This is a genomic window from Micromonospora sp. CNZ286, assembly GCF_014207755.1.
On sequence record NZ_JACHIZ010000001.1, the window covers coordinates 6,774,466 to 6,829,663 of the forward strand.

Sequence of the window (55,198 nt, forward strand, 5' to 3'; positions counted from 1 at the left end):
CGCCGCCCACCCCGGGCCGCGCTCCTGGTCTTCGGCGACGAACTGCTCACCTCCGGTCCGCCCGGCGCCGGGCGGGTCCGTGACGCGCTCGGTCCGTCGGTGCCGGCCTGGCTGCGCCGCTACGGCTGCCAGGTGCGCGCGGCCGACGTGGTCGGCCCGGTCGCCGACACGCTGCCCGCGCACGTGGCGGCGCTGCGGGGCGCGCTCGCCAACGCCGACCTGGTCTGCACCACCGGCGGCACCATGCACGGTCCGGTCGACCACCTGCACCCGACGCTGGAGGCGCTCGGCGCCGACTACGTGGTGAACACCGTGGCGGTGCGCCCGGGTTTCCCGATGCTGCTCGCCCGGCTGGTGGACGGCGACGGGCGGGTGCGGTTCGTGGCCGGTCTGCCCGGCAACCCGCAGTCGGCCGTGGTGGCGCTCGTGTCGCTCGTCGCGCCCCTGCTCGCCGGTCTCACCGGCCGGCAGATGCCGGTACTGCCGCACGTGACACTGGCCGAGCCGATTCCCGGGCGCGGCGACTACACCCATCTGGCGCTGGCCCGCTGGGACCGCGTCGCCGGCACCGCGTACCCGGTGCGGCACGTCGGCTCGGCGATGCTGCGTGGGCTGGCCGGCGCGGACGGGTTCGCGATGATCCGGCCCGGCACCAGCGGCGCGGCCGGCGACCGGGTGCCGCTGGTGCCGCTGCCACTGACCCCCGGGGAGCGATTCGGGTGAGCGCGACGAACGAGCCGACGGGAGACGTCGTGACAGTGGAAGCAGGCGTGGTGCTCGGCGCGGTGACCGACCGGCCGCTCGACCTGGCCGCGCACGAGGCGGCGGTCGCCGACCGCCGTGCCGGCGCGGTGGTGTCCTTCCAGGGCGTGGTCCGCGACCACGACCACGGGCGGGCGGTCACCCGGCTGGAGTACGAGGGCCACCCCACCGCCGAGGCGGTACTGCGCGAGGTGGCGGCCGAGGTGGCGGCCGACCCGCAGGTGTACGCGGTGGCGGTGTCGCACCGGATCGGCCCGCTGGAGATCGGTGACGTGGCACTGGTGGCGGCGGTCAGCACGGCGCACCGCGCGGCCGCGTTCGCTGCCTGCGCCCGGCTGGTCGACGAGGTGAAGGCGCGGCTGCCGATCTGGAAGCGGCAGGTCTTCGACGACGGCACCGAGGAATGGGTGAACTGCCCCTGAGGGCTCAGCGCCGGGCGGCGAGCGCGGCGGTGCGGCCCAGCCGCTCGTGGTAGAACGCCGGCTCGGCGCCGGGACGCCACGGCAGCGCCGCGACGAGCACGATCAGCGCGATGGCCAGGGAGTTCTCCATCAGCGCGCCGAACAGGCCGTCCTGGTAGTGGGACACCTCGGGGAGCTGGTGCTCGTACGGCCAGATCGGTGAGATCAGGAACAGCAGGTAGAGCCCGAGCGCGCCGACGCCGTGGCGGAGCCCGGTCAGCGTCGGGTACCAGATCGGCGGGCGCAGTGCCGGCACACCGTTGGCCGAGGGACCGCCGGTGCCGCGCGGGGGCAGGCCGCGGCTGGCTTCGCGGCGGCGTACCGCGGCGTCGGCCAGCACGATGATCGCCGGGATGACCCAGATCAGGTGGTGCGACCAGGAGATCGGGCTGATCACGTTGGCGGTGAGCCCGACCAGCGTGAACGCGGTCAGCTCGTCGCCGTCGGCGCGGGCGCTCATCGCCCGGGACAGGCCCAGCGCCAGGATGAGCACCGAGAACGCCAGCCAGAGCAGGCCGGGCGTCTCGATCGAGTCGTAGAGGCGCGCCAGCAGACCGGCGAGGGACTGGTTGGCGGTCATGTCCGCCGCGCCGACCCGCTCGGTCTGCCAGAGCACGTCGGCGAAGTACGCGCGGGACTCCTCACCGAGCACACCGAACGTAGCGATGGTCACGCCGATGGCGGTGCCGACAGCGGTGAGCGCGGCCCGCCACTGCCGGGTGAGCATCAGATAGGCCACGAACAGTGCCGGGGTGAGCTTGACCGCCGTGGCGAGCCCGATGCCCACACCGGCCCAGGCGCCGCTGTAGACGAACCGGGCCAGCGGCGAATCGGCCGTCTCGTAGTGGGTGCCCCGCTTGGCCCGCCAGCGCAGGCCCACCATGTCCGCCATGATCAGCGCGAACAGCAGCAGGTTGACCTGCCCGTAGCCGAGCGTCTCCCGGGACGGCTCGATGGCGACCGCGAGCGGGGTGGCGATGCCGACGGTGAACCAGAGCGGCCAGCCGAGCCGGTCCACGATGGGGCGTAGCAGCGCCGCGAGGACGACGGCGAGTGCGCCGATGCTGGCGAGCGCGTTGACGAAGCCGGCGCCGTCGACCGGCAGCCACGACATCGGCAGCATGACCAGGGCGGCGAACGGGGGGTAGGTGAAGCCCAGCGTGGTCGAGGGCGCGACGAAGTCGTACAGCTCGTTGCCGCCGGCCCACCACAGCACCGCGCCGTGGTAGATCTTCATGTCGAAGAAGTTGTACGGCCGTCCGAAGGCGCCGATGGCGAGCCACGCGGCGTACGACACGGCGGCAACGACGCCGAGACGCACCACGATCCGGCGGTCGACGCGGGAGGTCGGGGCGAGGCGGTTGGTCCGTCTACCGACTGTCGTCGGCATGGCGTGGCCACCCCCGTACCAAGGTCGTCGTACCCGTCCAGGTCCAGAACGGAGCCTAGAACGGCGCCTCACGTTGCTGCCTCCCGCGTTACGCGACCGTGTCCGATCCCACACGTGTTTTTGACATTTCCACCGCGTTAACGGGTCTCGGACGGTTCAGGTGATTGGTGGCCTTGCGGGGGGGTGGTAGGCCGTACAGAGTGCCCGGTCAGCCGGGCATGCGGCGGGCGGTCGCCGCGGAGCGTACGGCGATCTTCGTCTCGCGGCGCGCCGTGCGGACCGCGCGCTTGACCGACCGGCGCAAGTGGTCGATCCGGTGGCCGGCGCGCCAGCGCAGCCCCGGCTTGCCCTCGGTGTCGGCGGCGGCGAGTAGGAGGCCACCGAGCAGGCCGAGGTTCTTCAGGAAGTGGATCTGGTTGTTGTTGCGCGCGGCCGGGTCGTCGTTGTTCCAGAAGGCGTGGCCGGCGGCGGTGGTCGGGATGAGCGTGCCCGCGAGCACCAGCGCGGCCGGACGGGTGAACCGGCCGGTGGCGAGCATCAGGCCGCCGACCAGCTGGGTGGCGGCGTTGGCCCGGATCAGCGAGACCGTGTCGGTGGGGATGCGGGGGTGCACGTTCTGGATCAGCGGGGCGACCTTCCCGGTGACCGGTTCCGCGGCCTGCACCAGGCGTTCCGGGTTGCGCAGGTTGCGGGCGCCGCTGACCACGAAGATGCCGCTCAACATGACTCGGGCGAGGGAGCGCACGGGCTTCATGGCTCAGTCTTACCCCGTCGGGGGCGTCGTCATCCCCGCAACACACGAAAGGTATCGGCCGACGTGGACGTCCGAACGGTATCGATTTCAGCGACCGTCGCGGATGGACCGGTTGCGTTCGGTAAGGTCGCGCGGGTGACGACGCTGCGACTGCGCCCCGAGGGCCCCGCCGACGAGGCGCCGGTGGCCCGGGTGCTGGCCGCCGCCTTCGCCCGCCCCGACGTGGCCACCCCACCGGAGGTCGGCCTGGTCGAGGAGCTGCGGCACAGCCCGGCGTGGATCCCGGAGCTGGCCATGGTCGCCGAGTACGGCGGCGAGGTGGTGGCGTACGCGCTGCTCACGCGCGTCGGCGTACGCACCGAACGCGGCACCTGGCCGGCGCTGGCCCTGGGTCCGGTGGCGGTGGCGCGGCACCGGCAGCGGCTGGGGCACGGCACGGCGGCGGTGCAGGCGGCACTGGACGCCGCGACCGAGCTGGGCGAGCGGCTGGTGGTGGTGCTGGGCGACCCGGCCTACTACCGGCGGTTCGGGTTCGGCCCGGCGGACCGGCTGGGCCTGACCAGTCCCTGGTCCGGGCTGGGGGAGCCGTGGCAGGCGCTGGTGTTACCGCCGTCGGCGAGCGGAGAGCCGTCACCGCCGTCCGGCGAGGTGGTCTTCCCGCCACCGTGGTCGCGGGTCTGAGCGGTCCGGATCGCGGCCGAGCGGCCTGAGACCGCGCGGCCCGAGCGGCCTGAGCCGTCAGGCGGGCTGGGTACGCAGGTAGCGGCCGAAGTGCGGCACTGTGAACGCCACAGTCCCCCGCTCGCCGGAGTAGATCAGCCCCTTCTTGATCAGCGCATCACGCGCCGGGGAGAGGCTGGCCGGTTTGCGGCCGAGCGCGCGGGCGATCTCGGCGGTCGGCACCGCCGCGTCCATGTCGTCCCGGCCGCCCTCCTCGCCGTCCACCAGCGCCAGCGTGGCCATCGCGCGCATGTACTCGCGTTCGGCAGGCGTGGCCCGCTCGAACCGGGAGCCGAAGAACCCCACCGCCAGTTCGGCCTCCGCCTCGGGCGCGGCGACCCGGACGTCCGCCGCGGTGATCGGGGAGCGGGGCGCGTGGTCCCAGGTGGCCTTGCCGTACGCCTGGACGAAGTAGGGATAGCCACCGGACTTCTCGTAGAGCAGGTCGAGGGCTTTCTGCTCGTACTCGACCTCCTCCCGCTCGGCCGGCGCGCAGAGCGCCTGGTCGGCGGCGATCCGGTCGAGCCGGTCGATGCGCTGGTAGCGGTAGAGCCGCTCGGAGTACGACTTGGCGGCGCTGAGCACGGCCGGCAGGTGCGGCAGGCCCGCGCCCACGACGATGAGCGGCGCGCCGAGCTGGGACAGCTCGTGGCAGGCGGCGCAGAGCGCGGAGACGTCCTCGGCGCCGACGTCCTGCATCTCGTCGATGAAGATCGCGATGCCGGTGCCGACGTCGGTGGCGACCGCCGCCGCGTCGCTGAGCAGTTCGACCAGGTCGATCTCGATGTCGCCGGAGTCGGCGCGCCCGCTGCTCGCGGGTACGTCGATGCCGGGCTGCCAGCGGTCGCGCAGCTTGGGTGCCGCGCCGCCCCGCCCGGTGGGGGTGGAGCGTTGCGCGAACGCCTTGAGGACGCCGAGGAACGCGTCGATCCGGTCCGGGGCACGGTGCCGGGGCGCCAGCTCGCGGACGGCCATGTGCAGCGCGGCGGCGATCGGGCGGCGCAGCGACTGGTCCGGCCGGGCCTCGATCTTGCCGGTGCCCCAGAGGTGGTTGATTGCCTCGGAGCGCAGCGTGTTGAGCAGGACCGTCTTGCCGACTCCCCGCAGGCCGGTGAGCATCAGGCTGCGTTCGGGGCGACCGCGGGCGATCCGTTCCAGCACCACGTCGAAGACGTCCAGTTCCCGCCCCCGCCCGGCGAGTTCGGGCGGGCGCTGGCCGGCGCCCGGTGCGTACGGGTTGCGGACCGGATCCACGAATCGCACAGTATCGGGTTCTCTAGCGACCAGGCTAGATGCGCATAGAGGCGGCTACCGCGTGTCGGCCTCGACAGAAAACTAGGGCTGTCTAGCATCCACGCTAGACAGCCCTAGTTTTGGTTACCGACAGGCGGACAGGGTCAGCGGCGCTTCAGGCAGAGCACGAAGTCGAGCGTGTCCAGCTCACTGTCGAAGAAGTACCAGTCGGTGTAACCGGCCACCTTCCCGCACTTCGCCTCCGCGTCCTTCTTGCCGCTCGTCGCGCCGTCGATGCGGCGCAGCACCTCGTACGTCTTCGGGGCGCAGTCGGCGATCACCAGCTTCGGCTGGCCGCCGCCACCCTCGTTGGCGACGCACTGGCCCGCCTTGACGAAACGCGGATCGGTCGACGAGGCCGGGGCCGCCGTCGTGGGCGTCGTGTCGGCCGGTTCGCTCGGCGGCGCGGCCTCGCCGGTCGGATCCGCGGCCGGCTCGGTGGCAGCGGTCGTGCCGCCGGTCGGGCTCTGCTCGTCCCGGCCCAGCATCCAGTACGCCCCGGCGCCGCCCAGCAGCAGCACGGCCAGCACGATCACCACCACCAGCAGCGGGCCCTTCCCGCGCTTCGGCGGCGTCGGCTCGGCGTACGGCGGTTGCCCGCCGCCGTACGGCGGCCCGGCATAGGGGTCACCCGGGTGGCCCTGCTGCGGCGGCCCGGGTGACCAGGCCGGTCCTGGCTCGTAGCGCTGCGTCGGCGGCCCGTACTGATCGGCCGGCGGGCCGTAGCGGTCGCCGGAACCGTACTGCTGGGCGGGCGGGCCGTACCGGTCGGCGGGGCCGTACTGCTGGGTCGGCGGGCCGTACTGCGGGTCGGGCTGCGGGGCGTAACGCGGGTCGCCCGGCGGGGCGTAGCGAGGATCGGGCTGCGGGGCGTAGCCGTCGTCGGGCCGTCCCCAGGGCTCGGGAGAGCCGCCGCCCGGTGGACCGAAGTTCGACATGAACGCCTCCTGCGTACGCCAGTGCTGAGAGGCCGGCCACCAACTGGGGACGCCGACGCCGTGGTCACCGTAGCGTGGTCCCACGATGAGCTCACGCCCCACGAGTGCGACGAACGTTGTCGATTCCGCGACGCCGCCGGCCCGCACCGCGCTGATCTGGACCGCACTCGTGCTGGTCTACCTGCTCTGGGGCTCGACCTACCTGGGCATCCGGGTCGCTGTCGAGTCCCTGCCGCCACTGATCTCCGCGGCGATGCGGTTCGCCGCCGCCGCGGTGGTGCTCGCCGTCGTGCTGCGCCTGCGACGTGGACCCGGCGCGTTGCGGGTGCCCGCACGCCGCGTCGGCTCCGCCGCGCTCGTCGGTGTGCTGCTGCTCGCCGGCGGCAACGGCCTGGTGGTGCTCGCCGAGTCCGGCCCGGCCGGGACCGCCGTACCGTCCGGGGTGGCGGCGCTGCTCGTCGCCACCGTGCCGCTGCTCGTGGTCCTGCTGCGGACGGCAGGTGGGGACCGGCCGCGACCGTGGACGTTCCTCGGAGTGGCACTCGGCTTCGCCGGTCTGGTCCTGCTCGTGCTGCCCCGCGACGGGGTGGACGGCGTGCCGGTGGCAGGCGCGCTGACAGTGGTCGCCGCGGCGGCGAGCTGGTCGGTCGGCTCGTACCTGTCCGGGAAGATCCGGATGCCCGCCGACCCGTTCGTGGCCACCGTCTACGAGATGGTCGCCGGCGCTGCGGTGCTCGCGCTCGTCGGCGTGGCCCGAGGTGAGCTGCGCGGCTTCTCCTTCGCGGACGTGACCGGACGGTCCTGGGCGGCGATGGCCTACCTGATGGTGGCCGGTTCGCTGGTCGCCTTCACCGCGTACGTCTGGCTGCTCGCCCACGCGCCGATCTCGCTGGTCTCCACGTACGCGTACGTGAACCCGGTGGTCGCGGTGGCACTCGGCGCCTTGTTCGTCGCGGAACCGATCACCTCGCAGGTGCTGATGGGCGGTGCGGTCATCGTGGTCGGCGTGGCGGTGGTGGTGAGCACCGAGCGTCCCCGCCGGTCCCCGCCACCAGCCGTCGACGGGACGGCCGGGGAGCCGGCCGGGCGGTAGCGTCCCGGCCCGTGTCGGCGCTGCTGGTGACGGGGATCGCGCTGCTGGGCGCGGCGGCCGGGTGGGCGGCGGTCCCGGCCGGGCGGTCCTTCGTTCCCGACACCGACGGCCGGGTCCGAACTCCGAACCGGAGTGTGCTCGCCCTCGTCGGCGCCGTGGTGTTCGGCGGGCTCGCCGCCGCCCGGGGCGCCGATCCGGCGCTGGCCGCGCTGCTGCCGGTCGCCGCCACCGGGTTGGTCCTCGTGGTCACCGACCTGACCGCGCTGCGGCTGCCCGACCCGCTCGTCGGCCTGGTCGCGCTCGGCGGCGGGCTCGGACCGGCCGCTGCCACAGCGACGACCGGCGAACCGCGCCACCTGGCCGTCGCGGTGGCCGGGGCCACACTCTCCTTCATCGGGTACGCGCTGCTGGCGCTGCTGCCCCGCGCCCGGCTCGGCTTCGGCGACGTGAAGCTCGCCGCCGCGCTCGGGCTGCCGCTGGGCTGGCTCGGCTGGCCGGCGCTGCGGCTCGGGCTGATCCTGCCGCACGTGCTCGCCGGAGTCACGGTGCTGGTCCTGCTCGCCGCCGGCCGGGTACGCCGGGACACGCCGGTGCCGTTCGGCCCGGCGCTGCTCGGCGGCGCGTGGCTCGCCGCCGTCCTCGGCTGACCTGCGCGCTCGGCCCGTGCGCCGCGGGCGGTCAGATCAGACGGAGCTGGTGGTCCTTCGGACGGCGGGGCTCGGTCGCGTCCAGACGCTCGAACAGCGCCGGGTCGATCACGTCGAGGAACGGCGACGGGCGGGTGTCGCGTTCCGCGCCGTGCCGGGCGCGGCGGCCCGCGTGGCTCACGTAGAGCCGGTCCTGTGCCCGGGTCAGCCCGACGAAGAACAGCCGGCGCTCCTCGGCCACCGCGTCGTCGTCCGGCTCGGATCCGGGCCAGCGCAGCGGCAGCAGCCCGTCCTCGGCGCCGACCAGGAACACCACCGGGAACTCCAGACCCTTCGCGGCGTGCAGCGTGAGCAGCGTGACCGCCTCGGCGCGCGGGTCGAGCGCGTCCACCTCCGCGCCGGTGGCGAGCTGGTTGAGGAACAGGTCGAGGTCGTCGCCGCAGCGCCGGGCCAGCGGGGTGAGCAGGTCCACCGCCGTGCGGACGTCCTCGGGGCGTACCGCGCCGGAACCGTCGAGCGTGGGCACGGCGAAGCGCTCGGCCAGGATCTGCCCGGCCTGCCGTACCCGGGCCGCGAGCGAACCGTCCAGACCGGCGTGGCGCAGCTCGCGGGCGATTGCGGGCACGCCGGGACGGTCGCGCAGCCGGTCGTGCGAGCGCTTCTGCACCGGGATGTTCGCCCGGGCCAGCGCGTCCACGATCGGTGCGGCCTGCGCGTCGGTCCGGTAGAGCACCGCGATGTCGGAGAAGGACAGCGAGGTGGTCCGCCCGTCGATCCGACCCGAGTCGAGCGAGCGGTGGGACAGGCCGCCGACCAGCTCGTCCACGGTACGGACCACGAAGTCGGCCTCGTCGTAGGCGGAACTCGCCGCGTACCGGCCGACCAGCGGCGCCTCCGGGTCGAGCCGGGCCGGGTCGAGACGCCGGCCGCGCACCAGCGACGACGGCGCGATGGCCTGCACCGCGGCGGCCAGGATCGGCGCGGAGGAGCGGTAGTTGCGGTTCAGCCGGACCAGCCGCGCGTCGGTGAAGTCCTGCGAGAACCGCAGGAAGTAGCCCACGTCGGCGCCCCGGAACGAGTAGATCGCCTGGTCCGGGTCACCGATCGCGCACAGGTTGCCGTCCGGCGGGCTGAGCAGCCGCAGCAGCTCGTACTGCACCGCGTCGACGTCCTGGTACTCGTCAACGAAGATCCACTTCCACCGCTCGCGGTACTCGCGGACCAGCTTCCGGTCACCCTTCAGCAGGGCCACCGGCAGCGTCAGCAGCTCGTCCAGGTCGACCAGGTCCCGCTTGCGCAGCAGTGCCACGTACCGCTCGTCGTCGTCACCGGCCTCGGCGCGCGCCGCCGCCCGGTCCGCCTCGTCGGCGATCCGGAAGTCCGCCGGCAGCCCGGCCGCCGTCGCGTTCTCCCGCAGCACGGTCAGGCCGAGCGAGTGGAACGTACCCACCGTGACGTCCTCGGCGACCGGGCCGAGCAGCCCGTCCAGCCGGTGCCGCAGCTCCTCGGCCGCCCGCCGGGTGAACGTGATCGCCAAGCACTGATCAGGGAAGACGTTCAGCTCCGCACACAGGTACGCGATCCGGTGGGTGAGCGTGCGCGTCTTGCCGGTGCCCGGACCGGCCACGATCAGCAGCGGGCCACCCGGCGCCGACGCGGCCACCCGCTGCATCGCGTCCAGCCGGTCCAGCAGGCCGGTGCCGACCTCCTCCATCCCGGCGAGCATCGGCTCGAACGGCTCGTGCGGAGACGGCGGCGGCGCGATCGGGGGCGCTGGCGGCGGCGTGCGCTTCGGCTCGGGCCGGGCCGGCGCCGGGCGCTTGGCCTTCGGCTTCGGCGCCGACTCCGCCGGCCGCCGCTGCGCGGGCACCGGTACGTCGAACAGCGTCTCCTGCCCGGCCCGGGCACCCCCGGCGCCCAGTTCCGCCGGGTCGAACAGGGTGATCACGCCGTACTCCCCGTCGTAGCCCGGCACCCGGCGCACGTCGCCGCGGCGCAGCCGGCCGATGCCCTCCGCGAGCAGCTCGCCGCCGACGCGGCCGATCTCCTCGATCGGGGTACGCGTGAGGATCTCCAGCTCCGGGCCGAGCGCGGCGATCAGCTCGTTGAGCTTGCCCTCGACCTTCTTCGACCGCGCGCCGACCCGGTTCAGCTCGCCCAGGATCTCGGCCAGCGGCACCAGATGGGTCACCTCGCGGGCGTGCGCCGGCCGGTGCCCCGCCGCGCGGTCCGCCAGCTCCTCGACCCGGCTGAGTACGCCCACAGTCAGCGGCTTGCCGCACTCCGGGCAGCGTCCGCCCGCCTCGCGGGTCCGCTCCGGCGACCAGTTCACGCCGCACAGCCGGTGCCCGTCGGCGTGGTACTTGCCCTCCTCCGGGAAGAACTCGACGGTGCCCGCGAGCCCGTCGCCGGTCCGCAACGCCTCGCGGATGGCGAAGTAGTCGCGGGCGGCGGTGAGGACCGTGGCCTCCCGGGCCAGCGCGGGCGGCGAGTGCGCGTCCGAGTTCGACACCAGCTGGTAGCGGTCCAGGCTGCCGACCCGCCAGTTCATCTCCGGGTCGGACGACAGGCCGGTCTCCACCGCGAAGATGTGCTCGGCCAGGTCGGCGTAGCAGTCGGCGATCGCGTCGAAGCCGGACTTCGAGCCGAGCGCGGAGAACCAGGGCGTCCAGATGTGCGCGGGCACCAGGTAGCCGTCCGGGCTCGCCTCCAGCGTGATCTCCAGCAGGTCGCGGGAGTCCAGCCCGAGGATCGGCCGGCCGTCCGAGCCGAGGTTGCCGATCCGGCCCAGCGCGGTGTTGAACCGGGCCACCGCGTCCAGGTCCGGCAGGTAGATCAGGTGATGCACCTTGCGCGTCCGGTCGTCGCGCTTGTAGATCGTGGAGATCTCCACGCTCAGCATGTACCGGACCGGGTCGGCCTCCGCCTCACTGGCCAGCCGGGGCGGCAGCCGCCGGGCGACGTCCCGTTCCGCCTCGGGTGAGAGCCGGTACAGGCCCGGCTCGGCCGGGTGCAGCGTCTCGCGCAGGTGGTCGTACCAGGCGGGATGGGTGAAGTCGCCGGTGCCGAGCACGCCGATGCCCTTGCGCCGGGCCCACCAGGCCAGGTTCGGCAGGGTCAGGTCGCGGCTGCACGCGCGGGAGTACTTCGAGTGGATGTGCAGATCCGCGACGTACGGCGGGAGGCCACCGGGGGGTGCGGCGCTGAACGGAGGCACGCCGCATCCTGTCACGTCCGGTCCCCCGCCCGCCCGTCGCCACGCGTACGGGTGACCTGAGCAATGCGGTGCTGGACTCGGCGGCCCATGCACGCTATTGAGCGCGCAGCTCGACGAGCGTCACCTGGGGAGGCGCGCCCACCCGCACCGGCGGGCCCCAGAAGCCGGCGCCGTTCGTGACGTAGACCTTCGTGCCGTCGACCTCGCCGAGACCGGAGACCACCGGCTGTTCGAGCTTCACCGCCAGGTTGAACGGCACCATCTGGCCGCCGTGCGTGTGCCCGGAGAGCTGGAGGTCGACGCCGAACTTCGCCGCCTCCTGCGCGGCCACCGGCTGGTGCGCCAGCAACACCACCGGCCGGCTCGGGTCGCGGTCGCCGAGAGCGGCGGCGTAGTCGGCGGGCGCGGCCACCCCGGTGCCGGCGGCGCTCACGTCGTTCACCCCGGCGAGGTCCAGCACGCCGCCCCGGGCCTGGATCTCCTGCCGCTCGTTCTGGAGCACGCGCAGGCCGAGCCGGTCGACCTCGCGGACCCACTCCTCGACGCCCGAGTAGTACTCGTGGTTGCCGGTGACGAAGAAGCTCCCGTACCGGGACCGCAGGTCGCGCAGCGGCTCGGCGGCCTCGCCCAGTTCGGCCACCGTGCCGTCGACGAGGTCACCGACCACGGCGACCAGGTCGGCGTCCATCCGGTTGATCATCGCGACGATCCGCTCGGTGTGCGCCCGGCCGCGCAACGGCCCGATGTGGATGTCGGAGACGGTGGCGATACGCAGGCCGTCCATGCTGCGGGGCAGCTTGGCCAGCGGGATCTGCACCCGGTCGAGCTGCGGCGGACCCATCGCGGTGCGGACGCCGTACCCGGTGACACCGGCGGCGGTGAGCCCGGCGAAGATCGCCGCCCCGCGTGCGAGCAGCAGCCGCCGGGAGGGGTCGTGGTCCGGCGCGTGGGTGCCGGCCGGCGGCGCGTCGGTGGGGTCGACCGGCGGCGGCGTCGGACCGTCCGCCGTCGCCGCGCCCACGAGCGCGGGCTCGGGCTCGGGCTCCGGGCCGGCGGCGACCGCCGAGCGGGCCCGCCGACGCAGCACGAGCCGGACCACAGCGGTCGGCACCTCCAGCACCAGCAGCAGCACCAGCAGGTAGAACATGAGCGCGACCCAGAGGTAGCCGGGCCAGGCCAGCCAGTACCAGCCGTTGCGCGTGCCCGCCATGGTCACCGGCACGAGCACCGCCAGCGCCGCGATCGTCACGCCACCGGCCCGGCGCCACCGCCCGGGGCGCGTGGTGTCCCGGACCAGCCGCCTCCACAGGTAGAAGTGGATCAGGCCGATCACGAGCACGACGAAGCCCAGGAATGTCGCCATGGCCAGCACGTGTGCCCCCCTCAGCCGCCCGCGAAGGGCGGCAGCACGTCCACCGTCACCCCGGCCGGCAACAGTGCCCGTCGATCATGACAGGCCACGCCGTCGACCAGGAAACTCGCCGCCTTCAGCACCACCGCGAGGCGTTCGCCGTGCCGGGCGGCCAGGTCATCGAGGAGTTCGTCCAGGGACCGGCCGGCGGATGCGGTCTCCTCGGATCGTCCCGCGGCCGCGCGGGCCCCGGCGAAGTAGCGGACTGTGAGCTCCACCCTCAGCCTCCGATCGCCGACATCGAGCGCGCGGGCTGGAGGAACGTCGGATCGTCGATGCCGTGCCCGGCCCGCTTGACCCACATCGCGGCGCGCCAGCGGCGAGCCAGCTCCTCGTCGTCCGCGCCGTCGCGCAACGCGCCGCGCAGGTCCGACTCCTCGGTGGCGAACAGGCAGTTGCGCACCTGGCCGTCGGCGGTGAGCCGGGTGCGGTCGCAGTCGCCGCAGAACGGCCGGGTCACGCTGGCGATCACCCCGACCCGGGCCGGCCCGCCGTCCACCAGCCACGTCTCGGCCGGTGCCGCACCGCGCTCGGACGGGTCCGGCGTCAGCGCGAACGCGGCGTGCAGGGAGGCCAGGATCTCGTCGGCGGTGACCATGGTCGAGCGGTCCCAGCCGTGCTGGGCGTCGAGCGGCATCTGCTCGATGAACCGCAGCTCGTAGCCGTGCGCGAGCGCGAACCGGAGCAGCGCGGGCGCCTCGTCGTCGTTCGTGCCGCGCATGAGCACCGAGTTGATCTTCACTGGGGTTAGCCCGGCTTCCGCGGCCCCGGCCAGCCCGGCGAGCACGTCGGCGAGCCGGTCGCGGCGGGTCAGCGCGGTGAACCGGTCCCGGTCCAGCGTGTCGAGGGAGACGTTGACGCGATCCAGCCCGGCGGCACGCAGCGCCGGCGCCATGCGGGCCAGACCGATGCCGTTCGTGGTCAGCGAGATGCGCGGCCGGGGCGTGAGCGCGGCGACCGCGGCCACGATGCCCGGCAGGCCCGGCCTGATCAGCGGCTCGCCGCCGGTGAAGCGCACCTCGGTGATGCCGAGCCGGGAGACCGCGACACCCACCAGCCGGATGATCTCGTCGTCGGTGAGCAGCTGCGGATTGGCCAGCCAGGGCAGGCCCTCCGCCGGCATGCAGTAGGTGCAGCGCAGGTTGCACTTGTCGGTGAGCGAGACCCGTAGGTCCCGGGCGACACGGCCGTACCGGTCGGCGAGGACGCCGTCGGCCGTCCGGGGGGCGCTCATCCCTCGACCGTAGCGCGGTCGGGCCCCCGGAGGGCGGCACGGGCGGTGGAGAGGACCGCGTCCGCGTACGCCGCGCCGAAGATCGCGGTGTGCACGAGCAGCAGATGCAACTGGTGCAGCGGTACACGTTCCCGCCACCCGTCGGCGAGCGGCCACGCCTCCCGGTAGGCGGCCGTGATCCGGTCCAGGTGCGGCGGACCGCCGAACAGCGCGAGCTGGGCCAGGTCGGTCTCGCGGTGGCCGCCGTGCGCGGCCGGGTCGACCAGCCAGACCCGGCCGTCGGCGCCCCAGAGCAGGTTGCCGGGCCAGAGATCGCCGTGCAGCCGGGCCGGCTGCTCGTCACCGCCGAACTCGCCGATCCGCTCGACGACCTGCTCGACGAGCGCCGCTCCGGCGCCGTCGAGCGCGCCGCCGTCGACCGACATGCGCAGGTAGGGCAGCAGGCGGCGCCGGGCGAACCAGTCCGGCCAGGGACCGGGGTCGGGCGTGTTGTCCTGCGGCAGCGCGCCGATGAACCCCGGCCAGTCCGCGCCGTACGCGGGCGCCCCGGCGCAGTGCAGCCCGGCCAGGTCGCGGCCGAACGCCTCCGCGGCCTCCGGCGTCGGCTCGCCGGGCTCCACCCAGTCGAGCGCCAGCAGGTCGGGCAACGCGACGAGCACATCCGGTACGGGCACCGGGCCGGCCTCGCGCAGCCAGCGCAGCCCGGCCGCCTCGGCGGCGAAGAAGCCCTCCGGCAGCGGACGCGCCGCCCGTTCCGGCCAGGTCTTGGCGAACACCGAGTGCCCGTCGTCGAGCGTGAGCCGGGAGGCGGCGCAGATGTCACCGCCGGAGACCGGGGTCTCCCGGATCCGCTGGTGGGTCAGGAAGGTCGGCAGGTGCTCCGGGTGTGCCCGCAGGTACGCCAGGTCCATGTGCGCAAGGTAGCGGTTACCCCGGACATCCGTGTGCCGGGCGGCACCGCCGATCGCCGCTGACCTGGACCGATACGCTCCGTATCTGTGGACGGACCGCGTGTCGTCCACAGGGGCGGACGCGGTGACGCGCGACCGCCCACGCTCCCGGCATGAACTCCACCGAGCCAGCGCGCCTCTCCGTCCGCTCGCCGGCCGACATGGTCGCGGCCGTGCCCTACCTGCTCGGCTTCCATCCCGCCGACAGCGTGGTGGTGGTCGCGGTACGCGGCCGCCGCGTCGTCTTCGCCGCCCGTGGTGACCTGCCCGCACCGGGTGCCGACCCCGGTCCGGCGGCCCGGCACCTGGCCCAGGTGGTGGCCCGGCAGGACGCCGACGCCGCCACAGTCGTCGGCTACGGTCCGGCCGCCCGGGTGACGGGCGTCGTCGACGCGATCGGCGACGCGCTGACCGCCGCCGGGCTGGTCGTGCTCGACGCGCTGCGGGTCACCGAGGGCCGCTGGTTCTCGTACCTCTGCGTCGAGCCGTCCTGCTGCCCGCCCGAGGGCACCCCGTACGACCCGGCCGCCAGCCAGGTCAGCGCGGCGGCTGTGTTCGCCGGTCAGGTCGCGCTGCCCGACCGGGCCGCGCTCGCGGCGCAGGTGTCCCCGCTCGACGGGCCGGTCCGGCTCGCCATGCGCCGGGCCACCGGTCGGGCACGCCTCCGCCTGGCCGCGCTCACCGGACGGCCGTCCACGCCGTCGGCAGGGAGCCCGGCCGGAGGCTTGCCAGCCGACAGTTCGAGGGCGGGTGCGGAGCCGCCGGTTCCGGCGGACGGTGCTGGGCCGGAGGGGGAGTCGTCGGTCCCGGTTGGCGGGCCCGGGTCGGGCGGCAAGTCCCAGGTGCCGGCAGGTGGTGCCGGATCAGGTGGGGAGCCGCGGGCCGTGCGGACGGCGGGCACGGCCGCGGTGCGAGCGGCCTTCCGCCGGCAGCGGCGCGGTGAGCGGCTGGACGACGACGAGATGGCCTGGCTGACAGTGCTCCTCACCCACGTCGCGGTACGCGATCACGCCTGGTCCCGCACCGACGGCCGGGACGAGGACATCAGCCTCTGGACGGACGTGCTGCGACGCGCCGAGCCGGACCTGATCGCCGCGCCCGGCTGTCTGCTGGCGTTCGCCGCGTGGCGATCGGGGCACGGGGCACTTGCCGCTGTCGCCCTGGAACGGGTGTTGTCCGCCCACCCCGGCTACTCGCTCGCGGTGCTGCTCGACGAGGCGCTCCGGCGGGGAGTCGCCCCGTCCGCACTGGACGGGTGGCCCGGTTCCGGCGACGGCGCGGTGCTGCGGCGCCGCCGACGCAGGCCACGCCGATGAGTGGTCACCCCGCCGGGCGGTCATCCGCCTACCGGGCCGCCGGCGGCCGCCACGCCGGTGAGCGGTCACTCGCCGATGCGCGCCGCCCCGGCGTAGACGTTCATGGTCGGCCCGCGCAGGAAGCCGACCAGCGTCATCCCGGCCTCCTCGGCCAGCTCGACCGCGAGCGTGCTCGGCGCGGACACCGCCGCGAGCAGCGGCACGCCCGCCATCCACGCCTTCTGGGTGAGTTCGAAGCTGGCCCGTCCGGAGACCAGCAGGACGTGCCCGGCCAGCGGCAGCCGCCCTTCCCGGGTGGCCCAGCCGAGCACCTTGTCCACCGCGTTGTGCCGCCCGACGTCCTCGCGCAGCACGACCAGCTCCCCGTCGGGGGTGAAGAGGCCGGCGGCGTGCAGGCCGCCGGTGCGGTCGAAGGCGCGCTGCGCGGCGCGCAGCCGGTCCGGCAGCCCGGCCAGCAGTTCGGCGGTGACAACCAGCGGGTCGTCCCGCACCGCGAACTGCGAGCGGGTGCGTACCGACTCGATGCTCGCCTTGCCGCACACGCCGCACGAGCTGGTGGTGTAGAAGTTGCGCGAAGGGTCGGTGACGGGCTCCGGCACGCCGGGCGAGAGCACCACGTCGACCACGTTGTAGGTGTTCGGGGTCTCCGCCCCGGCGCAGAGCTGCGCGGTGTGCACGTCCTCCGCCGACCGGATCAGCCCTTCGGTGAGCAGGAAGCCGATCGCCAGGTCCAGATCGTCGCCGGGAGTGCGCATCGTCACCGCCAGCGGCCGGCGTCGTCCCGGACCGGCCGCGCCGACGCGGATCTCCAGCGGCTCCTCCACGGCCAGGTTGTCCTGCCGGCCGATCCGCCCCCGGCCGTTCCCGGCCGCGTCGAGGTCGATCCGCAGCACACCACGCCGATCCGTCGCCCGTCCCATGCCGCCATCCTCCCCGGGCGCCCCGCCGCCCGCACGTCGCCCCAGGTCTTCCCGCCCTCACCCACCCCGGCCACCCCGGCCACCCCGGCCGGCCCGGCCACCCCGGCCGGCCCGGCCACCCCGGCCGGCCCGGCCACCCCGGCCGGCCCGGCCACCCCGGCCACCCCGGCCGGCCCGGGCGGCCCGGGCGGCCCCAGGCTCGATGATCGACACCAGTTCGGCGAAGTGGCGGTATCGGAGGGCCCTGGATGCCACCACTTCGGCGGAAAGCAGTCGATCAACGTCGGAAAACCGCCGACAACGCTGGGTGCCGGCCCGAGCCGGACCGGCGGTCGTGGCTGTGGCTACTGTGAGGCGGTGACGGGGTACGCGGCGATCCTGCTCGCCGGTGGCGCGGCCCGGCGGATGGGCGGGGTGGACAAGCCGGCCCGGGCAGTAGGCGGCCGGCCGATGCTGCACCGGGTGCTGGACGCGGTGGCCGACGCGGACCAGCGGATCGTGGTCGGCTCGTCCGGCCCGCTGCCCAGGGGAGTCCGGACGGCCCGGGAAGAGCCGCCCGGGGGCGGTCCGGTGGCCGCTACGGCAGCCGGGTTGGCGTTGCTCGACCCCGGTACGACGACAGTCGCAGTGCTCGCCGCCGACCTGCCGCTGCTCACCACCGCAGCGGTGGCCGAGCTGCGACGCGCGCTCGCCGCCTGTCACTCCCGCGACGACCCGCCGCCCGCGCTCGACGCCGCAGCCGCCGGGCCGGAAGACGCACCTGCCACCGCCGGGCCGGAAGACGCACCTGCCACCGCCGGGCCGGAAGACGCACCTGCCACCGCCAGGTCGGAAGACGCACCTGCCACCGCCAGGTCGGAAGACGCGCCCGCCGCCTGGCGGGAGACGCTGGGCGGTCGGTCCGCCGCGCTCGCCTGCTACGTGGACGGGGACGGCCGCCGCCAGCACCTGTGCGCCCTCTGGCAGGTACCGGCCCTGCGGTCCGCCCTCGACCGGCTCGCCGCGACGCGGGGCGGCTCGCTCGACGGCGCGCCGGTACGCGGGCTGCTGGCCGACGTCGCCGTACGCGAGGTGTCCTGGTCCGGCTCGGGGCCGCCGCCGTGGTTCGACTGCGACACTGACGAGGACGTACGCCGGGCGGAGGAGTGGACGAGATGACGGTGCTGGACGACTGGGTCACGGCGGTCTGCGCGGAACTGGACCTGGACCCGGCGGGGGTGCCCGTGCCGACAGTGCTCGACGTGGCCCGGGACGTGGCCCACCAGGTGGTCCGGCCGGGAGCGCCGGTCACCGCGTACCTGCTGGGGCTGGCGGTGGGGCGCGGCGCGGACCCGGCCGCGGCGGCCGAGCGGCTCAGTGCGCTGGCCGGTTCCTGGCCGGTGGACCTGGGTGGTTCCACGCCTGAGGATTAGCGCCTCGCGCGGGATTCGGTCCCCTTCGCGCCTGGGTAGGGTGGCGGGAACGGACGGAGGCGATCATGACGGCAGACCACCCCTCGGAGCCGGTCGACGAGCCTGCCGGCGGCGCGCCGGAGCACCACGCCACCGGCGCCACGTCGGCGCATCAGGCCACCGGCGGCGCGCCGGAGCAGCACCACGAGTCGATCCTGCTCGACGAGCCGACCACCGCTGATCTGCGGGCCAAGGTCACCGAGGCCTGGCGGGAGTTCGCCCGGGCGCTCGCCGACCGGCTGCGCGGGCTGCCCTCCGGCGGGCACCTGGAGGTCACGCTCGACCCGACCGCCTCGGGCACCGGCGACGCCGTCTACTCGGTGAGCGTGGACGCGGGCGAGGCGGGCCGTCTCTCGGCCCGCGCGGTCGGAAACGCCACGCTGCCGCAGGGCTACCGGCTGGACCGGGCCGCGGTGGCCGACATGGTGGCGCTCGGCTGGTCGCCGCCGGGTGTGGTGCCGGGTTCCGGGGAGCAGTTCGGGCTGGACTGCGGCACCGACGAGGCGACCCGGCTGGCCGCCGTGCTGTCCCGGACGCTGCGGGACGTCTACGGCGCGCCGCATCCGGCCTTCCTCGTCTACCTGGTGCACGACGCCGAGGGCGAGGCGCTTCCCGTGGAGCCGCTCGGTACCGCGCGCAGCGAGTTCGGCCCGGACCGCGACGTCGAGGCCGACCTGGACGAGGCGCTGGCCGCGGCGGCGGCCGCGCAGTCCGGCGAGAACGACGTGCTGGCCCTGGAGGAGCGGGTCCGCACCGTCGTGTCGACAATGCTGAAGTCCGCGTCCGACCAGCTTCAGGTCGACTCCGACGGTGACATCAACATCCGGGCCGGCTCGGCCATGGTCTTCGTGCGGGTGCGGGACAACCCGCCGCTCGTGGACGTCTTCTCGCCGGTGCTGACCGAGGTCGAGCCGACCGAGCGTCTCTACGTGAAGCTCTCGGAGCTGACCAACCGGATGCCGATCGGCCGGCTCTACTGCGCCGACGACACGGTGTGGGCCTCGATCCCGGTGTTCGGCCGCAACTTCCAGCCCACCCATCTGATGCTCGCGGTGCAGGTGATGACCGGTCTCGCCGACGAGCTGGACGACCGCCTGCACGGCGAGTTCGGCGGCAAGCGCTTCTTCGGCGAGGGCGACAAGCCGGCCCGGGCCGAGGAGCACCGCACCGGCATGTACCTCTGAGCGCTGCTCAGCGTACGTCGAGCAGGGTCTTGCCCAGGGTTTCCCGGGCCTCGATCGCGGCGTGCGCGGCGGCGGCCCGGTCCAGCGGGAAGCGCTGCCCGATCAGCGGCCGCAGCCGCCCGGCCGCGCCCTCGGCGAGCGCCGCCTCGGTGAGGGCGCGCAGCTCGTCCGGGCCGGGCCGGGGGCTCAGCAGCGTCACCCCGCGTGCGGCTGCCGACTCGGCCGGGATGTCCGCCCAGGTGCCGCCGGCCAGCCCGAAGCTGAGCATCCGTCCGCCGGGGTCCAGCAGGTCGAACGCCTCCCGGGCGAGCGGCCCGCCGACGCCGTCGAACACCACGTCGACGGCGCCCACGGCGTCCCGGACCCGGTCGGTCCAGCCCGCCTGCCGGTAGTCGACCACGACGTCGAGCCCGGCGGCACGGAGCACGGCCACCTTGCGGGAGCCGCCGACGGCGGCCACCACCGTGGCGCCGGCCCGTGCGGCGAGTTGGACCAGCAGCGATCCGACCCCGCCGGCCGCCGCCTCCACCAGGACGCGGTCATCGCGCCGCAGCCCGGCCGCCCGGGCCAGCATCAGGGCGGTGCGGCCGTCGGCCATCAGCGCCACCGCCGCGTCCAGCGGCAACCCCGGGGGTACGGGGACAGGCGCACCCTGGTCGACCACGACGCGCTCGGCGTACCCGCCGGTGCCGCCGGTGGCGGTGACCACGACGCGGCCGGCGAGCGCCGGGTCGGCGTCCGGTCCCAGCGCGGTGATCGTGCCGCCGACCCCGTTACCGGGGATCACCGGCAGTTCGGTGCCGAACGGCCCGAAGCCGCTGGCCCGGAACATCGTCTCGACGAACGTGATGTTCGCGTGTGCCACGTCGACGAGCACCTGGCCGGGTCCGGGTGCCGGGTCGGGTGCCGTCCCGGGCACGAGCACCTCCGGTCCGCCGAACTCCCGCAGCCACACCGCACGCATACCGCCCCCTCGCGTCCCGCCGGTCACCGGTGTCAGTGCACGACATGAAGCGAGGTTGAGGTCAAGGCGTGGACGGTCCGACGCCGGGGGACTCGACCAGCCGGGAGAGCACGATGGTGCTGCGGGACGACGTGACGAACGACTCGGCGCGCAGCCGTTCCAGCGCCTCCTCCAGGTGGGAGATGTCCGCGGCGCGCAGGTGCACGAGCGCGTCCGCCTCGCCGGAGACGGTGTACGCGCCCACCACCTCGGGGTGCCGGCGGGCGGCGGCGCCGATCTGCGCCGGCGTGGTCCGGCCCGCGCAGAACAGCTCGACGAACGCCTCGGTGGTCCAGCCGACCGCGGCCGGGTCGACGACGGCGGTGAATCCCCGGATCACCCCGGCGGATCGGAGGCGGTCGACGCGTCGCTTGACGGCGGGGGCGGAGAGTGACACCCGGCTGCCGATGTCCGCGTACGAGGCGCGAGCATCCGCGACGAGTAACGCAATGATTCGCTGGTCAACCGCGTCTATCTGCAACGTTCTGCTCCCGGGAAGCAATGTTTGTGGCTGTTACCAAAGTTGCACCGTACCTACTCTTGGTGACCGTGAACCAGCAGCGAGTCTCGCGAAAGCGGACATATCTCATGTGCTCGCCCGAGCACTTCACGGTCGAGTACGCGATCAACCCGTGGATGGACGTGACCACGCCGGTCGACGCCGACCTGGCGGTCAAGCAGTGGGACCGGCTGCGCGAGACGCTCGTCGGGCTGGGCCACGAGGTGCACCTGCTCACCCCCGAGGCGGGTCTGCCGGACATGGTCTACGCGGCCAACGGTGCCTTCGTGGTCGACGGCAGCGTCTACGGGGCCCGGTTCAAGCACGAGCAGCGGTCCGCCGAGGCCGCCGCGCACCGGGCGTTCTACGAGCAGCAGGGCTGGCGGTTCATCGCGCCGAGCGAGACGAACGAGGGTGAGGGCGACTTCGCGTACCTGCCGGAGGCGCACGGCGGCCTGATCCTGGCCGGGTACGGCTTCCGGACGGAGCCGGCCGCGCACGCCGAGGCGCAGGAGGCGCTCGGGCGGCCGGTGGTCTCGCTGCACCTGGTCGACCCGCGCTTCTACCACCTGGACGTCGCGCTGGCCTCGATCGACGACGAGAACGTCGTCTACTACCCGGGGGCCTTCTCGGCCGCGAGCCAGAAGGTGCTGGCCCAGCTCTTCCCGGACGCGATCGTCGCGGACGACGAGGACGCGCTGGCGTTCGGCCTGAACCTGGTCAGCGACGGGCTGAACGTGGTGCTGAACAACGAGGCGACCCGGCTCGCCGGCAAGCTGAAGGCGGCCGGCTACCACCCGGTCCCGGTGGAGCTGGCCGAGCTGAAGAAGGGCGGTGGCAGCGTGAAGTGCTGCATCGCCGAGCTGCGGCACTGAGCCAAGGCTCGACGACACGCCACGCCACGCCTCGGCGCGAAGGGCGGCCTCCCGATGGGGAGACCGCCCTTCGCGCGTGTACGAGGGCTTGTCAGCCCAGCGTCGCCAGCTCGTTGATCACGACGTTGGAGAGCAACCGGCCGTCGGTCTGCACCCGGCGCAGGTACCACTTCTGCTGCGGGGTACGGGTCTGGTTGAACTGCCAGGTGCCGCGCGGGCTGTCCACCTGGCCGACCTTGCCGAGCGCCAGGTTGACCTGCTGCGGCGAGGGGTTCCCCCCGGCCAGCCGGATCGCCTTGTCCAGCACCAGCGCGGCGTCGTAGGAGGCCATCGCGTACGTGGTGGGCGCCGAGTTGAACGTCTTCCGGTACGCCGAGGCGAAGATCCGGTTCGCGGTGTTGTTGAGGTCGGCCGAGTAGTTGAGCGCGGTCTCGATGCCGTACGTCTGGATCAGCTTGCGCTCGCGGCCCTTCTCCCCGTCGTCGAGCTGGTCGAGCGCGGTGCCCTCGGTGAGGAAACCGGGGGCGTAGATCGGTCCCCGGTAGCCCTGGGCGTAGAGCTGCTTGACGAACTGCACGGCCTGCGCGCCGGAGTAGTGGCAGAAGACCGCGTCCGGGTTGCGCCCGAGCGCCTTGCGGATCGGCCCGGAGTAGAGCGACCGGGAGGGGTTGGGGTCGTCGTCGGTGAAGATCGGATCCTCGGTGAGCCGGCGGCCCCGCTCGTACGCGCGCCGCAGCCCTTCGATGACGTCCTGGCTGCCCGGGCCGCGGGTGCCGAAGATGGCGATCCGGCTGGACGCGTCCAGCTTCTGGCGCAGGTACTCGCCGAGCGCCTCACCGGGCTCGGTGAGCACGTACGACGTGCGCCAGATGTAGACGACGCCCTGGAGCGTCGACGGGGAGGCGTTGGAGCCCAGCAGGGGCACCCGGGCCTCCTCGACCGCGTCCTTGATGCCGGTCATCACGGTGGGGCTGACCACGCCGGTGAGCGCGAGCACGCCCTCCTTGAGCAGCCGGTCGACGGCGGCCTTTCCGGTGGCGGCGGTGTCGCCCTCCTCGGCGGTCACGACCGTGACCGGGTGACCGGCGATCTGCTGGCCGCGCATGCTGAGGAAGAGCTGGAAACCGTTGGTGATCTCGTCACCGATGGCCTTGTTCGCCCCGCTGCCGGGCACGATCAGCCCGACTTTGATCGGGCTGCCGGATCCGGCCTTGTCCCCGGTGTCGTCCCCGGATCCGCAACCCGCCGCCAGTCCGGTGGTACCCAGCGCGGCCAGCAGTTGCAGCGCCCGCCTGCGGTTCATCTGTGCCACCGAATTTCCTTCCCGACGGGGCGGCCATGGTGCACACCCCTTCGGCGTTCTACCTGGTCGACGACGCTGCGTCAATGCCCGGAAGATCATCGTGAAGCGACCGCAACGCCTCCACCACCTGGGGCCATGCGGTGGAGCCCGGTGCGATCAGCCCGAAATGCTCGCATTCGGGCAGCTCAACGAGCGTGGCGGAGCCTCCGGCGGCCCGATCTGCCGCCACCCAGGATCGGCTGATCGCGATCGGGACCTGGACATCTTGATCACCGTGGATGACTACTGTGCGTGTTCGGATGGGCACCAATGCCGATGGATCGGCTGCGGCGTACCGGTCCGGCACGTCGTCCGGGCCGCCGCCGAGCAGCGCGGCCACCGCACCCTCGTCCAGGTCCAGCCGGTACGCCTGCGCGAGGTCGGCCACCGGCGCCAGCGCGAGCACCCCGCCGACCGTCTCCGGGGCGTGCGCGGCCACGTACATGGCCAGGTGCCCACCCGCGGAGTGACCGACCAGGATCGGCGGCACGGGCGCCACCCGGCCGGGCAGCGCGGCGGCGGCGAGTTCCGGCAGCGCGGCGATCCCGGCGCGCACGTCGGTCAGCGTGTGCGGCCAGCCTCCGCCCGGCCGGCCGGTCCGCCGGTACTCGATCTGCGCGACCGGGTGGCCGAGCGCGGCCAGCGCCGCCGCCATCGGGCCGGTGTGGGCCCTGTCGTACTCCGCCCGCCAGAAGCCGCCGTGCACCACGACCACCAGCGGCCGGGGCGGCCCGTCACCGGCCGGGAGGCGCAGATCGGCGCACTGGTCCGGGTGGTCGTCGTAGGAGACCGTGGCATCCGGGGGCGGGGACGGGCGGGTCAGCACCTCGCGCGGGTCGGAGAGCATGCGGCGACCGTAGCGTCCCCCGGACCGGCCGCGTGCACATGGTCGGCGTGGGTAAAGATGGGTGCCATGACCGAAGCGCACTCCGCCGGACACGACGACGAACAGGGCAACGATGGCATCCCCGGCACCGTGGTGGTGGTCGGGCCGGACGGCCGCCCGGTCGGCACGGTGCAGACCGACGAGGGCAAGGGCGAGGACCCGACCCGTCTGGTCGAGCAGCCGGCCAAGGTGATGCGGATCGGCAGCATGATCAAGCAGCTGCTGGAGGAGGTGAAGGCGGCGCCGCTCGACGACGCGAGCCGGCACCGGATGCGGGAGATTCACGAGCGCTCGATCGTCGAGCTGAAGGAGGGCCTCGCCCCCGAGCTGCGCGAGGAGCTGGAGCGGATCTCGCTGCCGTTCACCGAGCAGCAGGCGCCGAGCGAGAGCGAGCTGCGGATCGCGCACGCCCAGCTGGTGGGCTGGCTGGAAGGGCTGTTCCACGGCATCCAGGCCGCGCTGGTGGCCCAGCAGATGGCCGCCCGCGTCCAGCTGGAGCAGATGCGTTCCGGCCGCCAGGCGCTGCCCAGCGGCCCGGGCGGCGTGATGCCGGGCATGCCCGGGATGCCCGGCGGCGGCGAGGGCCACGCGCCCGGCCAGTACCTGTGACCCGTCGGCCGGGGCGTGTCACGCGCCCCGGCCGGTCAGTCCAGCTCGAAGACCTTCTCCAGGTACGCGGCCACGCCGTCCTCGGTGTTCGGCCCGGTGACCTCGTGGGCGATCTCCCGTACGGCCGGATGGGCGTTGGCGACGGCCACCGCCCGTCCGGCCCAGGCCAGCATCGGCACGTCGTTGGGCATGTCGCCGAAGGCCACCACGTCCCGCTCGTCGACGCCCAGCCGCTCCGCGTACCAGGCCAGGCCCGCCGCCTTCGTCACACCGGCGGCCGAGATCTCGATCAGCCCGCTGTACGACGAGTGGGTCGCCTCGGCCAGCCCCTCCAGGGCGCCCGCCACCACCCGCACGAAGACGTCCGGATCCTGCTCACCGGCCCGTACCAGCAACTTCACCGCGGGCGCGGCCAGCAGTTCCTCCGGCGACTCGACGGCCCGGATGGCGTCGAGGTCGGCGTCCCAGCGCAGCGGGTAGTGCACCTCGTGCCGCATCTGGCGGCTGTCCACGATCTCCACGGCGAGGCTCACGCCGGGCACCTCGGCGCGCAGCCTCCGGGCCACCTCGGCCAGCAGTTCCGGGGCGAGCGGGTCGGCCCGCAGCACCTGGTCGGTGGCCGGGTCGTACACCACCGCGCCGTTCGCGCAGATGGCCGGCAGCGGCGCGGCGAGCTGCTCGTACACCATCGGGAGCCAGCGGATCGGACGGCCGGTGACCAGGACCACCGGGGTGCCGGCGGCAGCGATGCGGGCCAGCACCGCGGCGGTACGCGGGCTGAGCGTCCGGTCGTCGCGCAGCAGCGTGCCGTCGATGTCGGAGGCGACGAGCCGAGGTGGATCTTCCATCACCGGGAGAGTAGCCGGTCCAGGTAGACCGCGACCCCGTCGTCGTCGTTGCGCAGGGTGATCTCGTCCGCCGCGGCGCGCACCTCCGGGTGGGCGTTCGCCACAGCCACCCGTGCCCATCCCGCCCAGTCGAACATCGGCAGGTCGTTCGGCTGGTCGCCGAAGACCAGCACGTCGGCCGGGTCCACACCGAGCCGCTCGGCGATGACGCTGAGCCCGCTGGCCTTGTCGGTGCGGGGCGGGCAGATCTCGATGAAGCCGAGCCCGGCCTGGGTGAGCGTGGCCACGTCCGGCGGCACGATCGCCCGCGCGGCCGTCAGCAGCTCGTCCACGTGGTGGTCGGCGGTCCGGGCGAACGCCTTGATCACGTCGCAGGACAGGCATTCGACCCGGCTGCGCGCCTCGAACCGGTCCGGGTAGGGCCAGCTCGGGTGGTAGTCGCCCCACAGCGGCGCGTCGTGCTCGTCCGACGCCTCGACCATCACGGTGAGCGGGCCGACCGCCGCCTCCAGGTCGGTGAGGATGCGGGCCAGCACCTCGCCGGGCAGCCGCTCGTCCCGCAACACCAGGGGCCCTTCCGGGTCGCTCTGGTCCACCACCCGGCCGCCGCCGGCCATCACCAGGAAGTCGGCGGCCCGGATGTCGTTACGGGTGAGTTCAGTGAGGCGCGGTCCACGACCGGTCGCGCCGACCACCGGGATCCCGGCGGACCGCACCCGGTCCAGCACCCGATGGGTGTACGCGGAGACGGTCTCGTCGCTGCGGACGAGCGTGCCGTCGAGGTCGGTGGCGATCAGCTTGGGCAGTCCCGGGCGGGTCATGGTTCCTCCTTCGCCCGCCGCCGTCACGCCGGCCGACCAGGTCCTCGGTGCCGCGACCATGGGACGGCGGGCAGCAACCGTATCTCGCGGAACGGGCGGCAACCACGGCTTTCCGGCGAATCGGCGGCGAAGCTCCGGTGGCCGCCGGAGGCGCTGCCGGACCTGGTTCAGTACGACCGTTCGGGGCCCGCGAACGGCACCGTGGGCTGCACCGTCAGATCCGCCGGGGCCGGGGGCACGTCGTCCTCGTCCGCCCGGCGGCGGCGCTCGGGCCGGTCGTCGTCCGGCTCCCCGTCGGTGGGCGTCCCGCCGGCCGCCCGGCCGGCCAGGTGCAGCGCGGCCGCCAGCAGTGCGACAGCGATGAACGCGCTGACCAGGCCGCGTCCGTGCTCGACCTGAAGGCGCTGCTCGCCGACGAAGAACAGGATGCGCCGGGCCAGCTGTTCGAGGGAGGAGGCGGTCGCGACGAGCACCCCGAGCACGCCCGCCGCGAGACCCAGCCCGGCCAGCCGGGCGTGCTGCCGCACCGCCGGGGCGCCGCGCAGCGCCAGCCCCACCGCGACCGACAGCCCGAGCAGGCCCACCAGGTACGCCGTACCGAACCCGCCGATCTCGGAGATGCCGCTGGTCAGCCGGGCGGGTGCGTCGTCGCCCCGGGTCTCGGCCGGCACCGTGATCGCCAGCCACTCGCCGATCAGCGAGGCGATCGCGGCCACCGCGCCGAGCCCGGTGAGCACGGGCGGCAGACGGCGGTCCCGGCCCAGCGCGGCGAGCGAGCGCGCAGCCCGGCCGGACGACTCCGGCTCGGTGTCGCCCCACTCGACGATCGTGGTGTCGTCGGACCTGTTGTCCTGCATGGGGATTCGCTTGTCCTGCCGGGGAACGGGGAGATCCTGCGACATGGCCACCCTTCCCGTGCGCGGGCCTGCGTCGAATCATGGCACAGCCCGCTTCCGCCGGCCGGGATCGCGACCCCGGGGTCCGGTGCGGGGCGGCCCGCTTTCGGTTAGCGTCGGTGCCATGCCTATCCGTACCGCATCCGCTCGCTGGCAGGGCAACCTCACCGAGGGGTCCGGCACCGTCCGCACCGGCAAGGGCGGCCTGTCCGGCAACTACTCCTTCAAGTCGCGCTTCGAGGAGGGCGAGGGCACCAACCCCGAGGAGCTGATCGGCGCCGCGCACGCCGGCTGCTTCTCGATGGCTCTCTCCAAGCAGCTCGCCGACGCCGGCGCCCAGGAGACGGCGGTGGAGACCACCGCCAAGGTGCACTTCGACAAGACCGACGCCGGCATGACCGTGACCCGCATCTACCTGGAGACCGTGGGCCAGGTTCCGGGCATCGACCAGGCCGAGTTCACCAAGCTCGCCGAGGCGGCCAAGGAGAACTGCCCGATCTCCCGGCTGCTGTCGCCGGGCGCGCAGATCACGCTGAACGCCCGTCTGGCCTGACATCGCGTACGGCACGGCGGGGGTGTCCTGCGGGACGCCCTCGCCGTGCGGTGTGCCCGATCCGGAGGGAGTGACCGGGCCGCGTGGCCGTGGAGATGAGCCGGGACCGGTTCGAGGAACTGGTCGGTGAGGCGCTCGACGAGGTGCCCGAGGAACTGCTCGGGTTGATGAGCAACGTGGTCATCCTGGTGGAGGACGACCCGCCGCCGGGTGAGGACCTGCTCGGCCTGTACGAGGGGCACGCGCTCACCTCTCGCGGCTGGGACTACTCCGGCGTGCTGCCCGACCGCATCCTGATCTACCGCAACCCGATCCTGGCGATCTGCGACACCGACGACGACGTCGTCGACGAGGTGGCGGTGACAGTGGTGCACGAGATCGCCCACCACTTCGGCATCGACGACGAGCGCCTGCACGCCCTGGGCTGGGGCTGACCGGCCTCCGGCGCGTCCCCGCCCGGCTGATTCCGGCGGTTGCGCCGGTCCCCTAACCTGCGGGTCAGGCAGATCCTGATGCAGGAGGAAAACCCATGCGCAGCGCGCTGTTCTCCGCGGAGAACCTTGAGAAGGAGTCCCAGCAGCCCGGCATGCGGTTGCAGAACTCCAAGATGCTGAAGATCGAGCTGAACGGCGAGGCGATGGCCCGGGTCGGGTCGATGGTCGCCTACCAGGGGCAGGTGCAGTTCCAGGCCCTCGGTTCCGGCGGCATCGGCAAGTTCATCAAGCAGCGGCTCACCGGTGAGGGAGTGCCGCTGATGAAGCTCTCCGGCCGCGGCGACGTCTTCCTCGCCGACTTCGCCAAGGACGTGCACGTCATCGACCTGGAGCCGGGCGACGCGCTGTCCATCAACGGCTCCAGCGTGCTGGCGTTCGACTCGACGCTCCAGTACGACATCAAGATGGTCGGCGGCGCCGGTTTCGCGTCCTCGTCCGGCCTGTTCAACTGCGTCTTCACGGGCCACGGCCGGATCGCCGTCACCACCAAGGGCACCCCGGTGGTGCTCAACGTGGACGCGCCGACGTACGTCGACCCGCAGGCGGCGGTCTGCTGGTCGGCGAACCTCCAGACCGGCTACCACCGCGCCGAGCAGCTCGGCCTGGGCACGTTGCTCGGCCGCAGCACCGGTGAGGCGTTCACGATGAGCTTCGCCGGTCAGGGCTTCGTCGTGGTCCAGCCCTCGGAGGAACCTCCGGTGGCCGGCAGCGGCTCCCAGCAGCAGGGCGGCGTGCTCGGCGGCCTGCTTCAGTGACGGCCGGTGCCCGGGGCGTCCGCCGAGGTCGCCCCGGGCCGGTCAGCTCAGCTCGCCGGCCCGCAGCCGGGACACCCAGGCCGCCGCGTCGGCGTAGTCGGCGTCGGTGAGCCCGGCCGGCACCGGCGTCTGCTGGTCACCCGCTGCCGTGCTCCAGCGGTGCCGGGGGTACGACCCCAGGAAGCGCACGTCGGCGCAGACCCGGCGCAGCCCCTGCAACGCCTCGCCGAGGCGTACGTCGGCGACGTGTCCGGCGCAGTCCAGGAAGAACACGTAGCGGCCGAGCGCTTCGCCGGTCGGGCGGGACTCGATCCGGGTCATGTTCACGCCGCGCACCGCCAGCTCCATCAGCACCGCCAGCAGCGCACCCACCCGGTCGTGCGCGAGGCACACCGCGAGCGAGGTCAGGTCGTCGCCGGTGGGCGGCGGGGGCGGACCGGGGCGGGACACCAGCGCGAAGCGGGTGACCGCGTCCGGGTGGTCGGCGATCTTGTCAGCCAGCACCGCGAGCCGGTGCCGGGTCGCGCCGATCGGGGCGCAGATGGCGGCGTCGTACTCGCCGCTCGCCGCACCGGCCGCCGCGGCGCCGTTGGAGAGCACGTCGACCACTGTCGCGTCGGCCAGGTGCTCCCGCAGCCACCCCCGGCACTGGGTGGACGCCTGCGGGTGGGCCGCGACGGAGCGGACGTCGGACAGCGTGGTGCCGGTGCGGGCGGCCAGCACGAACTCCACCGGCAGGACCACCTCGCGGGTGATCACCAGCGGGTCGCCCTCGACCAGTTCGTCGAGCGTCACCCCGACCGCGCCGCCGATGGAGTTCTCCAGCGGCACCAGCGCCGCGTCCGCCTCCCCGGCGCGTACCGCGTCGAGCGCCTCGCCGACGCTGCGGGCGGGTGTGCGGTCCCCGCGCTCGGCGGCGGGCACCGTTCGCAGGGCCTGCTCGGCGAAGGTGCCCTCGGGGCCCAGGTAGACGAAGCGGGTCGGCGGTGTTCCGGGCATGCCGACCAGCCTACGCACCCGGCGTGCCGTCGCAGGCCAGGGTACGGATGCCGACCGGCGCCACGGTCCGTACCTCGACGCCGCACACGTCCGTGCCGGCGGTGACCAGCCTCGGCGTGCCGCTCTCGCCGCGCGTGACCACCTGCAACTCCTCGTGCCCGGTGACCGTCAGCACGGTGTACTGCCAGCCCTCGGCGCAGAGCGGACCGGTCGCCACGGTGACCCGGACGTCGCGGGGCAGTACGCCGGCGGATCCGCGCAGCAGCGCGACGATCCGGTCGCCGGAGGGCCGCCCCCGGCAGGGCGCCGCGGACGCCGGTACGGACGGGGAGAGCGTGGGCGGGAGGACGGGCGTCGGTGGGGCCGATGTCGCGCTCGGGCTGGGCGTGGCGGACGCCGACGGGACCGGGACGGGCGTGGCGGCGGCGGGTGGCGCACGCAGCTCGGGCGGGGTGCCGCAGGCGGCGAGGGCGAGCAGCGTCAGCAGCGCCAGCGGACGGTGGCGGCGTCGGGGGCGTGGGGTGCGGGGCACGGGGGCGTCCTCGGGCATCGAGGGATGTCGTCGTGTGGTGGGGCCGAGGCCATCGTAGGAGGATGACCGGCCCGGGGTGAAGGGCGCCGGGTCTCGTCGCGGGTCAGACCGCGGAGAGGAAGGTGAGCGAGCCGGCCACCGCGCCGTCGGTGAGCACCGGCGTGGAGATGGCGTCGACCGTCCGGCCGGCGTCGGAGCCGGGCCCCTGAACCCGCAGCAGGCCGCGGGCGAGCCGCCCGGAGTGCAGCGCGAGCAGCGGCGGGATCTTGTCGGTCTCCTGCTCGGTCAGCTCGCTCGGGCTCGCCGTGAAGTCGACCAGGCGCAGGCCGCCCTCCAGCAGCGGCAGACCGATCACATCCTCCGGGGCGCCCAGGCAGAGCAGGTCGCAGCCGGACGAGGAGATCGCCACGACAGTGGTGCCGGCGTCGATCAGCAGGCACGGCTCGGCGGCCCGGGAGACCATGCCGGACCACTGCCCGAAGTTGTCGGACTCCTGCTCGGTGGATGCCGCGGGCGCGAACACTTCCGAGAGTGAGAGTTCGACGTGGGCCACCGCGCCTCCTATGTACACCGACGGTCTGTCCACGCTAGCCGGTCGGTGCGGCGGAAGCATCGGCTGCCGGGCGGCCGGCGACGGCGCGGACCGACGGAACCAGTCGGGGCGGTGCCGTGGGCCGCGTGGCGTCGCCGGAGACGTTACCGGCGGGCGGCCTGCTTGTCAGCGGCCGTTCGGCCCTCGTCATACCACCGGTAGTCGGCGGTTGGACGGTACGTGCCGTTGAACCACGTCGCCGGCGCCTGCGCGACGCGGGAGAGCTTCTCGGCGGTGGCCGGGCTGATCCGGTTCCCACCGGCCACGAGCAGGCGGTCCAGCTCCCGGTGGGTGGCCATGAGGCAGTCCTTCGGCAGGCCGTAGACGCTGATCACCCCGGAGCCGACGAACGTCAGCACCGGGGTCACCGGGATCGGCAGGCCGACCGCGTCGGAGAGGGCCTTGCTGGCCCGCTTGGCGTCCCGGCGCGCCTCCGCCACGTACGGCGGGCGCTTGCCGTTGATCTGGACCACGTCTCCGGCCACGAGCACGCGGGCCCGGCCGTGGTCGGCGATGGTGACAGCGAACAGACCGCTCGGACCGATGGCCAGGAACCCGGCCCGGTCGTCGCGACCGCGGTCGAGCAGCATGTCCGCCGGGTCCGTCCGGGGCCACTCGATGACGTGCCACGCGGGACCGAGATGGTCGAGCTGGCCCAGGGCGCGGGCCCCTGCCGCTTCCAACCGGCGGGCCCCCCGCTCCGCCCGGCGACGCCGGGCCCACTCCAATGGAGTCGGTCGGGCCGGCTCGAGCACCGAGGTGGGCTCGACCCGGGAGTGCGGCACCGTGCGGGGCGGCAGTGCCCTGCTCGGTACGGCTCGACGAGCGGGAAAGACAGTCATCGCGACCTCCGGCAAAAGGTCTCTCGAAGTTATGTCTCCACTACCCTACGTTGCGCACCCGGGGGCTCGGCAAGTTGGACCGCCGGAGTGAGTGCGGATGAATGCCATATTCATCCACACTTCTTTTCCGGATGGTGCGCAAGCCTGCCCTAGGCTGCGGGAGTGACCCACTATGTGGACAGCGAAGTCGCCCGCCTCGGGACGGTGCTGCTGCACCGCCCGGGACCGGAACTGGCCCGCCTCACCCCGCGGAACAACGACAGTCTCCTCTTCGACGCTATCCCATGGGTGGGACGCGCGCAGGAGGAGCACGACGCGTTCGCGGCGGCGCTGCGGTCCCGCGGGGTCGAGGTGCTCTACCTGGCCGACCTGCTGGTCGAGACGCTCGCCGTGGCGGACGCCCGGGCCGAGCTGACCGACCGGGTGCTACGGTCCCGCCGGCTCGGCCACACGCTGCGGCGCCGGGTCGCCGACCATCTGGCGTACCTCGACCCGGCCGGACTGGCCGACGTGCTCACCGCCGGGCTCGCCCACGAGGAACTGCGGATCGGCGCCGACCGCCCCGGCGGTCTGGTCTGGACGCTCATGGACCGGCACGACTTCGTCATCGATCCGCTGCCCAACCTGCTGTTCACCCGCGACTCGTCGGTCTGGATCGGCGACCGGGTCGGTGTGACCAGCCTGGCCATGCCGGCCCGGCGGCGGGAGACCACGCTCACCGACGCGATCTACCGCTACCACCCGCGTTTCGTCGGCACCGAGTTCGTCTACCACCCCCGGCTGGAGCACCTGGAGGGCGGCGACGTGCTGCTGCTCGCGCCGGGCGTGCTCGCCGTCGGCGTCGGCGAACGCACCACCCCGGCCGGCGCGGAACGGCTGGCCCGGCAGGTGTTCGCGGCCGGGCTGGCGCACACCATCCTGGTGGTGCCGATCGCGCAGGAACGCGCCACCATGCACCTGGACACGATCTGCACCATGGTCGACGTCGACGCCGTGCTGATGTACGCGAACGTCGCCGACCAGATGTCCGCGTACACGGTCATCGCCGGCGCGGACGGCGACGACCTGCGGGTCGACGGGCCGGCGCCGTTCCTGCGGGCCGCCGCCGACGCGATGGACCTCGACCAGCTCCGGGTGATCGACACCGGCCTCGACCCGGTCACCGCCGAACGCGAGCAGTGGGACGACGGCAACAACACGCTCGCGATCGCGCCCCGGCTGTGCGTCGGCTACGAGCGCAACGTGGAGACCAACGCGCAACTGGAACGGGCCGGCATCGAGGTGATCGCCATCGCCGGGTCGGAGCTGGGCTCCGGGCGGGGCGGCCCGCGCTGCATGTCCTGCCCGCTGGTGCGGGAGAAGGGCGGGGCCGCCTGACCCGGAGACGTCAGCGCAGCGTCAGCTGCCGGCCGAGCAGGCCCTGGCGGGCGCGGCGGCCGGCCGCGTCGAGCGGCTCCCGCTCCGCGACCGCCTCGGCGTAGCGCTTGGCGAACTCCGCCACCGGTGCCTCCCACTCGGCGGCCGGGGTGTCCTCCGGCAGGTCCCAGACCGGCGCGAGGCGCCCGTGCGCCCGGAACATGCCCGCGAACTTCGTGTCGTCGCCGAGCGTCAGCGCGCCCGCCGCGGCGAGCCGGGACAGCGCGTCCAGCGCGGCGTCCTCGTCCTCCGGCAGGACCAGGCGCACGTGGGCCTTCTCCGGCACCTGACACCAGTACGCGGCCGGCGCGGCGGCCAGCTTGACGGTCGGGTAGATCGCCGAGTTGGCCCGCTCCAGGGACGCCTGGACGTTCGGGTCGTCGGCGGCGCCCGGGTCGAGCCAGAAGTCGAACCCGTCGTGCATGGTGATCTCCAGCGGGCCGTCCACCAGGATGTCCTGGAGGCGGGGGCCCGGCCCGGGCAGCGGCGGCACGCTCACCTGGCCGCCCGGCTCGGTGCGCAGCGCGGAGATCAGCGCGTCGGCCAGGTCACGGGAGACGTCGCCGGACTGCTGGTGCCGTTGCAGGCCGATGAAGACCCGCCCGTCGGGCTTGGTCATCGCCGGGGCGGCCATCGGCAGCACGGTGGCCAGCGTGACCGGCCGGTCGCCGTACTCCTCGATCAGTTCCGGGGTCAGCCGCAGCGGCGCGGACGCGGCCGGGACCAGCTCGCGCAGGGCGATCCACTCCGGCTCGTCCGCCAGGCCCTCGAACGGCCGGGGCACGAAGACGTCGCGCACCTTCTCCCGCTTCGGGGTGGCCTCGCCGGCCCGCTGGTTCTTCCGACGCTTGCTCATGCGCCCGCTCCGCTCCGCTCGCTCATGGCGAGACAGCCTAGAGGCCGGGTCTCGGCGATGGGGGCCGGACCCGCCCGCCGGGTCGGTCAGCCGGCCGCGACCAGGTCCGTCCGCTGCGCCGGGACCGGGTCGAACCGCGCCCACACGCTCTGGCCCAGGCCGTCGCGCTCCACGCCCCAGCCGCTGGCGAGCCCGGCGACGATGTGCAGCCCTCGCCCGTCCGCCGCGTCCGGCGAGGCGGTACGCATGCACGGGCCGGCGCCTGATCCGCCGTCGGTGACCCGGAGTTCGACGCTCGGCCCCTGCTCGGTCGGGCGCAGCCGCCAGGCGACCCGCACGACCCCGCCCGGCAGGGCGTCGGCGTGCCGGACCGCGTTGCCGACCAGTTCGGCGAGGACCGCGACCAGGTCGGCCACCAGGACCGGGGGTACAACACCGGTCAGCTCGTCGGCGAGCCGGTGCCGGGCCAGGCGCGCGCCGGTGGGGTCGTGGGGCACCACCACGCACCACGACCGTTCGGCCGGACCAGTCGACACGTCGTTCCTTCCCCGCCCGTGAGCGCCCCGGTCAACCCCGGGGCAGCCGCACCTCTGCGACCGTACCGCCACCGGCTCTGGGCCGGAGGGATACCCATCCATTCTGCTGTTCAACGATCTGGCGGACGAGATAGAGACCGAGCCCGGCGCCGGGATACCGGCGGCGGTCGCCGGACTCCCCCTGCCAGAACCGGTCGAAGGCCCGCTCCACGTGTTCCGGCCGGATGCCGATGCCCCGGTCGGCCACCCGGAACGAGACGGTCCGCTCGTTCGCCTCGGCGGTGATCTCGATCGGCGTGTCCGGCAGCGAGTACTTCCCGGCGTTGGTGCCCAGTTCGGTGAGCACAGTGGCGAGGCTGTGCCGGTCGCCGAGCGCCTTGGGCAGGTCGGCGGGCAGGTCGAGCACGACCCGGTGCCGGACGTCCGCCGGCAGGTCCACCACCGCCGCGCGCAACGCGTCGACCAGGTCGAACGGCGCGGCCGGTTCGCCACCGGGACGGTTCTCCGTGGCGGCGGTCAGCAGCCGGTCGACCAGGCGGGCCAGTTCGTTGGCGCGCTGGCCGATGATCCGGGCGGCCTGCCTGCGGTCGCCGTCGCTCAGCGAGTCCCAGTGGTCGGTGAGGGTGTCCGCGTACCCCTTGATGACGGTGACCGGCGTCCGCAGCTCGTGGCTGGTCACCGCGACGAACAGGTCCCGGTCGTGGTCGCGCCGCTGCTGGTCGGTGGTGTCGCGGAAGCTGACCACGCGCAGCGCGTTCGGGCCGGGCAGTTCGCCGGAGGTGATCCGCAGCCAGCGGCCGTCCGGCAGCCGGTGGTCGAGCACCTGGCCGGGCGGCGGCAGCGGGAACGGCAGCGGCCGGCTCAACGCCTCGTCCGCCGGCCGGCCGGTCACCTCGACCGCGGCCGGGTTCCAGAGCCGGACACGTCCGTCCCGGTCCACCACCGCGAGGCCGTCGGCGAGCGCCGCCACGACCGGGCCGTCCCCGTGTACGGGCAGGCCGGTCTGGTCGCCGTACATGTGGGCGATGCAGGCGGCGATGTAGCCGATGACGGCACGTTGCGAGGGTTGCAGCGGCTCGCCCAGCGGGTAGAGCGCGTGCAGGCTGCCGACTGTCAGCCCGCCGACCTCGGCACGTGCCACGATCATCCGGCAGAGGCCCCGGCCGGCGACCTCGACGGCGAGCGCGCCCGGGATCGCGTCGACCCGGACCTCCCGCACCGGCGGGCCGGCGAGCAGGCAGACGGTGGCGGGGTCGGTGGCGGGCAGCGGGCGGCCGAGGACGAACTCGGCGCTGCCGGTCGCCGCGATCACCCGTCCCCCGGCCGGGGTGAACTCCACGAAGACCAGACCGGCGGCGCCGACCGCCGGTTCGACCTCGCGGAGCAGGCGGGTGAGCACGGCGAGACCTGACTCGCCCGAGTTGATCATGTTGATCACTGCGGTGTGGCCGGCGATGAAGGCGGGGTAGTCGGTTCGCTCCGGCATGTCCCGAGTGTGCCGCGCCGCCCGCGTCCGTGACACCCCCGGCCGGTCGACCGTCCCCGGTACCGATCGACGGGACTCACCGGCCCAACCGGGCCAGCGCGTGGGCCGGCCGGTCCGTGATCACCCCGTCCACGCCGGCTTCGAGCACGAGTTCCAGGTCCTCCGGCTCGTTGACGGTCCAGACGTACACCGAGTTGCCGGCGGCGCGCAGCGCGGGCACCAGCCGCGGGCGGGCCCGGACGAGGTCCACACCCGGGCCGGCGATCCGGCTGCCGAACGGCAGCCGGCCCAGCGGCAGCAGACGCGGCAGCATCTCCAGCAGCAGCACGGTGGGCATCGCCGGGGCGAGTTCCCGGACCCGGCGTACGGCGAGCGGCGAGAACGACATCACCGTCACCTGGACGGGATGGTCCGGGCGGGGCTCGGCCAGCCCGTACCGGCGCAGCATCTCGACCAGGCGGCGCTCGACCCCGCCCCGGTAGCGGGACGGATGCTTGGTCTCGATCAGCAGCCGGACCGGCCGCCCGGCGGCCAGCACCGCGTCGAGCAGCCGCTCCAGCGTGAGCAGCCGGGTGTGCGACTCGTCCAGCGGCGCGTCGTCCTCGGCGAGCGTCGCGGCCCGGTGCCAGGAGCCGAAGTCCAGCGCCTCCAGTTCGGCGAGCGTCCGCGCGCTGACCAGCCCGCGGCCGTTGCTGGTGCGGTCCAGCCGGCGGTCGTGCACGCAGACCAGATGCCCGTCACGGGTCAGCCGGACGTCGCACTCCAGCCCGTCCGCTCCCTCGTCGAGAGCGCGCAGGTAGGCGGCGAGCGTGTGTTCCGGCAGGTCGTACGAGGCGCCGCGATGGGCGAAGACCAGGGGGACGGTCATGGCCGCGTCACCGACTCAGGCGACCCGGCCCGGCTGTCCGTCGTCGGTGACCACCGGACGGCCGGCGGCGGCCCAGTCGCCCATCCCGCCGTCGACGTTGCGCACCTGGTCCCAGCCGTTGCGCATGAGGTAGCCGACCACCTGGGCGGACCGGCCGCCCGAGCGGCAGATCACCGCCACGTCGCGGTCCTGCGGGATCTCGGCGATCCGGGCGGGCAGCTCGGTCATCGGCAGGTGGTGGGCGGCCGGCGCGTGGCCGGCGGCCCACTCGTCGTCCTCGCGGACGTCGAGCAGGTAGACGTCGTCGGGCACGGCCGACGCGGGCACGCTGGGTAGTGAGGCTCCGAACACGGTCACCAAGCCTAGTCGCCCACGGCGCTCACAGCCGGTTGACCCAGCGCGGGTTGGCGCCGGCCCATTCCGGTACGCGCGTGTCGCGCAGCGCGGTGAACAGCCCGCCGCCGCCGTTGTCCAGCACCACGTACGAGACGCCGTCGATGGTCTGCGGGTAGGAGGGCACCTGGACCCCGCGCAGGGCGTCCGCGGGCAGGCCGCGCAGCGCGAACAACAGCTCGTCCAGGGGTACGCCGTTGGTGTCGACGGTCAGCGCCCCGCCGGCCGCGCGGAGCACCCGGTCCAGCTTGACCGGGTCGCTGCGCAGCCGCGTCTCGCCCGCCCGGTCGAGCACCGCCCGCAGCATCTGCTGCTGGTGCCGCTGCCGGTCGTAGTCGCCGCCGGGCAGGTCGTAGCGCTGCCGCACGTAGTCGAGCGTCCGCGCGCCGTCCATCTGCTGGCAGCCGGCGTCGAACTGGTGCCGGGTGTGGATCGAGCGCACCGGCGTGTCCACGCACATCCGGATGCCGCCGAGCTGGTCGATCACCTGCTTGAAGCCGGAGAAGTCGACGAGTGCCGCCCCGTCGAAGCGGATCCCGGTGAGCCGGCTCAGGGTGGCGCTGAGCAGCCGGGCACCGCCCTCACCGCCGCCGCCGTGCTCGTACGCGGCGTTGACCTTGTCCTGGCCGCCGGGGAAGCCCGGTGCCGCGGGGAGCGCCACCAGGAGGTCGCGCGGCACGGAGATCAGGTACGCCTGCCGCATCCCGGCCGGTACGTGCACGATCAGGATGCTGTCGGAGCGCTGGTCCTCCGGGTTCGCGCCGGGCCGGTGGTCGGAGCCGATCAGCAGGTAGTTGAGCGCGCCGTCCAGGTCTGTCCGCTTGTTGCGGGCGGCCGGGTCGAGCAGTTGCTCCTTGGCCACGGTGCGGTCGTAGCGCGAGGTGAGCCAGTGCAGCCCGGCGACGCCGAGCGTGGCGAGCAGGACCAGGACGAGTCCGGTGCCGAGCAGGAACCGGGCCCAGCGGGCGGGTCCACCCCGCCCGCGTCGGTTCCGTGCTGGCCTGGACGTGACGATCCCCCCGTAGCCGCGACATGAGACCCGCTCACGTCAGGCTACGGGGGGATCGGCCGACCGGTACCGCTTTCGCGCAGGTCAGCGGGTCATTTACGGGTGGAGAGGACGTCCGGGTTGTTCACCACGAAGTCGGCCAGCTTGTCGTTCTTGACCGCCTGGAACATGTCCATCGTCGCCTCGTTGAACGTCTCCCGGCCGTTGCCGTTGCCGGCGAAGGTGCCGCCGTTGGTCCGCAGGGTGACCAGGTCGTTCCCGTTGAGGTTCTTGAGCGTGAAGATGAAGTCGGCGATCGGCACGCCGCCGGTGTCCAGGACGAACGCCTTGCCGGCCGCCTTCATCAGCGAGTTCAGCTTGATCGGGTTGGTGAGCATGCCGCCCTCGGTGGCCTTCTTGGCCATCGCCTTGATCAGCTGCTGCTGGTTCTGCTGCCGGTCGTAGTCGCTGTTCGGCAGGCCGTAGCGCTGGCGGGAGTAGTCGAGCGCCTCCCAGCCCTCCATCTCCCGGCAGCCCTTCTTGTGCACCACTGCCTTGTACGGCTTGCCGGTCTTCTTCGCGTCGGCGTTCCACATCGGCTTGCCGTCGACGTACGACATGTGGTGCGACTTGACCTCGTGGCTGACACAGATCCGCACCGAGCCGAGCGCGTCGATCACGCTCTTGAAGCCGCCGAAGTTGATGATCGCGGCGCCGTCGAAGCCGATGCCGGTCATCGACTTGATCGTCTTGGCCATCAACTGGGCGCCGCCCTCCCAGCCGCCGCCGTTCTGGGCGCCGTGGAAGAAGGCCGCGTTGATCTTGTCGGTGCCGCCCTTGTAGCCGCTCTTCTCGAAGGCCGGGATACGCGCCTCGGTGTCCCGGGGAATCGAGATCAGGTACGCCTGGTCGTGGCTGGCCGGGATGTGCAGGATGATGATCGTGTCCGACCGGACGTCGTCGGCGGCCCAGCGGGCCCGTGCGTCCACGCCGAGCAGCAGCATGTCGATCGGGCCTTCGAGGCTGCTGCCGCCCTCGGCGTCGGACTTGCCGGCCTCACCGAGCAGGTTGCGCTGGGCGATGTTGTTGGTGGCCTGACCGATGACCGCCTTGCTGCCGACGATCGCGACGCCGCTGGTCACCATCAGCACCGCGCCCAGCACCAGCGTGAGCTTCGCCCAGAGCGGGTCCTTGCGCTTGGTGCGCTTCTTCTTGCCACCGCCGGGACCGCGACCGCCGGAACCGGGCTGTGTGGGGATGACCGGAGGGACCCGCCCGGATGATCCGGGTGCCGGTGACTGCGGGCGACGGCTGGTCTGGACCGACATGCGTGCTCCAGCTCGGTGATCGGGGGCGGGACCACTTTACGTATCTGTTCCCGTTCTCGCGACCTCGTAGGGTCGCAATTCCCGTCAATACCGGCCGACATCTTCGGGTTGTGGCCGAACGGGCAGGGGTAAGGAGCCGGTCGGCGGTTGGCCTCCGTGGTGGCGAGGTCCTAACGCGCGAGACCGGTCATGTCGTGCCGGCGTCAGCCGCCCGCGTTGTCGCCCGAACCCTTCTGGTTGGCCTGCATCCACTCGGCCATCCGGTCCGCGGCGATGGCCTTGTACATCGCCAGCGCCTTCTCCCGGTCGGAGACCACCACCGACTGGCCGTCGATGGTCTGGCCGCCCAGGTGCGGGCTGGTGACGAACGTCAGGTTCTCGCCCCGCAGGCTGCGGAACTGCACTGCCATGTCGGTCAACGAGAATCCCTGGTCGACCGTGACGGCGGCGGTGACCGCCTTGAGGAAGTCGTTCAGCTTCTTCGGGTTGGTGAGCGTCCCGGTGCTGGCCGCCTTGTCCATCAGCGCCTTCAGGAACTCCTGCTGGTGCCGCATCCGGGCGAAGTCGCCGTCCGGGAACTGCTTGCGCTGCCGGACCCAGTCCAGCGCCTCGGCGCCGTTCATGTGATTCACGCCCTTGGTGAACGTCCGGTACGGCTTGTGGATCGAGGTGATGGTCCGCTCCACCTTGAGGTCGACCCCGCCCAGGGCGTCGGTGACCTCCTTGAAACCGCCGAAGTCGATGGCCATCACGTGGTCGATCCGTACGTCGGTGAAGCACTCCACGGTCTTCACCGCGAGCGGCAGGCCGCCGAACGCGAACGCCGCGTTGATCTTGTTGCGCGAGCCGGAGTCGCAGGACGCGCCGGCGCTCTCCGGGATCGGCACGTACAGGTCACGCGGCACCGAGACCAGGTAGGCGCTCTTGTGGTCGGCGGGGATGTGCATGACGATCACGGTGTCCGCGCGCCACTTGCCGGAGCCGTCGACCGGGGCGTCCGGATCCCGCGAGTCACTGCCCACGAGCAGGATGTTGAACGCGCCCTCGACCTGCTTGGCCGGCCGCCCGCCGGTGATCCCGGCGAACGGATCGGTGCGCGCCAGGTCGTCGTCAAGGTTGCGGGCGTAGAACCAGGCGCCGAGGCCGCCGAGCAGCGCCAGCACCAGCACCGCGACACCCGCCACCAGACCGATGCGCCCCCAGCGCGGCCGGGGACCACGCCGGCCGGACCCACCCGGACCGCCGCCGCCCGGACCACCGGGACCGGTCGGCCCGGCCGGGCCGCCGGGACCGCCGGAGCGGGGCGCCTCGTCGTGTGCGGGGTACCACGTGGCTTCCGAGGGGCGGGCGCGCCCGGTGGCGCCGCGGCCGGAGCCGGGAACCGCGGCGCGGCCCGCGCCCCGGTTCAGGTGTCGGGGGAGCGGGGCGCCGGCAGACGAGGTCGCTGACATGTAACCGAGGGTAGGTCGGCCCGGCCACCGACGCCCTCGTACGCGCCCCGATGTCAGCCGCGTCCCCGGCGGGTTCAGTACCCGAGACGCCCGCGGAAGTACTCGATCGTGCGTCGGAGGCCGTCTTCGGGCGTGACGCTCGGCTCGTATCCGAGCAGTTCGCGGGCGAGGGTCAGGTCCGGGCGGCGCATCTCCGGGTCGTCGGAGGCACGAGTGATGTAGCTCACCTCGGACGTGCTTCCGGTGAGTGACACGATCGTCTCGGCCAGTTGCCGCATCGACATCTCGTGCTCGGTGCCGCAGTTGATCGGCCCGGTCTCGGTCGAGTCGAGCAGCAGCAGGATGCCGCGCACCAGGTCGTCGACGTAACAGATCGAACGGGTCTGGTTGCCGGTGCCGTGCACAGTGATCGGCTCGCCGCGCAGCGCCTGGGAGATGAACGTCGGGATGGCCCGGCCGTCGTCCGGGCGCATCCGCGGGCCGTACGTGTTGAAGATCCGCACGATCGCGGTGTCGGTGCCCCGGCTCCGGTGGTAGGCCATGGTGGCCGCCTCGGAGAAGCGCTTCGCCTCGTCGTAGACGCTCCGGATGCCGATCGGGTTGACGTTGCCCCAGTACGTCTCCCGCTGCGGGTGCTCCTTCGGGTCGCCGTACGCCTCGGAGGTGGAGGCCATCAGGAACCGCGCGCCGTCGTCGGTGGCCCGCTCCAGCAGCGCAAGCGTGGCCACCGAGCCGACCCGGAGGATCTCCACCGGCAGCTTCTCGAAGTCGGTGGGGCTGGCCGGAGACGCCATGTGCAGGATCGCGTCGAACCGCTCGGCCATCGCCGGGTGCTGCGGCAGGCCGTCGGAGATGTCCGCCTCGACGAGCGTGAAGGTCGGCTTGTCCAGCAGGTGGGCCACGTTGTCCTTGGACCCGGTGACGAAGTTGTCCAGCACCACCACGGTGCAGCCGCGCTCGACGAGCCGGTCGACCAGGTGGGACGGGACGAAACCGGCGCCGCCGGTGACGAGGATGCGGTGTCCGGTACCGAAGCGGGGAGCGACCTTCATGGCGGTCAGCCTATACACGCGAGGCGGGGCCCCCGCGTAAGGCAGGGGCCCCGCTCGACCGTGGTGATCAGTGCGCGCCGGCTCCGGTGAGCGAGCGCACCTCCAGCTCCGCGTACTTCTCCTCGTCGCTCTCCTTGGACAGGATCGTGCCGAGCCAGCCGCACAGGAAGCCGAACGGGATCGAGATGATGCCCGGGTTCGACAGCGGGAACCACTGCCAGTCGTGGTCGGGGAACATCGCCGTCGGCGCGCCGGAGACGACCGGCGAGAAGAAGACGAGCACCACGGCGGCGAGCAGGCCGCCGTAGATGGCCCAGACCGCGCCCGAGGTGTTGAACCGCTTCCAGAACAGGCTGTAGAGGATCGCCGGCAGGTTGCCCGACGCGGCGACCGCGAACGCCAGCGCGACCAGGAACGCCACGTTCAGGTTCTGCGCGTAGATCGACAGGACGATCGAGACCGCGCCGATCACCAGCGCGGAGATGCGGGCGACTGTCACCTCCTGCCGTTCCGACGCCTGCCCGTTCTTCACCACGTTGGCGTAGAAGTCGTGCGCCAGGCTGGACGACGACGCCAGTGTGAGCCCGGCGACCACCGCGAGGATCGTGGCGAACGCGACCGCTGCGATGATCGCCAGCAGTGTCGCGCCGCCCAGGTCCCCGCCGAGGAACTGCTCCCCCAGCTTCTCGGCGAGCTGTGGCGCCGCGGTGTTGCCCGCCTTGTCCTGTGCGGTGATCTCCGACCCGCCGACGATCGCCGCCGCGCCGAAGCCGAGCGCCAGGGTGAGCAGGTAGAACGTGCCGATGATGCCGATCGCCCAGAGCACGCTCTTCCGGGCCGCCCGCGCGGTCGGCACGGTGTAGAAGCGGATCAGGATGTGCGGCAGGCCGGCCGTGCCGAGGACCAGCGCGATGCCCAGCGAGAGCAGGTCCATCTTGCTGTAGAACGTCTTCAGCGCGTCGCCGGGTGTCTCCACGCCGTAGCGCAACCCGGGTTCGAGGAACGCCGCTCCCTTGCCCGAGGCGCTGGCCGCGTCGCCGAGCAGCGAGGACAGGTTGAACTTGTACTTGGCGAGCACCAGCAGCGTCATCGCCAGCGCGCCGCCCATCAGCAGGAACGCCTTGACGATCTGGACGTACGTGGTGCCCTTCATGCCGCCGACGGTCACGTAGATGATCATCAGGGCGCCGACCATGATGATGGTGGCGACCTTGGCGGTGTCGGCGTCCATGCCGAGGAACGTGGTGCCCGGCTTGATGCCGAGCAGCAGGGCGACGAGCGCGCCGGCGCCGACCATCTGGGCCAGCAGGTAGAAGATCGACACCGTGATGGTGGAGACCGCCGCCGCGGTCCGGACCGGCCGCTGCCGCATCCGGAACGCCAGGACGTCCGCCATCGTGTACCGGCCGGAGTTGCGCAGCAGCTCGGCCACGAGCAGCAGCGCCACCAGCCAGGCGACCAGGAAGCCGATCGAATAGAGGAAGCCGTCGTAGCCGTAGAGCGCGATGATGCCGGCGATGCCCAGGAAGGACGCCGCCGACATGTAGTCGCCGCCGATCGCCATGCCGTTCTGGAAGCCGGAGAACGACCGGCCGCCGGCGTAGAAGTCGGTGGCGGTCTTGGTCTGCCGGCTGGCCCAGACGGTGATCGCCAGCGTGATCGCCACGAAGACCAGGAACAGCGTGATGGTGAGGTTCCGGGCGGTGGTGCTGCCCGCCTCAGCCGCGAGGACCGTGTTCATGGGTCACCTCCCCCATCTCGTCGCGGATCCGGTCGGCGACCGGGTCGATCCGGCGGCTGGCGAACCGCGAGTAGAACCAGGCGATGAGGAACGTGGAGACGAACTGGAGCAGGCCGAAGACCAGGGCGACGTTGATGTTGCCGATCAGCTTCGTGCCCATGAATCCCCGCGCGTACGCGGAGAGGATGACGTAGAGCGCGTACCACAGGAAGAACGCGACGGTCATCGGGAAGACGAAGCCGCGCAGCGTGCGCCGCAACCCGGCGAACTCGTCCGACCGCTGGACGGCGAGGTACCGTTCCGCCGCCGACTCGGCGGGTGCGGACGCGGGTGTGTCCGTGGACATCTGTGGATCACCACCTTCGCAAGGCGTGGGGGAGTTTCGCGCACGGTAGAGAGCGCGCTCCCGGCCCGGGAAGGCTCCGCCGCCGGGCGGCGAACGGCTGCGCCGAACGGCACCCCCACTGCGCCCAGTGACCCACGTCACTCCGCTAACCGGTCACCCCCCACCCGGTCGATCATGAGGTTGACGGCGACAAATCGGACGCGGAACGCGGCCAACCTCATGATCGACGGAGGAGAGGGGTCAGCCGGGGAGGTCGTGGTAGCGGCCCCGGTAGTGCAGCAACGGGGGTGTGTCCCGGGGCAGGTCCACCGACTCGATCGTGGCCTCGACCAGCAGGCCCCAGCCGTACTCGCGGGCGGTGTCCAGGCGGCAGCCCGCCCACCCGCCGGCGTCGGCGGGCACCGGCCCGTACGGCGTCTCGGTCCAGGCGTCCAGCGCGAACAGGCCGCCGGGCGACGGGAACAGCCCGGCGAAGCGGTCGGCGAGCTGTCGGTGCTGCGGACCCAGCGGGGCCACCGCGAACCGTCCCGCCTCCTCGATCGCCGCCCACAGGTCCGACTCCGCGTCGACCAGGCCGAGCAGCCGGTCCGGTTCGCCCTCGGCCACCAGCGTGGATGAGACGGTCAGTCCGGCCGGACCGGGCGCGGTCCAGAGCGTCACCGGGGCGGCCAGCCGCCCGCGCAGCCGGCGTACCGGCGAGCGTTGCGCGGCCGGCGCCGCGAACGGATCGGTGGAGTGGATCTGCGCGCCCGGCTCTGGATTCACGTGAAACATTGTGCCGCCCGCCACCGGGCGAGGCTCGACGGAACGCCCTACCCTGCCGGGCATGGCTCTCGTCCCACCGCAGAAGCTCGCCCAGGACCGGATGGTCAGCGCCGACGCCGTTCTCGGTGGTCAGGTCGATCTCCGTGCCTACCCGTACCGGCACCTGATGGTCATCGCCCGGCACAAGTGGGGCAGCAGCGGGTTCCCGCCGCTCATGGCGGCGGTCGAGCACCTGTCGAACTACGGCTGGGACCTGGTGAACGTGCTCAGCGTCGGCGACGGCCACCACGTCTACGCGGCGATGCGCCGCACCGCCTGACGGCAGCCCGAGACGCGCGGATCAGTCGTCGCCGAGCAACCGGCGGGCGGCGGCCAGCACCTCCGGGTCGGCGCAGCCAGCCGCGTACCCGGCGATCCGGCGCCGGATGTCGCGCCCGAGCAACCACTCCCCGATCCGCTCGGCGACTGGGCGCAGGAACGCGGGCCGGCAGCGGAAGTTGTACCGCCACGTCGCGATCGTGGTGCCGGGATCCGGGCCGGGCGCGAAGCGCCAGCCGCCGCCGAACCGCTCGAAGAACCACGGTCCGCGCACCATCTTCATGCCGACGTTCGTCGGCGGTGACCAGGACACGTACTCGCTGACCATCACCAGGCCGTGCCGGGAGCGGGTGTACGTGCGCACGCCCCGGCCGGGCCGCGTCGCGCCGTCGACGAAGTGCTGCTCGCGGACGAACGGATCCCAGCGGTACCGCACCGGGGCGGTGGTCTGGGAGACGGCGAACGCCAGCTCCGGAGGGACCGGGACGGTGACGACCGCTTCGACGACAGGCATCAGCGCCTCGGGGTGACATTCGCCAGCAGCTCCGGCTGCCGGTGATCGAGTGTGTCCCCGGCCATGTACGCGCCGAGCAGTGCCGCGCCCCCGCCGTACGCCAGCCCGACCGGCAGTGCCAGCCAGAGCCACACGTCGCCGAGCAGCGCGGCGGCCACCACGAACGGCACCGCCACCACCGCGGAGCCGACCATGGAGACCAGGGTGAGCAGGCCCTTGGTGAATCCCGCGCCGCTGTTCAGGGCGAACGGGTTGCTCGACTCGGGCAGCGAGTACGCGCCGAGCACTGAGACGAACGCGTTGATCGCGAGACCGCAGCCGTACGCGGCGAACAACGCGCCACCCATCACGCCGAGCCATTCGGGCCGGCCGAGGACGACGGCCAGCGCCACCGCGATCACGAGGAGCATCGGCACCACGTAGATCGAGAACGCGGCCATCCGGGCCCGCAGCTCCACCCGCCCCGGCACACCGGCGACCACGTTCGCCGCGTACGAGCTGCCGTCGAAGCCGAACTGGTTGGCGAGCGTCAACGACGCGAGCGCCCCCACGAAGACCATGGTGAGGCTGACCATCGCCGGTGAGGAATCGGCTGTCGCCTGGTCGAACGCGGCGCCGCCCTCGGACAGGAACGCGGGGCCGCCCAGGTTGACCATCAGCGGCACGAACACGCCGACCACGGCGACGGTGATCAGGTTGGCGCGGCGGCGGGCGTCCCGCCACCAGTAGCGGCACTCCCGGGCGACGATCGCGCCGAACCGGTCCCGCCGGGCCCAGCCCACCGCGCGGGGGAAGAGCTGCGCGACCGCGCCGCCGGCCACAGCGCGCGGCGTCCGCGCGGGGCCGCTGCTCGCGGTGCCCACCATCGCCGACTCCAGCGACCGCGACCACCAGAACAGGAGTACGCCGAGCGTCGCGACTGCGATCAGCAGCTTCACCACCGCCGCACCGGTCCGCCCCTGGGCCACGTCCACGCCGGCGGTCCACGGTGCGCCGAACGGCGTCCAGCCGACCACCCGGGCCACACCGTCCAGCCGGTCCCAGTCGGTCTGCCGTACCGCCGCGAGCACCAGCAACTGCAACGGCCCGAGCAGCGCGGCCAGCACCGCGAGCAGCACGGCGGCCAGGTCGCGTACCCGGCGGGAGCGCAGCATCGTCGCGAACGCACTGGTCAGCGCGCGGGCACCGGCCAGGCAGACGAGCAGCCCGACGACCACGCCGAGCGCGCCGACCAGGGCGGCCGCCCATCCACCGAGCGCGCCGGCGGTGACCACCAGCCCGGCCGCCGTGATCGCCGTCGCCAGGGCCGGCACGCTGACCAGGGCGGCGGCGAGCAGACCGGTGACCAGGGTGCGGCGGGACAGCGGCAGCAGCGCGAACCGGGCCGGGTCGAGCGTCTCGTCCACGCCGAAGAAGACGAGCGGCAGGAGCAGCCAGCCGAGCGTCAGAACGCCACCGCCGAACGCGGCGATCATCAGCGCGTACCGGGACTCGCCGGCCAGCCCCGGCGCGGCGAGCAGGAAGAACCCGACGGCGGCGAACCAGAGCCCGAACAGCAGGCCGAGGACGAACAGCGCGACCCGCCAGGTCTGACCCCGGAAGTTGTTGCCGAGCACCCGCAGCTTGAGCCGGACGAAGTGCCAGGGCGACACGCGCCGGGCCGGACGCTCGGGGACGGTCACCGGGACAGCCACGACAGCTCCTCGCCGGTCGCGGTCCGGCCGCCGACCACCTCCACGAAGACGTCCTCCAGCGACCGGTCGCCGCGCACCTCGGCCAGCGTGCCCACCCGCTTGATCCGGCCCTCGGCCAGGATCGCCACGTGGGAGCAGAGCCGCTCGACCACCTCCATCACGTGGCTGGAGAAGATCACCGTTCCGCCGCCGCCGACGTACCGGTGCAGGATGTCGCGGATCAGCGCCGCCGAGACCGGGTCGACGGCCTCGAACGGCTCGTCCAGCACCAGCAGGCGCGGACCGTGCAGCAGCGCGCAGGCCAGCCCGATCTTCTTCTTCATGCCCGCCGAGTAGTCGACCACCAGCGTGCGGCCGGCGTCGGAGAGCGCCAGCACGTCGAGCAGCTCCGCCGCCCGCTGGTCGACCACCGCCGGGTCCATGCCGCGCAGCAGACCGTGGTACGCCAGCAGCTCCGCCCCGCTCAGCCGGTCGAAGAGGCGTACGCCGTCGGGCATCACACCGAGCAGGCTCTTGGCTCGGACCGGGTCGGCCCAGACGTCGTACCCGAGCACCCTCGCCTCACCGGCGTCGGGCCGCAGCAGGCCGACGGCCATGGAGAGGGTGGTGGTCTTGCCCGCTCCGTTCGGGCCGAGCAGGCCGTAGAACGAGCCGGTCGGCACGGCGAGGTCGACGCCCGCCACCGCGACCTTGGTGTCGAAGCGCTTGGCCAGACCACGAAGGGAGAGCGCGGGGTGCTGATCGGTCATGGTCCGACCGTATCGGGCTCCGGCCAGCGGCTGCTCGGGCGGCAGGGTGATCTTCTGCTCCTACCTGGGGAGTAGCGCCTACAGGCGCAGCGACTCCGGGGTGTGCAGGCGGAGCATGGTGGCGCCGACGTCGCGGGGAAGCCGCCGCCGGCTCGCCGTCGACACCACCACCATGACGGTGAACGCCAGCGGCACCGTCCACGCGGCCGGCTGGGTGGTGAGCGTGGCCGGCCACCCGGTCAGCGGCGGGCCGAGCACGGTGAGCAGCACCGCCCCGACGGCCGCGCCGCCGCCGACCAGCACACCGGCGGCGGCGCCCAGGTCGGTCAGGCCGCGCCACCAGATGCCGAGCACCAGCAGCGGGCAGAAGCTCGACGCGGCCACCGCGAACGCCAGCCCCACCACCTGTGACACGTCCAGCCCGGAGACGTTCAGCGAGAGCACCGCCGGCACCCCGCCGGCGATCACCGTGGCGAGCCGGAAGCCGCGTACCGAGCCGCGCCCCAGCACGTCCGTGGAGATCACCCCGGCCACGCTGGTGAGCAGGCCGGACGAGGTGGACAGGAACGCCGCGAACGCGCCGGCCGCGACGAGCGCGGCGAGCAGCCGGCCGGTGGTGCCGTCGCCGAGCGCGGCACCGGGCAGCAGCACCACCACCGCGTCGGTCTGGCCGCTCACCAGCAGTTGCGGGGTGTAGATGCGGCCCAGCACGCCGTACACGGTGGGCAGCAGGTAGAAGACGCCGACGAGCGCCAGCACCACGAGCGTGGTGCGGCGGGCGGCGGCGCCGTCGGGGTTGGTGTAGAAGCGGACCAGCACGTGCGGCAGGCCCATGGTGCCGAGGAACGTGGCCAGGATCAGCGAGTACGTGGCGAACAGCCCTCGGTCGTCCTCGCCGGCGGTGTCCGGCAGCAGCCATTCGGTGGCGCCGGTCGCCGCGCCGGACACCTCCGGCACCGGGTCACCGGCGGCGAACTCCAGGCGGTCGCCGGGGCGTACCTCCCGGATGTCGCCGTCGGGCAGGGTGAGCGTCGCGCGGTGCTCGACCACGACTGTGGTCGCGGTCCGGAACGTCGGTCCGTCGGGCGGGGTCACCGCCGGGCGGGCGTCGGCCTGCCACTGCAACGCCAGGAAGATGGCGGGTACGGCGAGCGCGGTGAGCTTGAGCCAGTACTGGAACGCCTGCACGAAGGTGATCGCCCGCATGCCGCCCAGCGCCACGTTCGCGGTCACCACCACGGCGACGAGCAGCGCGCCGAGCGGGTACGGCGAGCCGGTGAGCGTGGCCAGCGTCAGCCCGGCGCCCTGCAACTGCGGCACCAGGTACAGCCAGCCGATGAAGATCACGAAGACGGTGGCGAGCGTCCGCAGCCGGCGGGAACCGAGCCGTACCTCGCAGAAGTCGGGCAGCGTGAACGCGCCGGAGCGGCGCAGCGGCGCGGCCACGAACAGCAGCAGCGCCAGGTATCCGGCGGCGAAGCCGACCGGGTACCAGAGCACGTCCACGCCGTACTTGAGGATCAGCCCGGCGACGCCGAGGAAGCTCGCCGCCGACAGGTACTCCCCGCCGATCGCGGCGGCGTTCCAGGTCGGGCTGACCGACCGGGACGCGACCAGGAAGTCCGAGGTGGTGCGGGCCAGCCGCAGCCCGTAGAAGCCGATGCCGACGGTGACCAGGGTGACGGCGACGATCGCCGGGACCACGTAGCCGTTGGACATCAGTGTTCCGGCCGTCGGATCAGGTCGACGAAGTCCTGCTCGTTGCGTTCGGCCAGGCGCACGTACGCCCAGCCGACGACGATCAGGAACGGGAAGGACACGACGCCGAGCAGCAGCCACGGCAGGTTGACCCCGAGCACCGTGACCCGGCCGACGGTGGGCGCGATGGCGAACAGCCAGGGCAGGCCGCCGAGCCCGACCAGCACCAGCAGGCTGAGCCGCAGCGCGAGGGAGAGCTGGGCGCGCATCAGCCCCTGTACGAGCGTCTCGCCGACAGGGGTCTGCTGGGTCAGCTCGGAACGGGTGCGGTCGGCCGGGTCGCCGGTCCGGGAGACCTCGGCCAGCACGATCCGGGTCCGCTTCGGCGCGGCGGCCGGCGCCGGCCCGCGGCCCGGCTCGCGGAGCGGTGTGGACGCGCGCGGGCCGGGAACCGGGGCGGCCTCGGCGGGCCGCCCCGTCAGATGCTGTTCCTCGGCTCCGGTCACCTCCGGCAGTCTCGCCCGCTCAGCGGGAATGTCAAGAGCAGGCGTCCGGGCCCTGTGCACAACCTGTGGATAACGCTTCACGGTTGTGGATAACCCGGTGGATGGCGTGGAGTCGTTGTGGACAGCGTCAGCTCAGCCCCACCCGTACCGGGTTCGCGGTCGCCGAGCCGAGCCAGGTGTGCGGGTTGCCGAACCAGCACCACCCGAGCTTCGGCGCGCCCTGGCTGATCCACAGCGCCGGCACCCGCCGGTCGCCGCAGCGCGACCCCACGAGCGAGAAGCACCTGTTGCTCGCCAGCGCCTGCGGGTGCAACGTGACGAACGCCAGCCCCTCGTCGATCGTGATCGGCAGCCGGTCCTTCGCGGTCATGTCCTCGAGCGCGGCCGACGGCGGCACGTTGCGGTACTCCTCGCCCCGGTCCACGTCGAAGAGCAGGTACGCGGGACCGGACGGCACCTCCAGCTCCTTGATCGGGTGGAAGGTGGGCAGGTCGTCGGCGGGGAAGTTCCGGTCGAGGACGCCGGTCTTGCGCTTGCCGGCGAGCGTGGTGAGCGCGATGCGTTCCGGCACCGGCACCAGCTCCCGCGTGGTCACCAGCAGGAACGGCACCCGGGCGTCGGTGGGAGCGGCCAGTCCGGCGACGCCGGTCACTGCTGCGTCGCGCAGCGGGGTGAGCAGCGCCCGGAACTCATCCTCGGTCTGCCCGGCCAGTGCCGGGTACCCGAGCTGCACGAGGCGGTCGAGCTGGCGGTCGAATTCGGTAGCGGCGTCGAAGCGGTCGTCGGACATGCGGTCCCCCACCCTGTCGTACGGTCTGCCGTACATTGTACGTCAGTGCTCCCGACGCCCCCGTCCCTCAGCGGCTCCAGTCCTGTTTCGCGGCGCGTACCAGCTTGTCCTTCAGCTCCCGGGTGTGCCGGCGGCTCACCGGCAGCGAGGATCCGTCGATCACCACCACGTAGCCGGAGTTGACCAGCCGCAGCTCGGCGATGAGCCGCAGCTGCACCAGATACGACCGGTGGATCCGGACGAACCCGGCATCGGCCCAACGCTCGGCCAGCGTCGCCAGCGACACCCGGACCAGGTGCGACCCCTCCGCCGTGTGCAGCCGCGCGTAGTCGCCCTGCGCCTCCACCCACCGCACCGCCGAGCGGGGCAGCATCCGCGTGGTGCCGGCCAGCTCGATCGGGATGGTCGGATCCTCCTCCGCCCGGGCCAGCGCGGCCGGATGCGACGGCACCACCCGGGAGCCGATCACCCGGCGCAGCGACTCGGCCAGCCGCTCGGCGCGTACCGGCTTGCGCACGTAGTCGGTGGCGCCCAGGTCGAACGCGTCCACCGCGCCGTCGTCGTACGCGGTGACGAACACGATCGCCGGCGGCCGGGCGAACCGGCGCAGCACCCGGGCCAGCTCCATGCCGTCCAGCCCCGGCATCCGGATGTCGAGGAACACCACGTCCACGTCGTCGTCGCGCAGCACGCGCAGCGCCTCGGTCGCGTCCCCGGCCGTGTGCAGCCGGGCCACCCGGGGGTCGGCGCGCAGGTGGTACGCCAGCTCGTCGAGCGCGGGCGGCTCGTCGTCCACCGCCAGCACCCGGAGGAAACCGGTGCCGGTGACGGTCACGACGACGCCCGGACGCCGGGGTGGAACTTCGGCACACGCATGCTGACCTTCGTACCCGAACCCAGGCCGGTCTCCACCACCAGGCCGAAGCCGTCCCCGAAGACCGACCGGAGCCGTTCGTCGACGTTCGAGAGGCCGACGTGCTGCCCCGGGTCGTCGGCCGGGTCGCCGGCCGCGCCCGACACCTCGGCGATGCCGGCGGTAAGCGTCGTCGGATCCATCCCCACCCCGTCGTCCTCCACCGTGATGTGACACTCCGCGCCCGCGTCCCGGGCCTCGATGCTCACCATGCCGGTGCCCGGCTTGCGGGACAACCCGTGCCGGACCGCGTTCTCCACGAGCGGCTGGAGGCAGAGGAACGGCAGCGTCACCGGCAGCACCTCCGGCGCGATCTGGAGGCGCACCTGGAGCCGCTCGCCGAAACGCGCCCGCTCGATGGTCAGGTAGCGGTCGATCGAACGCAGCTCCTCGGCCAGCGTGGTGAACTCGCCGTGCGCCCGGAACGAGTAGCGGGTGAACTCGGCGAACTCCAGGATCAGCTCCCGCGCCCGCTCCGGGTCGGTGCGCACGAACGAGCCGATCGCGGTGAGCGCGTTGTAGATGAAGTGCGGGCTGATCTGAGCGCGCAGCGCGCGTACCTCGGCCCGCGCCAGCCGCTCCCGCGACGACTCCAGCTCGGCCAGCGCGAGCTGGTCACCCGCCCAGTGCGCGGTCTCCAGCGTCGCCTGCACCAGACCCGGGGCCGGGCGCTCGTCGGCCACCGCCACCAGCGCCCCGACCACCCGCCCGTCCGCGCGCAGCGGCGCCACCACCGCGCCGCGTACCGGGCAGTCGACCAGGTCGCAACGCAGCTCCGACTCGCCCAGCACTGTGGAGCGCCCGCTGTCGGCTGCCCGCCGGGCCGCCGCGACCAGCTGGTCGCCGTGGTGCGCGCCCTGCCCGTCGACCGCGAGCAACGCGTCGCGGTCCGTCAGCGCCAGCCCGGCCGCGCCCACGAGTGCCCGCAGATGGCGTACGGCCTTCGCCGCGTCCGCCGCGGTCAGGCCGGCGCGCAGCGGCTCGGCGGCGAGCCCCGCGGTGTGCAGCACCTCGTACGTGGCCCGCTGCGTGGCGGTGGCGATGCCCCGCCGGCCGCGCAGCCGCAGCACCGCCCAGAGCGCCGCGGCCAACGCGGTGACCAGCGAGACGACGGCGAAGACGGCGGAGAGGTTGCCACCCACGCAGCGATCCTGCCGGGTGCCGGCCCGGTAGCGCTAGTACGCGCCCTTGCGGGCCAGCACCACGCCCACGGTCCGCCACAGGATGCTCAGGTCGTACGCCAGCGACCAGTTGTCGACGTAGTAGAGGTCGAGCCGGACCGCCTCGTCCCAGGACAGGTCGGAGCGGCCGGAGACCTGCCACAGACCGGTCATGCCCGGCCGGACCAGCAGCCGACGCCGGACGTCGCCGAGGAAGTCGCCGTCGTCGGCGGGCAGCGGGCGCGGGCCGACGAGCGACATCTCGCCCCAGAGCACGTTGATCAGCTGGGGCAGCTCGTCCAGCGACGTGGCACGCAGGAAGCGGCCCACCGGGAAGACCCGGGGGTCCTGCTTCATCTTGAACAGCATGCCGTCGGTCTCGTTCTGGTCGACCAGGCCGGCCAGCCGCTCCTCGGCGTCGACGTACATGGTCCGGAACTTCCAGACCCGGAACGTCCGCCCCTCGTGCCCCACCCGGGGCTGACGGAAGAAGACCGGCCCGGGGTCGGAGATCCGGATGGCGACGGCGATGGCGAGGAAGAGCGGGGCCAGCAGCAGCAGGCCCAGCCCGGCGGCGACCCGGTCCATCAGGTTCTTGACCAGCAGCGCCGGCCCGGACAGGGTCGGCTCCTCGACGTGCAGCAGCGGCAGGCCCTCGATCGGGCGGATGTGCACCCGGGGACCGGCGATGTCGGTGAGCTGGGGCGCGACCACCAGATCGACGCCGGAGCCCTCCAACTGCCAGGCCAGCCGGCGCAGCTCGCCCGGCTCGGCGCTGGCCGAGCCGCAGACCGCGATCGTGTCGCCGCCGACCTCACGCACCAGGGCCAGTACGTCCCGGCCCGCGTACACCGGCACCGGGGTCTCCAGGCCGCGCGCGGCGGCGTACCCGTCGGTGAGGTGGATGGCCACCGGCACCAGGCCGACGGACGGGTTCCGGGTGACTGTGGTGTAGACCTCCAGGCACTCCGGAAGCGTGCCGACGAGCACCATCCGGTGCCCGGCGTGGCCGGCGCGGCGGCGCAGCGCGTGCAGGCAGGCCCGGGCGATCATGCGGCCGAGCAGGATCAGCAGCAGGGCGCCGAGCAGCGCGAAGCCAACCGTCCAGCGGGACAGGGTGGTCTTCGTGGCGAAGGCGAGGAACGAGACCGTCGCGGCGACCGCGACGCCGCCGCGGATCACCCGCTTGAACTCGTCCGGGCCGAGGCCCAGGTAGCGCCGGTCGTAGGCCCGGTTGCCCCAGAGGATGAGCACCCAGCCGAGCGGCAGGAGCGCGAACGCCACGGTGTAGAACCACGCCTCGGGCGCGTTCCGGAAGCCGGAGGCGGCCTGCTCGAAGATCT

General features: G+C 73.3%; 58 protein-coding genes (2 of these 58 running past the window's edge). 16 read left to right on the forward strand and 42 right to left on the reverse strand.

Annotated features, from left to right (window positions below; genetic code table 11):
- Positions 1-723, forward strand: the 3' portion of a protein-coding gene (locus tag FHX31_RS30510) for a molybdopterin molybdotransferase MoeA (RefSeq protein ID WP_013477513.1). It extends 537 nt beyond the left edge of the window; the window shows 723 of its 1,260 coding nt (coding positions 538-1,260); its start codon lies beyond the left edge, outside the window; it ends in the stop codon at positions 721-723.
- 35 nt (positions 724-758) lie between these two features.
- Positions 759-1,184, forward strand: coding sequence for a molybdenum cofactor biosynthesis protein MoaE (locus FHX31_RS30515; protein ID WP_176921779.1), 426 nt, complete (start codon positions 759-761; stop codon positions 1,182-1,184).
- Positions 1,185-1,188: 4 nt separating this feature from the next.
- On the opposite strand, the gene FHX31_RS30520 is transcribed toward FHX31_RS30515, so the two are convergent.
- Both FHX31_RS30520 and FHX31_RS30525 read right to left on the reverse strand, forming a co-directional pair.
- Entirely contained in the window at positions 1,189-2,613 is a 1,425-nt protein-coding gene (locus FHX31_RS30520; protein ID WP_013289341.1) for a glycosyltransferase 87 family protein, read from the reverse strand.
- A 208-nt stretch (positions 2,614-2,821) separates the two neighbouring features.
- Positions 2,822-3,367 carry a DoxX family protein gene (locus FHX31_RS30525; RefSeq protein WP_047893318.1) on the reverse strand — a complete coding sequence of 182 codons (546 nt, stop codon included), beginning with the start codon at positions 3,365-3,367 and terminating at the stop codon, positions 2,822-2,824.
- 135 nt (positions 3,368-3,502) lie between these two features.
- Between FHX31_RS30525 and FHX31_RS30530 the strand changes: the two genes are divergently transcribed.
- The gene (locus tag FHX31_RS30530; RefSeq protein WP_013289339.1) at positions 3,503-4,048 is read left to right on the forward strand and encodes a GNAT family N-acetyltransferase; all 546 of its coding nucleotides are present in this window, start codon (positions 3,503-3,505) and stop codon (positions 4,046-4,048) included.
- Between the two features lie 57 nt (positions 4,049-4,105).
- Here the strand turns inward: FHX31_RS30530 and FHX31_RS30535 are convergent, their stop codons facing one another.
- On the reverse strand, positions 4,106-5,341 hold the full coding sequence (locus tag FHX31_RS30535; protein WP_041784376.1) for an ATP-binding protein: 1,236 nt from the start codon (positions 5,339-5,341) through the stop codon (positions 4,106-4,108).
- Between the two features lie 143 nt (positions 5,342-5,484).
- Entirely contained in the window at positions 5,485-6,318 is an 834-nt protein-coding gene (locus FHX31_RS30540; RefSeq protein ID WP_030269511.1) for an LppU/SCO3897 family protein, read from the reverse strand.
- An 85-nt stretch (positions 6,319-6,403) separates the two neighbouring features.
- Here FHX31_RS30540 and FHX31_RS30545 point away from each other — a divergent pair, with 85 nt between their 5' ends.
- Both FHX31_RS30545 and FHX31_RS30550 read left to right on the forward strand, forming a co-directional pair.
- On the forward strand, positions 6,404-7,411 hold the full coding sequence (locus tag FHX31_RS30545; RefSeq protein WP_232236626.1) for an EamA family transporter: 1,008 nt from the start codon (positions 6,404-6,406) through the stop codon (positions 7,409-7,411).
- An 11-nt stretch (positions 7,412-7,422) separates the two neighbouring features.
- Entirely contained in the window at positions 7,423-8,058 is a 636-nt protein-coding gene (locus FHX31_RS30550; RefSeq protein WP_013477509.1) for a prepilin peptidase, read from the forward strand.
- Between the two features lie 31 nt (positions 8,059-8,089).
- On the opposite strand, the gene FHX31_RS30555 is transcribed toward FHX31_RS30550, so the two are convergent.
- The 5 genes from FHX31_RS30555 to FHX31_RS30575 form a co-directional block, all read right to left on the reverse strand.
- Positions 8,090-11,275 carry a UvrD-helicase domain-containing protein gene (locus tag FHX31_RS30555; protein ID WP_145823121.1) on the reverse strand — a complete coding sequence of 1,062 codons (3,186 nt, stop codon included), beginning with the start codon at positions 11,273-11,275 and terminating at the stop codon, positions 8,090-8,092.
- 94 nt (positions 11,276-11,369) lie between these two features.
- Positions 11,370-12,638: a metallophosphoesterase gene (locus tag FHX31_RS30560; RefSeq protein ID WP_221488171.1), complete on the reverse strand. Its 1,269-nt coding sequence runs from the start codon at positions 12,636-12,638 to the stop codon at positions 11,370-11,372.
- Positions 12,639-12,658: 20 nt separating this feature from the next.
- Positions 12,659-12,904 carry a MoaD/ThiS family protein gene (locus FHX31_RS30565; protein ID WP_013289332.1) on the reverse strand — a complete coding sequence of 82 codons (246 nt, stop codon included), beginning with the start codon at positions 12,902-12,904 and terminating at the stop codon, positions 12,659-12,661.
- Between the two features lie 2 nt (positions 12,905-12,906).
- Positions 12,907-13,920 (reverse strand): GTP 3',8-cyclase MoaA, encoded by a 1,014-nt coding sequence (gene moaA / locus FHX31_RS30570; protein WP_013289331.1) that lies wholly within the window; start codon positions 13,918-13,920, stop codon positions 12,907-12,909.
- The gene (locus FHX31_RS30575; RefSeq protein ID WP_184977616.1) at positions 13,917-14,831 is read right to left on the reverse strand and encodes a fructosamine kinase family protein; all 915 of its coding nucleotides are present in this window, start codon (positions 14,829-14,831) and stop codon (positions 13,917-13,919) included. The genes moaA and FHX31_RS30575 overlap by 4 nt, the downstream gene beginning before the upstream one ends.
- A 152-nt stretch (positions 14,832-14,983) precedes the next feature.
- On the opposite strand from FHX31_RS30575, the gene FHX31_RS30580 reads away from it, so the two are divergent.
- On the forward strand, positions 14,984-16,186 hold the full coding sequence (locus tag FHX31_RS30580; protein WP_184977617.1) for a DUF4192 domain-containing protein: 1,203 nt from the start codon (positions 14,984-14,986) through the stop codon (positions 16,184-16,186).
- Positions 16,187-16,251: 65 nt separating this feature from the next.
- On the opposite strand, the gene fdhD is transcribed toward FHX31_RS30580, so the two are convergent.
- Positions 16,252-17,106, reverse strand: coding sequence for a formate dehydrogenase accessory sulfurtransferase FdhD (fdhD, locus tag FHX31_RS30585; protein ID WP_184977618.1), 855 nt, complete (start codon positions 17,104-17,106; stop codon positions 16,252-16,254).
- 357 nt (positions 17,107-17,463) lie between these two features.
- On the opposite strand from fdhD, the gene mobA reads away from it, so the two are divergent.
- The 3 genes from mobA (at position 17,464) to FHX31_RS30605 (ending at position 19,741) form a co-directional block, all read left to right on the forward strand.
- A complete protein-coding gene (mobA, locus tag FHX31_RS30595; RefSeq protein WP_184977619.1) occupies positions 17,464-18,264 on the forward strand; it encodes an NTP transferase domain-containing protein in 801 nt (266 codons plus the stop codon).
- On the forward strand, positions 18,261-18,518 hold the full coding sequence (locus tag FHX31_RS30600; RefSeq protein ID WP_013289326.1) for a DUF6457 domain-containing protein: 258 nt from the start codon (positions 18,261-18,263) through the stop codon (positions 18,516-18,518). The genes mobA and FHX31_RS30600 overlap by 4 nt, the downstream gene beginning before the upstream one ends.
- A gap of 65 nt (positions 18,519-18,583) precedes the next feature.
- On the forward strand, positions 18,584-19,741 hold the full coding sequence (locus FHX31_RS30605) for a T3SS (YopN, CesT) and YbjN peptide-binding chaperone 1 (protein WP_013477501.1): 1,158 nt from the start codon (positions 18,584-18,586) through the stop codon (positions 19,739-19,741).
- 7 nt (positions 19,742-19,748) lie between these two features.
- Here the strand turns inward: FHX31_RS30605 and FHX31_RS30610 are convergent, their stop codons facing one another.
- Together FHX31_RS30610 and FHX31_RS30615 are read right to left on the reverse strand one after the other, a co-directional pair.
- Positions 19,749-20,705 carry a zinc-binding dehydrogenase gene (locus tag FHX31_RS30610; RefSeq protein WP_184977620.1) on the reverse strand — a complete coding sequence of 319 codons (957 nt, stop codon included), beginning with the start codon at positions 20,703-20,705 and terminating at the stop codon, positions 19,749-19,751.
- A 61-nt stretch (positions 20,706-20,766) separates the two neighbouring features.
- Positions 20,767-21,225: an Lrp/AsnC family transcriptional regulator gene (locus FHX31_RS30615; protein WP_013289323.1), complete on the reverse strand. Its 459-nt coding sequence runs from the start codon at positions 21,223-21,225 to the stop codon at positions 20,767-20,769.
- 59 nt (positions 21,226-21,284) lie between these two features.
- Between FHX31_RS30615 and ddaH the strand changes: the two genes are divergently transcribed.
- The gene (gene ddaH / locus FHX31_RS30620) at positions 21,285-22,118 is read left to right on the forward strand and encodes a dimethylargininase (protein WP_176739752.1); all 834 of its coding nucleotides are present in this window, start codon (positions 21,285-21,287) and stop codon (positions 22,116-22,118) included.
- Between the two features lie 91 nt (positions 22,119-22,209).
- Here ddaH and FHX31_RS30625 read toward each other — a convergent pair whose 3' ends face one another.
- Positions 22,210-23,430 (reverse strand): ABC transporter substrate-binding protein, encoded by a 1,221-nt coding sequence (locus FHX31_RS30625; RefSeq protein WP_184977621.1) that lies wholly within the window; start codon positions 23,428-23,430, stop codon positions 22,210-22,212.
- A 49-nt stretch (positions 23,431-23,479) separates the two neighbouring features.
- Positions 23,480-24,307: an alpha/beta hydrolase family protein gene (locus tag FHX31_RS30630; protein ID WP_184977622.1), complete on the reverse strand. Its 828-nt coding sequence runs from the start codon at positions 24,305-24,307 to the stop codon at positions 23,480-23,482.
- Between the two features lie 57 nt (positions 24,308-24,364).
- On the opposite strand from FHX31_RS30630, the gene FHX31_RS30635 reads away from it, so the two are divergent.
- Complete coding sequence (locus FHX31_RS30635) at positions 24,365-24,955, forward strand: bacterial proteasome activator family protein (RefSeq protein ID WP_013289319.1); 591 nt, start codon at positions 24,365-24,367, stop codon at positions 24,953-24,955.
- Between the two features lie 35 nt (positions 24,956-24,990).
- On the opposite strand, the gene FHX31_RS30640 is transcribed toward FHX31_RS30635, so the two are convergent.
- The 3 genes from FHX31_RS30640 to FHX31_RS30650 form a co-directional block, all read right to left on the reverse strand.
- Positions 24,991-25,803, reverse strand: a complete 813-nt coding sequence (locus tag FHX31_RS30640) for an HAD family hydrolase (protein WP_013477496.1) — start codon at positions 25,801-25,803, stop codon at positions 24,991-24,993.
- Positions 25,803-26,624 (reverse strand): HAD family hydrolase, encoded by an 822-nt coding sequence (locus FHX31_RS30645; protein WP_013289317.1) that lies wholly within the window; start codon positions 26,622-26,624, stop codon positions 25,803-25,805. The genes FHX31_RS30640 and FHX31_RS30645 overlap by 1 nt, the downstream gene beginning before the upstream one ends.
- 167 nt (positions 26,625-26,791) lie before the next feature.
- Entirely contained in the window at positions 26,792-27,526 is a 735-nt protein-coding gene (locus FHX31_RS30650) for a hypothetical protein (protein WP_184977623.1), read from the reverse strand.
- Between the two features lie 118 nt (positions 27,527-27,644).
- Here FHX31_RS30650 and FHX31_RS30655 point away from each other — a divergent pair, with 118 nt between their 5' ends.
- The 3 genes from FHX31_RS30655 to FHX31_RS30665 all read left to right on the forward strand — a co-directional run bounded on the left by FHX31_RS30655 (position 27,645) and on the right by FHX31_RS30665 (position 29,322).
- Positions 27,645-28,073: an OsmC family protein gene (locus tag FHX31_RS30655; RefSeq protein ID WP_184977624.1), complete on the forward strand. Its 429-nt coding sequence runs from the start codon at positions 27,645-27,647 to the stop codon at positions 28,071-28,073.
- An 89-nt stretch (positions 28,074-28,162) separates the two neighbouring features.
- Positions 28,163-28,507: a metallopeptidase family protein gene (locus tag FHX31_RS30660; protein ID WP_026268384.1), complete on the forward strand. Its 345-nt coding sequence runs from the start codon at positions 28,163-28,165 to the stop codon at positions 28,505-28,507.
- 95 nt (positions 28,508-28,602) lie between these two features.
- Positions 28,603-29,322: an AIM24 family protein gene (locus tag FHX31_RS30665; RefSeq protein WP_013289313.1), complete on the forward strand. Its 720-nt coding sequence runs from the start codon at positions 28,603-28,605 to the stop codon at positions 29,320-29,322.
- A 42-nt stretch (positions 29,323-29,364) separates the two neighbouring features.
- Here FHX31_RS30665 and pheA read toward each other — a convergent pair whose 3' ends face one another.
- The 4 genes from pheA to FHX31_RS30685 form a co-directional block, all read right to left on the reverse strand.
- Positions 29,365-30,321: a prephenate dehydratase gene (pheA, locus tag FHX31_RS30670; RefSeq protein ID WP_091330544.1), complete on the reverse strand. Its 957-nt coding sequence runs from the start codon at positions 30,319-30,321 to the stop codon at positions 29,365-29,367.
- A gap of 10 nt (positions 30,322-30,331) precedes the next feature.
- Positions 30,332-30,871 (reverse strand): hypothetical protein, encoded by a 540-nt coding sequence (locus tag FHX31_RS30675; RefSeq protein WP_013289311.1) that lies wholly within the window; start codon positions 30,869-30,871, stop codon positions 30,332-30,334.
- A gap of 85 nt (positions 30,872-30,956) precedes the next feature.
- A complete protein-coding gene (locus tag FHX31_RS30680; RefSeq protein ID WP_013289310.1) occupies positions 30,957-31,406 on the reverse strand; it encodes a hypothetical protein in 450 nt (149 codons plus the stop codon).
- A gap of 143 nt (positions 31,407-31,549) precedes the next feature.
- Positions 31,550-32,287 (reverse strand): hypothetical protein, encoded by a 738-nt coding sequence (locus FHX31_RS30685; RefSeq protein WP_013289309.1) that lies wholly within the window; start codon positions 32,285-32,287, stop codon positions 31,550-31,552.
- A gap of 162 nt (positions 32,288-32,449) precedes the next feature.
- Here FHX31_RS30685 and FHX31_RS30690 point away from each other — a divergent pair, with 162 nt between their 5' ends.
- On the forward strand, positions 32,450-33,664 hold the full coding sequence (locus FHX31_RS30690; protein ID WP_013289308.1) for an arginine deiminase: 1,215 nt from the start codon (positions 32,450-32,452) through the stop codon (positions 33,662-33,664).
- A 10-nt stretch (positions 33,665-33,674) separates the two neighbouring features.
- On the opposite strand, the gene FHX31_RS30695 is transcribed toward FHX31_RS30690, so the two are convergent.
- From FHX31_RS30695 to FHX31_RS30750, 12 genes are all read right to left on the reverse strand, one after another.
- Positions 33,675-34,559 (reverse strand): DUF5926 family protein, encoded by an 885-nt coding sequence (locus FHX31_RS30695; protein WP_013477492.1) that lies wholly within the window; start codon positions 34,557-34,559, stop codon positions 33,675-33,677.
- A gap of 86 nt (positions 34,560-34,645) precedes the next feature.
- Positions 34,646-35,062, reverse strand: coding sequence for an ATP-binding protein (locus FHX31_RS30700; RefSeq protein WP_369752334.1), 417 nt, complete (start codon positions 35,060-35,062; stop codon positions 34,646-34,648).
- 64 nt (positions 35,063-35,126) lie between these two features.
- Positions 35,127-36,581 (reverse strand): sensor histidine kinase, encoded by a 1,455-nt coding sequence (locus tag FHX31_RS30705; RefSeq protein ID WP_030272676.1) that lies wholly within the window; start codon positions 36,579-36,581, stop codon positions 35,127-35,129.
- Between the two features lie 76 nt (positions 36,582-36,657).
- Positions 36,658-37,449, reverse strand: a complete 792-nt coding sequence (locus tag FHX31_RS30710; RefSeq protein WP_184977625.1) for a glycerophosphodiester phosphodiesterase — start codon at positions 37,447-37,449, stop codon at positions 36,658-36,660.
- A 15-nt stretch (positions 37,450-37,464) separates the two neighbouring features.
- Entirely contained in the window at positions 37,465-37,800 is a 336-nt protein-coding gene (locus FHX31_RS30715; protein ID WP_013289303.1) for a rhodanese-like domain-containing protein, read from the reverse strand.
- Positions 37,801-37,828: 28 nt separating this feature from the next.
- Positions 37,829-38,704 (reverse strand): LCP family protein, encoded by an 876-nt coding sequence (locus tag FHX31_RS30720; protein ID WP_456152722.1) that lies wholly within the window; start codon positions 38,702-38,704, stop codon positions 37,829-37,831.
- A gap of 239 nt (positions 38,705-38,943) precedes the next feature.
- Positions 38,944-40,158 (reverse strand): LCP family protein, encoded by a 1,215-nt coding sequence (locus tag FHX31_RS30725; RefSeq protein WP_013289301.1) that lies wholly within the window; start codon positions 40,156-40,158, stop codon positions 38,944-38,946.
- 203 nt (positions 40,159-40,361) lie between these two features.
- The gene (locus FHX31_RS30730; RefSeq protein WP_013289300.1) at positions 40,362-41,609 is read right to left on the reverse strand and encodes an LCP family protein; all 1,248 of its coding nucleotides are present in this window, start codon (positions 41,607-41,609) and stop codon (positions 40,362-40,364) included.
- Positions 41,610-41,683: 74 nt separating this feature from the next.
- Complete coding sequence (locus FHX31_RS30735; protein ID WP_013289299.1) at positions 41,684-42,661, reverse strand: NAD-dependent epimerase/dehydratase family protein; 978 nt, start codon at positions 42,659-42,661, stop codon at positions 41,684-41,686.
- A 67-nt stretch (positions 42,662-42,728) separates the two neighbouring features.
- Entirely contained in the window at positions 42,729-44,402 is a 1,674-nt protein-coding gene (locus FHX31_RS30740) for a solute symporter family protein (protein ID WP_013477486.1), read from the reverse strand.
- Positions 44,380-44,748: a DUF485 domain-containing protein gene (locus FHX31_RS30745; protein ID WP_013289297.1), complete on the reverse strand. Its 369-nt coding sequence runs from the start codon at positions 44,746-44,748 to the stop codon at positions 44,380-44,382. Before FHX31_RS30745 ends, FHX31_RS30740 begins: the two co-directional genes overlap by 23 nt.
- A 240-nt stretch (positions 44,749-44,988) precedes the next feature.
- On the reverse strand, positions 44,989-45,576 hold the full coding sequence (locus FHX31_RS30750; protein WP_396782570.1) for a flavin reductase family protein: 588 nt from the start codon (positions 45,574-45,576) through the stop codon (positions 44,989-44,991).
- Between FHX31_RS30750 and FHX31_RS30755 the strand changes: the two genes are divergently transcribed.
- A complete protein-coding gene (locus FHX31_RS30755) occupies positions 45,575-45,832 on the forward strand; it encodes a hypothetical protein (protein ID WP_013289295.1) in 258 nt (85 codons plus the stop codon). The genes FHX31_RS30750 and FHX31_RS30755 overlap by 2 nt on opposite strands.
- Before the next feature lie 21 nt (positions 45,833-45,853).
- On the opposite strand, the gene FHX31_RS30760 is transcribed toward FHX31_RS30755, so the two are convergent.
- The 9 genes from FHX31_RS30760 to FHX31_RS30800 all read right to left on the reverse strand — a co-directional run.
- The gene (locus FHX31_RS30760) at positions 45,854-46,345 is read right to left on the reverse strand and encodes an SRPBCC family protein (protein WP_184977626.1); all 492 of its coding nucleotides are present in this window, start codon (positions 46,343-46,345) and stop codon (positions 45,854-45,856) included.
- Positions 46,345-48,039 carry an ABC transporter permease gene (locus FHX31_RS30765; protein WP_184977627.1) on the reverse strand — a complete coding sequence of 565 codons (1,695 nt, stop codon included), beginning with the start codon at positions 48,037-48,039 and terminating at the stop codon, positions 46,345-46,347. The genes FHX31_RS30760 and FHX31_RS30765 overlap by 1 nt, the downstream gene beginning before the upstream one ends.
- Positions 48,024-48,788, reverse strand: a complete 765-nt coding sequence (locus FHX31_RS30770; protein ID WP_013289292.1) for an ABC transporter ATP-binding protein — start codon at positions 48,786-48,788, stop codon at positions 48,024-48,026. The genes FHX31_RS30765 and FHX31_RS30770 overlap by 16 nt, the downstream gene beginning before the upstream one ends.
- Positions 48,789-48,866: 78 nt before the next feature.
- Entirely contained in the window at positions 48,867-50,507 is a 1,641-nt protein-coding gene (locus tag FHX31_RS30775; protein ID WP_013477483.1) for a sodium/solute symporter, read from the reverse strand.
- Positions 50,507-50,857 (reverse strand): hypothetical protein, encoded by a 351-nt coding sequence (locus FHX31_RS30780; RefSeq protein ID WP_174361831.1) that lies wholly within the window; start codon positions 50,855-50,857, stop codon positions 50,507-50,509. Before FHX31_RS30780 ends, FHX31_RS30775 begins: the two co-directional genes overlap by 1 nt.
- A 262-nt stretch (positions 50,858-51,119) precedes the next feature.
- The gene (locus FHX31_RS30785; protein ID WP_123110190.1) at positions 51,120-51,782 is read right to left on the reverse strand and encodes a DUF5701 family protein; all 663 of its coding nucleotides are present in this window, start codon (positions 51,780-51,782) and stop codon (positions 51,120-51,122) included.
- A 67-nt stretch (positions 51,783-51,849) separates the two neighbouring features.
- Positions 51,850-52,617, reverse strand: coding sequence for a LytR/AlgR family response regulator transcription factor (locus FHX31_RS30790; protein WP_184977629.1), 768 nt, complete (start codon positions 52,615-52,617; stop codon positions 51,850-51,852).
- Positions 52,614-53,837, reverse strand: a complete 1,224-nt coding sequence (locus FHX31_RS30795; RefSeq protein WP_013289287.1) for a histidine kinase — start codon at positions 53,835-53,837, stop codon at positions 52,614-52,616. The genes FHX31_RS30790 and FHX31_RS30795 overlap by 4 nt, the downstream gene beginning before the upstream one ends.
- A gap of 33 nt (positions 53,838-53,870) precedes the next feature.
- Positions 53,871-55,198: the 3' portion of a sugar transferase gene (locus FHX31_RS30800; RefSeq protein WP_013289286.1), read on the reverse strand. Its footprint extends 178 nt past the window's final position; the window shows 1,328 of its 1,506 coding nt (coding positions 179-1,506); the start codon falls outside the window, past its right edge — the gene reads right to left on this strand; it ends in the stop codon at positions 53,871-53,873.

Excerpts from the sequence above, each read along its gene's own strand:
- FHX31_RS30770 (WP_013289292.1), bottom strand. The coding sequence starts at position 48,788 with ATGACCGATCAGCACCCCGCGCTCTCCCTTCGTGGTCTGGCCAAGCGC.
- FHX31_RS30710 (WP_184977625.1), bottom strand. The coding sequence starts at position 37,449 with ATGACCGTCCCCCTGGTCTTCGCCCATCGCGGCGCCTCGTACGACCTG.
- moaA (WP_013289331.1), bottom strand. The coding sequence starts at position 13,920 with ATGAGCGCCCCCCGGACGGCCGACGGCGTCCTCGCCGACCGGTACGGC.
- FHX31_RS30600 (WP_013289326.1), top strand. The coding sequence starts at position 18,261 with ATGACGGTGCTGGACGACTGGGTCACGGCGGTCTGCGCGGAACTGGAC.
- FHX31_RS30785 (WP_123110190.1), bottom strand. The coding sequence starts at position 51,782 with ATGTCCGACGACCGCTTCGACGCCGCTACCGAATTCGACCGCCAGCTC.
- FHX31_RS30520 (WP_013289341.1), bottom strand. The coding sequence starts at position 2,613 with ATGCCGACGACAGTCGGTAGACGGACCAACCGCCTCGCCCCGACCTCC.
- FHX31_RS30725 (WP_013289301.1), bottom strand. The coding sequence starts at position 40,158 with ATGTCGGTCCAGACCAGCCGTCGCCCGCAGTCACCGGCACCCGGATCA.
- FHX31_RS30745 (WP_013289297.1), bottom strand. The coding sequence starts at position 44,748 with ATGTCCACGGACACACCCGCGTCCGCACCCGCCGAGTCGGCGGCGGAA.
- FHX31_RS30650 (WP_184977623.1), bottom strand. The coding sequence starts at position 27,526 with ATGTCGCAGGATCTCCCCGTTCCCCGGCAGGACAAGCGAATCCCCATG.
- FHX31_RS30735 (WP_013289299.1), bottom strand. The coding sequence starts at position 42,661 with ATGAAGGTCGCTCCCCGCTTCGGTACCGGACACCGCATCCTCGTCACC.
- FHX31_RS30695 (WP_013477492.1), bottom strand. The coding sequence starts at position 34,559 with ATGAGCAAGCGTCGGAAGAACCAGCGGGCCGGCGAGGCCACCCCGAAG.
- FHX31_RS30540 (WP_030269511.1), bottom strand. The coding sequence starts at position 6,318 with ATGTCGAACTTCGGTCCACCGGGCGGCGGCTCTCCCGAGCCCTGGGGA.
- FHX31_RS30560 (WP_221488171.1), bottom strand. The coding sequence starts at position 12,638 with ATGGCGACATTCCTGGGCTTCGTCGTGCTCGTGATCGGCCTGATCCAC.
- FHX31_RS30640 (WP_013477496.1), bottom strand. The coding sequence starts at position 25,803 with ATGGAAGATCCACCTCGGCTCGTCGCCTCCGACATCGACGGCACGCTG.
- FHX31_RS30685 (WP_013289309.1), bottom strand. The coding sequence starts at position 32,287 with ATGACTGTCTTTCCCGCTCGTCGAGCCGTACCGAGCAGGGCACTGCCG.
- FHX31_RS30525 (WP_047893318.1), bottom strand. The coding sequence starts at position 3,367 with ATGAAGCCCGTGCGCTCCCTCGCCCGAGTCATGTTGAGCGGCATCTTC.
- fdhD (WP_184977618.1), bottom strand. The coding sequence starts at position 17,106 with ATGGGACGGGCGACGGATCGGCGTGGTGTGCTGCGGATCGACCTCGAC.
- FHX31_RS30730 (WP_013289300.1), bottom strand. The coding sequence starts at position 41,609 with ATGTCAGCGACCTCGTCTGCCGGCGCCCCGCTCCCCCGACACCTGAAC.
- FHX31_RS30655 (WP_184977624.1), top strand. The coding sequence starts at position 27,645 with ATGCCTATCCGTACCGCATCCGCTCGCTGGCAGGGCAACCTCACCGAG.
- FHX31_RS30605 (WP_013477501.1), top strand. The coding sequence starts at position 18,584 with ATGACGGCAGACCACCCCTCGGAGCCGGTCGACGAGCCTGCCGGCGGC.
- pheA (WP_091330544.1), bottom strand. The coding sequence starts at position 30,321 with ATGCCCGGAACACCGCCGACCCGCTTCGTCTACCTGGGCCCCGAGGGC.
- FHX31_RS30665 (WP_013289313.1), top strand. The coding sequence starts at position 28,603 with ATGCGCAGCGCGCTGTTCTCCGCGGAGAACCTTGAGAAGGAGTCCCAG.
- FHX31_RS30750 (WP_396782570.1), bottom strand. The coding sequence starts at position 45,576 with ATGCCCGGCAGGGTAGGGCGTTCCGTCGAGCCTCGCCCGGTGGCGGGC.
- FHX31_RS30755 (WP_013289295.1), top strand. The coding sequence starts at position 45,575 with ATGGCTCTCGTCCCACCGCAGAAGCTCGCCCAGGACCGGATGGTCAGC.
- FHX31_RS30610 (WP_184977620.1), bottom strand. The coding sequence starts at position 20,705 with ATGCGTGCGGTGTGGCTGCGGGAGTTCGGCGGACCGGAGGTGCTCGTG.
- FHX31_RS30645 (WP_013289317.1), bottom strand. The coding sequence starts at position 26,624 with ATGACCCGCCCGGGACTGCCCAAGCTGATCGCCACCGACCTCGACGGC.
- FHX31_RS30630 (WP_184977622.1), bottom strand. The coding sequence starts at position 24,307 with ATGCTCTCCGACCCGCGCGAGGTGCTGACCCGCCCGTCCCCGCCCCCG.
- FHX31_RS30675 (WP_013289311.1), bottom strand. The coding sequence starts at position 30,871 with ATGCCCGAGGACGCCCCCGTGCCCCGCACCCCACGCCCCCGACGCCGC.
- FHX31_RS30545 (WP_232236626.1), top strand. The coding sequence starts at position 6,404 with ATGAGCTCACGCCCCACGAGTGCGACGAACGTTGTCGATTCCGCGACG.
- FHX31_RS30775 (WP_013477483.1), bottom strand. The coding sequence starts at position 50,507 with ATGTCCAACGGCTACGTGGTCCCGGCGATCGTCGCCGTCACCCTGGTC.
- FHX31_RS30580 (WP_184977617.1), top strand. The coding sequence starts at position 14,984 with ATGAACTCCACCGAGCCAGCGCGCCTCTCCGTCCGCTCGCCGGCCGAC.
- FHX31_RS30575 (WP_184977616.1), bottom strand. The coding sequence starts at position 14,831 with ATGGACCTGGCGTACCTGCGGGCACACCCGGAGCACCTGCCGACCTTC.
- FHX31_RS30705 (WP_030272676.1), bottom strand. The coding sequence starts at position 36,581 with ATGCCGGAGCGAACCGACTACCCCGCCTTCATCGCCGGCCACACCGCA.
- FHX31_RS30760 (WP_184977626.1), bottom strand. The coding sequence starts at position 46,345 with ATGCCTGTCGTCGAAGCGGTCGTCACCGTCCCGGTCCCTCCGGAGCTG.
- FHX31_RS30740 (WP_013477486.1), bottom strand. The coding sequence starts at position 44,402 with ATGAACACGGTCCTCGCGGCTGAGGCGGGCAGCACCACCGCCCGGAAC.
- FHX31_RS30635 (WP_013289319.1), top strand. The coding sequence starts at position 24,365 with ATGGGTGCCATGACCGAAGCGCACTCCGCCGGACACGACGACGAACAG.